At 42.9% G+C, this 57,671-nt stretch carries 54 protein-coding genes (2 of these 54 running past the window's edge); 2 read left to right on the top strand and 52 right to left on the bottom strand.

Features of this window, described 5'->3' with window-relative positions; all coding sequences use genetic code 11:
- The 6 genes from fabD (MHI44_RS20725) to MHI44_RS20700 all read right to left on the bottom strand — a co-directional run.
- Window positions 1-1,163, bottom strand: the 5' portion of a protein-coding gene (gene fabD / locus MHI44_RS20725; RefSeq protein ID WP_339202574.1) for an ACP S-malonyltransferase. 1,141 nt of this gene lie to the left of the window's left edge; only the first 1,163 of its 2,304 coding nucleotides appear in the window; it begins with the start codon at window positions 1,161-1,163; its stop codon lies beyond the left edge, outside the window.
- Window positions 1,160-2,134 carry an acyltransferase domain-containing protein gene (locus MHI44_RS20720; protein ID WP_339202573.1) on the bottom strand — a complete coding sequence of 325 codons (975 nt, stop codon included), beginning with the start codon at window positions 2,132-2,134 and terminating at the stop codon, window positions 1,160-1,162. The genes fabD (MHI44_RS20725) and MHI44_RS20720 overlap by 4 nt, the downstream gene beginning before the upstream one ends.
- Window positions 2,135-2,637: 503 nt before the next feature.
- A complete protein-coding gene (gene fabD / locus MHI44_RS20715; protein ID WP_033883750.1) occupies window positions 2,638-3,504 on the bottom strand; it encodes an ACP S-malonyltransferase in 867 nt (288 codons plus the stop codon).
- Window positions 3,501-3,767: a hypothetical protein gene (locus MHI44_RS20710; protein ID WP_157677667.1), complete on the bottom strand. Its 267-nt coding sequence runs from the start codon at window positions 3,765-3,767 to the stop codon at window positions 3,501-3,503. Before MHI44_RS20710 ends, fabD (MHI44_RS20715) begins: the two co-directional genes overlap by 4 nt.
- Window positions 3,768-3,876: 109 nt before the next feature.
- A complete protein-coding gene (locus tag MHI44_RS20705) occupies window positions 3,877-4,554 on the bottom strand; it encodes an MBL fold metallo-hydrolase (protein WP_003231824.1) in 678 nt (225 codons plus the stop codon).
- A gap of 189 nt (window positions 4,555-4,743) precedes the next feature.
- The gene (locus MHI44_RS20700) at window positions 4,744-5,361 is read right to left on the bottom strand and encodes a TetR/AcrR family transcriptional regulator (RefSeq protein WP_029317807.1); all 618 of its coding nucleotides are present in this window, start codon (window positions 5,359-5,361) and stop codon (window positions 4,744-4,746) included.
- Window positions 5,362-5,481: 120 nt separating this feature from the next.
- Between MHI44_RS20700 and MHI44_RS20695 the strand changes: the two genes are divergently transcribed.
- Both MHI44_RS20695 and MHI44_RS20690 read left to right on the top strand, forming a co-directional pair.
- Window positions 5,482-6,039 (top strand): hypothetical protein, encoded by a 558-nt coding sequence (locus tag MHI44_RS20695; RefSeq protein ID WP_038428985.1) that lies wholly within the window; start codon window positions 5,482-5,484, stop codon window positions 6,037-6,039.
- A 155-nt stretch (window positions 6,040-6,194) separates the two neighbouring features.
- The gene (locus MHI44_RS20690) at window positions 6,195-6,650 is read left to right on the top strand and encodes a regulatory YrvL family protein (protein ID WP_015252068.1); all 456 of its coding nucleotides are present in this window, start codon (window positions 6,195-6,197) and stop codon (window positions 6,648-6,650) included.
- A 398-nt stretch (window positions 6,651-7,048) separates the two neighbouring features.
- Here MHI44_RS20690 and mutL read toward each other — a convergent pair whose 3' ends face one another.
- From mutL to MHI44_RS20460, 46 genes are all read right to left on the bottom strand, one after another.
- Window positions 7,049-8,932 carry a DNA mismatch repair endonuclease MutL gene (gene mutL, locus MHI44_RS20685; protein ID WP_080529329.1) on the bottom strand — a complete coding sequence of 628 codons (1,884 nt, stop codon included), beginning with the start codon at window positions 8,930-8,932 and terminating at the stop codon, window positions 7,049-7,051.
- A 15-nt stretch (window positions 8,933-8,947) separates the two neighbouring features.
- Window positions 8,948-11,524, bottom strand: coding sequence for a DNA mismatch repair protein MutS (gene mutS, locus MHI44_RS20680; protein ID WP_015252070.1), 2,577 nt, complete (start codon window positions 11,522-11,524; stop codon window positions 8,948-8,950).
- A 132-nt stretch (window positions 11,525-11,656) separates the two neighbouring features.
- On the bottom strand, window positions 11,657-12,202 hold the full coding sequence (gene cotE, locus MHI44_RS20675) for an outer spore coat protein CotE (protein WP_003231833.1): 546 nt from the start codon (window positions 12,200-12,202) through the stop codon (window positions 11,657-11,659).
- Between the two features lie 260 nt (window positions 12,203-12,462).
- The gene (gene ricA, locus MHI44_RS20670) at window positions 12,463-12,894 is read right to left on the bottom strand and encodes a regulatory iron-sulfur-containing complex subunit RicA (protein ID WP_003231834.1); all 432 of its coding nucleotides are present in this window, start codon (window positions 12,892-12,894) and stop codon (window positions 12,463-12,465) included.
- 1 nt (window position 12,895) lies between these two features.
- Window positions 12,896-14,425 carry a tRNA (N6-isopentenyl adenosine(37)-C2)-methylthiotransferase MiaB gene (miaB, locus tag MHI44_RS20665; RefSeq protein ID WP_003244831.1) on the bottom strand — a complete coding sequence of 510 codons (1,530 nt, stop codon included), beginning with the start codon at window positions 14,423-14,425 and terminating at the stop codon, window positions 12,896-12,898.
- A 147-nt stretch (window positions 14,426-14,572) separates the two neighbouring features.
- Window positions 14,573-15,751 carry a glycine C-acetyltransferase gene (locus tag MHI44_RS20660; protein ID WP_041336018.1) on the bottom strand — a complete coding sequence of 393 codons (1,179 nt, stop codon included), beginning with the start codon at window positions 15,749-15,751 and terminating at the stop codon, window positions 14,573-14,575.
- Between the two features lie 12 nt (window positions 15,752-15,763).
- On the bottom strand, window positions 15,764-16,807 hold the full coding sequence (tdh, locus tag MHI44_RS20655) for an L-threonine 3-dehydrogenase (RefSeq protein WP_033883737.1): 1,044 nt from the start codon (window positions 16,805-16,807) through the stop codon (window positions 15,764-15,766).
- A 265-nt stretch (window positions 16,808-17,072) separates the two neighbouring features.
- Entirely contained in the window at window positions 17,073-17,333 is a 261-nt protein-coding gene (spoVS, locus tag MHI44_RS20650) for a stage V sporulation protein SpoVS (protein ID WP_003154135.1), read from the bottom strand.
- Between the two features lie 199 nt (window positions 17,334-17,532).
- The gene (ymdB, locus tag MHI44_RS20645; protein WP_003245138.1) at window positions 17,533-18,327 is read right to left on the bottom strand and encodes a 2',3'-cyclic-nucleotide 2'-phosphodiesterase; all 795 of its coding nucleotides are present in this window, start codon (window positions 18,325-18,327) and stop codon (window positions 17,533-17,535) included.
- 67 nt (window positions 18,328-18,394) lie between these two features.
- Window positions 18,395-19,957, bottom strand: a complete 1,563-nt coding sequence (gene rny / locus MHI44_RS20640; protein ID WP_003221010.1) for a ribonuclease Y — start codon at window positions 19,955-19,957, stop codon at window positions 18,395-18,397.
- 275 nt (window positions 19,958-20,232) lie between these two features.
- Window positions 20,233-21,408 carry a serine hydrolase domain-containing protein gene (locus MHI44_RS20635; protein ID WP_042975804.1) on the bottom strand — a complete coding sequence of 392 codons (1,176 nt, stop codon included), beginning with the start codon at window positions 21,406-21,408 and terminating at the stop codon, window positions 20,233-20,235.
- A gap of 167 nt (window positions 21,409-21,575) precedes the next feature.
- Entirely contained in the window at window positions 21,576-22,622 is a 1,047-nt protein-coding gene (recA, locus tag MHI44_RS20630; protein WP_014664021.1) for a recombinase RecA, read from the bottom strand.
- A 172-nt stretch (window positions 22,623-22,794) separates the two neighbouring features.
- Window positions 22,795-24,045 (bottom strand): competence/damage-inducible protein A, encoded by a 1,251-nt coding sequence (locus tag MHI44_RS20625; protein ID WP_003231847.1) that lies wholly within the window; start codon window positions 24,043-24,045, stop codon window positions 22,795-22,797.
- A gap of 17 nt (window positions 24,046-24,062) precedes the next feature.
- Window positions 24,063-24,644, bottom strand: a complete 582-nt coding sequence (gene pgsA, locus MHI44_RS20620; protein ID WP_003244753.1) for a CDP-diacylglycerol--glycerol-3-phosphate 3-phosphatidyltransferase — start codon at window positions 24,642-24,644, stop codon at window positions 24,063-24,065.
- 49 nt (window positions 24,645-24,693) lie between these two features.
- Window positions 24,694-25,560 (bottom strand): cell shape determination protein RodZ, encoded by an 867-nt coding sequence (rodZ, locus tag MHI44_RS20615; protein WP_250621313.1) that lies wholly within the window; start codon window positions 25,558-25,560, stop codon window positions 24,694-24,696.
- 66 nt (window positions 25,561-25,626) lie between these two features.
- Complete coding sequence (locus tag MHI44_RS20610; RefSeq protein WP_003220998.1) at window positions 25,627-26,418, bottom strand: YmfK family protein; 792 nt, start codon at window positions 26,416-26,418, stop codon at window positions 25,627-25,629.
- Window positions 26,419-26,547: 129 nt separating this feature from the next.
- Window positions 26,548-26,805, bottom strand: a complete 258-nt coding sequence (locus tag MHI44_RS20605; RefSeq protein WP_003245199.1) for a DUF3243 domain-containing protein — start codon at window positions 26,803-26,805, stop codon at window positions 26,548-26,550.
- An 80-nt stretch (window positions 26,806-26,885) separates the two neighbouring features.
- Window positions 26,886-27,614 carry an EF-P-5 aminopentanone reductase gene (efpI, locus tag MHI44_RS20600; RefSeq protein ID WP_003244676.1) on the bottom strand — a complete coding sequence of 243 codons (729 nt, stop codon included), beginning with the start codon at window positions 27,612-27,614 and terminating at the stop codon, window positions 26,886-26,888.
- 54 nt (window positions 27,615-27,668) lie between these two features.
- Window positions 27,669-28,955 carry a pitrilysin family protein gene (locus MHI44_RS20595; RefSeq protein ID WP_339202572.1) on the bottom strand — a complete coding sequence of 429 codons (1,287 nt, stop codon included), beginning with the start codon at window positions 28,953-28,955 and terminating at the stop codon, window positions 27,669-27,671.
- Entirely contained in the window at window positions 28,952-30,232 is a 1,281-nt protein-coding gene (locus MHI44_RS20590; protein WP_014479812.1) for a pitrilysin family protein, read from the bottom strand. The genes MHI44_RS20595 and MHI44_RS20590 overlap by 4 nt, the downstream gene beginning before the upstream one ends.
- A 179-nt stretch (window positions 30,233-30,411) precedes the next feature.
- Complete coding sequence (gene bcbE / locus MHI44_RS20585) at window positions 30,412-31,623, bottom strand: bacillibactin exporter BcbE (RefSeq protein ID WP_031600514.1); 1,212 nt, start codon at window positions 31,621-31,623, stop codon at window positions 30,412-30,414.
- A 138-nt stretch (window positions 31,624-31,761) separates the two neighbouring features.
- Window positions 31,762-32,487: a GntR family transcriptional regulator gene (locus tag MHI44_RS20580; protein WP_003245732.1), complete on the bottom strand. Its 726-nt coding sequence runs from the start codon at window positions 32,485-32,487 to the stop codon at window positions 31,762-31,764.
- Between the two features lie 143 nt (window positions 32,488-32,630).
- Window positions 32,631-34,994, bottom strand: coding sequence for a DNA translocase SpoIIIE (gene spoIIIE / locus MHI44_RS20575; RefSeq protein ID WP_339202571.1), 2,364 nt, complete (start codon window positions 34,992-34,994; stop codon window positions 32,631-32,633).
- Window positions 34,995-35,124: 130 nt separating this feature from the next.
- Entirely contained in the window at window positions 35,125-35,337 is a 213-nt protein-coding gene (tepJ, locus tag MHI44_RS20570; RefSeq protein ID WP_047182622.1) for a TepA modulator TepJ, read from the bottom strand.
- The gene (gene tepA / locus MHI44_RS20565; protein WP_003245712.1) at window positions 35,334-36,071 is read right to left on the bottom strand and encodes a translocation-enhancing protein TepA; all 738 of its coding nucleotides are present in this window, start codon (window positions 36,069-36,071) and stop codon (window positions 35,334-35,336) included. Before tepA ends, tepJ begins: the two co-directional genes overlap by 4 nt.
- Window positions 36,072-36,186: 115 nt before the next feature.
- Complete coding sequence (gene rnjB / locus MHI44_RS20560; RefSeq protein ID WP_003231875.1) at window positions 36,187-37,854, bottom strand: ribonuclease J2; 1,668 nt, start codon at window positions 37,852-37,854, stop codon at window positions 36,187-36,189.
- 177 nt (window positions 37,855-38,031) lie between these two features.
- A complete protein-coding gene (gene dapA, locus MHI44_RS20555) occupies window positions 38,032-38,904 on the bottom strand; it encodes a 4-hydroxy-tetrahydrodipicolinate synthase (protein ID WP_339203595.1) in 873 nt (290 codons plus the stop codon).
- Between the two features lie 30 nt (window positions 38,905-38,934).
- A complete protein-coding gene (gene dapG, locus MHI44_RS20550; RefSeq protein WP_015483233.1) occupies window positions 38,935-40,149 on the bottom strand; it encodes an aspartate kinase in 1,215 nt (404 codons plus the stop codon).
- Window positions 40,150-40,240: 91 nt separating this feature from the next.
- Complete coding sequence (asd, locus tag MHI44_RS20545; RefSeq protein ID WP_049140028.1) at window positions 40,241-41,281, bottom strand: aspartate-semialdehyde dehydrogenase; 1,041 nt, start codon at window positions 41,279-41,281, stop codon at window positions 40,241-40,243.
- A 125-nt stretch (window positions 41,282-41,406) separates the two neighbouring features.
- Window positions 41,407-42,009, bottom strand: coding sequence for a dipicolinate synthase subunit B (gene dpaB / locus MHI44_RS20540; protein WP_003231884.1), 603 nt, complete (start codon window positions 42,007-42,009; stop codon window positions 41,407-41,409).
- A gap of 2 nt (window positions 42,010-42,011) precedes the next feature.
- Window positions 42,012-42,905 (bottom strand): dipicolinic acid synthetase subunit A, encoded by an 894-nt coding sequence (gene dpaA, locus MHI44_RS20535; protein WP_003231888.1) that lies wholly within the window; start codon window positions 42,903-42,905, stop codon window positions 42,012-42,014.
- A 185-nt stretch (window positions 42,906-43,090) separates the two neighbouring features.
- Window positions 43,091-43,348 carry a YlmC/YmxH family sporulation protein gene (locus tag MHI44_RS20530; protein WP_003231890.1) on the bottom strand — a complete coding sequence of 86 codons (258 nt, stop codon included), beginning with the start codon at window positions 43,346-43,348 and terminating at the stop codon, window positions 43,091-43,093.
- Between the two features lie 77 nt (window positions 43,349-43,425).
- The gene (locus tag MHI44_RS20525; protein WP_003245717.1) at window positions 43,426-44,655 is read right to left on the bottom strand and encodes a pitrilysin family protein; all 1,230 of its coding nucleotides are present in this window, start codon (window positions 44,653-44,655) and stop codon (window positions 43,426-43,428) included.
- A gap of 39 nt (window positions 44,656-44,694) precedes the next feature.
- Complete coding sequence (locus MHI44_RS20520; protein WP_213385309.1) at window positions 44,695-45,654, bottom strand: polysaccharide deacetylase family protein; 960 nt, start codon at window positions 45,652-45,654, stop codon at window positions 44,695-44,697.
- 116 nt (window positions 45,655-45,770) lie between these two features.
- Entirely contained in the window at window positions 45,771-47,888 is a 2,118-nt protein-coding gene (pnp, locus tag MHI44_RS20515) for a polyribonucleotide nucleotidyltransferase (RefSeq protein ID WP_003231897.1), read from the bottom strand.
- A gap of 172 nt (window positions 47,889-48,060) precedes the next feature.
- Entirely contained in the window at window positions 48,061-48,330 is a 270-nt protein-coding gene (gene rpsO / locus MHI44_RS20510; RefSeq protein WP_003220957.1) for a 30S ribosomal protein S15, read from the bottom strand.
- Window positions 48,331-48,486: 156 nt separating this feature from the next.
- On the bottom strand, window positions 48,487-49,437 hold the full coding sequence (gene ribF / locus MHI44_RS20505) for a bifunctional riboflavin kinase/FAD synthetase (RefSeq protein ID WP_014476827.1): 951 nt from the start codon (window positions 49,435-49,437) through the stop codon (window positions 48,487-48,489).
- An 18-nt stretch (window positions 49,438-49,455) separates the two neighbouring features.
- Complete coding sequence (truB, locus tag MHI44_RS20500) at window positions 49,456-50,385, bottom strand: tRNA pseudouridine(55) synthase TruB (RefSeq protein WP_015252083.1); 930 nt, start codon at window positions 50,383-50,385, stop codon at window positions 49,456-49,458.
- A gap of 81 nt (window positions 50,386-50,466) precedes the next feature.
- Window positions 50,467-50,820: a 30S ribosome-binding factor RbfA gene (gene rbfA, locus MHI44_RS20495; RefSeq protein WP_009967251.1), complete on the bottom strand. Its 354-nt coding sequence runs from the start codon at window positions 50,818-50,820 to the stop codon at window positions 50,467-50,469.
- A gap of 16 nt (window positions 50,821-50,836) precedes the next feature.
- Window positions 50,837-51,115, bottom strand: coding sequence for a DUF503 domain-containing protein (locus tag MHI44_RS20490; protein ID WP_003220950.1), 279 nt, complete (start codon window positions 51,113-51,115; stop codon window positions 50,837-50,839).
- Window positions 51,112-53,262 (bottom strand): translation initiation factor IF-2, encoded by a 2,151-nt coding sequence (gene infB, locus MHI44_RS20485; protein WP_014479801.1) that lies wholly within the window; start codon window positions 53,260-53,262, stop codon window positions 51,112-51,114. The genes MHI44_RS20490 and infB overlap by 4 nt, the downstream gene beginning before the upstream one ends.
- 19 nt (window positions 53,263-53,281) lie before the next feature.
- The gene (locus tag MHI44_RS20480; RefSeq protein ID WP_003220946.1) at window positions 53,282-53,584 is read right to left on the bottom strand and encodes a YlxQ family RNA-binding protein; all 303 of its coding nucleotides are present in this window, start codon (window positions 53,582-53,584) and stop codon (window positions 53,282-53,284) included.
- Window position 53,585: 1 nt separating this feature from the next.
- On the bottom strand, window positions 53,586-53,861 hold the full coding sequence (gene rulR / locus MHI44_RS20475) for a glucose-induced regulator RulR (protein WP_009967250.1): 276 nt from the start codon (window positions 53,859-53,861) through the stop codon (window positions 53,586-53,588).
- A gap of 13 nt (window positions 53,862-53,874) precedes the next feature.
- Window positions 53,875-54,990: a transcription termination factor NusA gene (nusA, locus tag MHI44_RS20470; RefSeq protein WP_003231912.1), complete on the bottom strand. Its 1,116-nt coding sequence runs from the start codon at window positions 54,988-54,990 to the stop codon at window positions 53,875-53,877.
- Window positions 54,991-55,024: 34 nt separating this feature from the next.
- Window positions 55,025-55,495 (bottom strand): ribosome maturation factor RimP, encoded by a 471-nt coding sequence (gene rimP / locus MHI44_RS20465; RefSeq protein ID WP_003231915.1) that lies wholly within the window; start codon window positions 55,493-55,495, stop codon window positions 55,025-55,027.
- Between the two features lie 329 nt (window positions 55,496-55,824).
- Window positions 55,825-57,671: the final stretch of a PolC-type DNA polymerase III gene (locus MHI44_RS20460; RefSeq protein ID WP_029726487.1), read on the bottom strand. 2,467 nt of this gene lie beyond the right edge of the window; only the last 1,847 of its 4,314 coding nucleotides appear in the window; its start codon lies beyond the right edge, outside the window — the gene reads right to left on this strand; it ends in the stop codon at window positions 55,825-55,827.

Here is a 57,671-nt window from a genome sequence, read left to right as displayed (position 1 = left end):
AGATTGATGCCGTAGGCTTGTCCTTTTCCTAATTCACCTTGTATAGCATGGATCGCATCTTCAACCTCTTTCAGGCTCAGACCTCCTGTGCCAAAGAACCCCATCATTCCCGCTCTTGACAGCTTTACTACCATTTCTTTCGAAGCAATGCCGCGGTACATTCCTCCTGCAAGATAAGCATATGTAAGATGATAATCTTGTTTAAATTCAGCACTTCCTAAAGATTCTGCCGTAATCCCAGCTTGAACATTGCGTTGCTCCTTTAGATGCGCACTGATCGCGGGGTTCTTTTTCGGTATATATGTCAATGGTTCAGCTTCATTTTTAATCCGATGAATGAGACCGGTTAAAACAGTTCCAGGCCCAATCTCTGCAAACTCCATTTCTCCTCTTCCCATCAGAAAACGAATGCTGTCCGTCCATTTCACTGTGTTGTCCATTTGTTCAGATAATGTATCTTTTAATCTGTCTTGATGGTATGGCTCTGCGTAGACATTGGAGATAACCGGGATCGCCAAAGGTGCAAACTGGAATGAGTCAATATATTGCTTAAATACCTGTTTGGCTTCATTCATATATCTGGAATGAAAAGCTCCGCTCACATTTAATGGATGAAACAGCTTTACATCCTTGGTGTTTTCAAAAACAGCCCGAGCTTTTTCAATCTCTTTTTTCGGGCCAGAAATCACAATTTGCCGGGGCGTATTTTCATTTGCCACATCAATGTCATAAAGACGGTGCTCTTCTAAAACGGCTGTAACTTGTTCCTTACTCAGGCCGATCACAGCAGCCATTCCGCCCCCTGTAATTCGTCCCATCAATTCTCCTCTTTTTTTGACGAGCCTTAATCCGGTTTCAAAATCAAATGCACCGGCTGCCATCAGCGCATTGTATTCTCCTAAGCTGTGTCCTGCCGCAAAATCAGGTTTTCTGCCGGTCTCCTCCACTCTCTTCAAGTAACTGAGTGCATTAACAACATACAAAGCCGGCTGCGTGTATTCAGTATGATTTACATCCAGATATGATTTTTCGGTACATAGCTTCTCTATTGAATAGCCTAATATTTGATCTGCTTGATCTGTCAAATGCTGATACTGTTCAAATAGCCCTTGTCCCATCCCCTTTTGCTGGGAGCCTTGCCCTGGAAAGACATATGTAATCATCTTGTAAACTTCCTTTCTGGTGTACGGAAATACTCAACCGTATTCAGATTTTTCAGCTCCTGATGAAATGGTGTTATGATTGAGCAGCAACGGTCAGCTGAATCACCCGGAATCAGCTGTTTCACAAAAGCAGCTAAGGTGCCGGATGGCCCTAAATCGATAAACTTGCATGTATGCTGGCTTTCCAAATATCGAATCGCTTCACGAAACATCATTGGCTTTCTGACCGCATTCCAAAAGAAATTCTCGTCCATTAAGTGAAGGCAGCTTCCCGTTAAGCTCGATACAATCGGTATTGACGGTTTTTGAAAAGATTTTGATCTTAAAAATTCTGCATAGGCACTCTCTGCCGGATCAATAAGCGAAGAATGAAAGGCATAGGACACAGGAAGCAGCTGGCAAAGAATCTGCTTCTCCTTTAAATCCTCCATAATCTTCCTTATATGATCTTCTTCACCAGAAATGACGAAGTGCGAATCATAATTGATAGAAATGAGTTCACTATTTCCAAACAGTTGCGGATGATCATTCAGCAATTGCGGTTTGTCAAGAATGGCCAGCATTTTTCCTTTATCGCAGGAATTCTGGATGATAATAGCCTGTTCAAGTATGCAATCCAGTATATCCTCTGCGTCTGACACACCAGAAACTGCCGCTGCTGCGAATTCTCCCAGACTTGATCCCAATACGTAATCAGGATAAATTCCCCTGTCTTCCAAAACCTTATATAAGGAATACTCAATCATAAAAATGGCGGGGTGGGAAAAAAGAATACTGTCAAACGGATCTGACACACGTTTACCTGGATGGTAGATTTCTTCAACAATGGATGTGCCGATTCGCCGTGCTGCAATGGCATCCATTTCAAGCATTGATTGGCGAAACACGGTATTTTCCTTAAATAGTTCTTTCCCCATGTGATAGTATTGGGAACCTTGCCCGGAAAACATAAAAACAAGCGGTTCATTCATGTGTATAACCCTCTTTTTTTATATTTATGACGGCTATTGGATTTCTTATTTCCATGTATGTTGTAAAAGCACATAGCAGCGATTGAAATGAAATTAATAAATGGAAAAGACATATGTGAAAAAGTAAAGGAGATTCAACTTGGAAGGATTGCTATTGGTGCTCTGGATGCGGTTCATTTATGACGTGATCGTAGATGTATGTTGATATCTCAAAATTGATGTAACATGATAACAGGATCAGCAAAGAACATCGACTCTATGATTGGTGGGTACGGTTAAAAAATGGACCATCTAGATGTGGGAGCGATGGTTTGACAGACCGGCTGACATAGTTCAAATGTCTAACTTAATTTATCAGCCTCTTTATGTAACAGTATATAAAGTTATTCAATTAGAAACAGTGTCAATCGAACGATTGAATCTTTAAAACTTTATACCTTAAATGAAAGGAAATCTGTGTTTAGACCTGATTGATGAGGTACACGGCCATAGGGGCAAATGCTTTAGCGGGGCATTGCTTCCGCATCTTTCTTTATGCGATGAATTAACCCAGTTAAAACATTTCCAGGCCCTACCTCCTCAAACTCCATATGGCCTTTTTTCATTAAGTAGCTTATGCTGTCAGTCCATTTCACTGAATGATTAATTTGATCAGCCAGCGTCTGTTTCATGAATTCGTATGTATACGGTTTGGCATACACATTAGAAATAACCGGGATAGACGGAGGCGAAAAATAAAAGGCATGAAGGAACTCCTCAAATTCTTCTTTTGCCTTATTCATGTATCTGGAATGAAACGCGCCGCTTACGTTTAAGGGGAGTACCATTGTAACTTCAGTCATCGTTTCAAAAAGAGATGCGGCTTTTTCAATCTCATCTTTTTTTCCTGAAATTACAATTTGATATGGGGCATTCACATTAGCGATATCAACATCATGTAAATGATATTCTTTCAGAGCCTTTGCAACCTGCTCTTCATTTAGTCCCATAACAGCTGCCATACCGCCGTTGCTTATCAGACTCATCAGCTCGCCTCTTTTTCTGACAAGCTGTAAACCTGTCTCAAAATCAAAGGCTTCAGCTGCAAATAACGCATTGTATTCACCCAAGCTGTGCCCGGCGACAAAGTCAGGCTTAACTTCTTCATCCTTGATTTTTTTCAGATAGCTTAGTGCGTTTACCACATATAATGCCGGCTGAGTAAATTGCGTTTTGTTTAAATTGGAATAAGGATTTTCCAGGCAAAGACGTTTGATAGAATATCCTAAGATCTCATCTGCCTGATCCGTCAGTTCTTTAAATTCATCGAATAGGCCGCTGCCCATTCCCTGTTTTTGTGAACCCTGACCTGGAAAAACATATGTGATCATTCTCTCAAAGCCACCCTTCCGATTAGTAGATGTATTTCACTTCTGTATGATTTTATAATAGTGATGACCGGATAAATAGTAGCATGTTCATGTTGATGGTAACCTCTGTAAATATTATCCGTCAAGTTAATTTTTCCTACAGTTTGCTCGATTGTTTTTCTGCTTTTTTCCATTGAGGAATAAAGGATCAGGAGATATAGCAGAACATAAGAAAAAAGACCCGGATCACGTATAGGGCGCCATATCATGATAATGCGCTTCATTTTCTTTCAAATGAGTTTTCAAAATAAATAACACCTTCTATGTAATCATTTTCGAAAATAAAAATCATTTAGATATTCGAAGAAAAATAGGATAATAGATTCAGAAGGATTATTTAAAATCAAAAATACCTTTTTGGTTTTTACGAGTGCGAAATTTCACAAAATATTCTTTCTTATCAATTTGAAAGTAAATATTATGCTGATAAAGATCCTTTATCGAATGGCCGGGCGATTTGCCAAATGAGTGACCAGGATACACCCGTACATGGGGTGAAACCTCCGACTTTATTCTTTGAATACTATCAAACATCTCTTCCGCAGAGCTGCCATCATCCTCACATATGCCGCACCCTTCTGTAAACACCGTATCTCCGGTAAAAATACTCTCAGAAAACAAATAACACATTCCGCCGGCTGTATGCCCCGGTGTGAGAAGGCATTGTGCTCTTGTGTTTCCTATGCTGATTGTCTGATGATCATCTAGGCTAATTAAATTTCTGCATCGGAATTGATAATAATCAATTTCTTTTTTTGACATATAAACTTGAGCGTTAAACATCTTCGTCAGCGGGTCTACCAGATTTACATGATCATAATGAGAGTGTGTCAATGCGACTGCCTTTAATTCCGCTTCGAGTTCAGAAAGTGTAGTGGTTATTTTACTCAATTCCCATGAGGGATCAACAACAATTGCAGATCTGCTTACAATATCTTCAATGATATAGCAATAATTCGTCCAGCCCTGATACCTTGTTTTAATTGGATGCACCTTGTAAGTAAGATTCATTTATACCATCCCTATCATGTAAAGTTCTTAAACGATGGACCAGTGTTCACTCCTCAGTCCGTCTTTCATTCCACTTTACCAAACAGCATGATCGTTTTCCATTTTTTTCAGAGATCCTTGTTCTTTGAATATAAAAAAGCGACTCTTTTGGACGCATGCCCAACAAGAATCGCTTTTCGCACTAGTGCCTTAAGGATGACGTTTTTGTGTCTCACGTGTATCTTCCACGCAAATTGACTCTACATGCTGCATAATGACCCGCTTGATTCGGTCTTTATTCACTCGCACAGGGTCAAGCATGGCATGTAAAGCCAAGCCGTCAACAAGCGCGTAAAGTCTCTCAGCTTCAATGTCTTTATCAGCATTCGGCTTCAGTAAATCGGATTCATCTAAATAGGCAATCAGATTCCGCATGCCGCTGAAAATCCCGTCATGATTCGCATCAAACATATCCTTTTTATGTCTGGCGTAAGCAGTAAAAGCAAACCAAACCTCCATCTCTCTAATCGTTTCTTCATTCGTCGGGACCATTTCAAGCAAAATTTGCAACACTTTTTCCTTAGGGAGCAAATCCCTCACTGCAATGTCCTTAATTCGGTCCGTCACCTTTTCTTGGACAAGTTTCATTGCAAAAGCAAGCAATTCATCCTGTGTAGAGAAATAATGGCGCAGCGCACCTAATGACAATCCTGCTTCCTTTGCAATATTTCTGGCTGATGCTCCCTCCATCCCTCGTTCTAAAATGACGCGCCACGTTGCTTCTGCAATTTGTTTTCTTCTTTTCTCATGGTCAATTTGTTTTGGCATAGCTTTATTGTAACAAGAAAAAAATGAGAGGGCAATTTTTATAATACAGTTGTGTTACAAAAACAAAGATGGTAACATATTATTTAAATAATACAACTGTATTGAAAAGAGGGGAATGGATTGAACGGTATCGCATGGATGATTGTTTTCTGTGAAATTGCGTTTTGGGTTGTCATTGTTTTGGGGCTTGCTGTACGCTACGTATTCAAACGACATACATTAGGACTGCTATTCCTTGCCTTAACTCCAGTTATCGATTTGATCTTGTTAGCGGCAACTGGTGTGGACCTTTACCGCGGAGCCTCAGCGACCGCAGCCCATGGGATTGCAGCTGTTTACATCGGTATATCGATCGCTTATGGGAAACAAATGATTCAATGGGCAGATGAAAAATTTCAATATTATGTGACAAAAAAAGGCGCAAAACCGCTGAAACGTTTTGGAATGGACCATGCCAAGCACGGTGCGAAAGGCTGGCTAAGACATGTGCTGGCCTACTTAATTGGTGCGGGACTATTGGCAGGGATGATCTATTTTATCAATGACTCTGCCCGAACCGAGGCATTGAGCGGCATTCTTAAACTGTGGACTGTCATTATAGGAATTGACTTTCTCATTACAGCCAGCTATTTTATTTGGCCAAAAAAAGAGAAAGCTTCGGCGAATCTCAGGAGTTAACATGATGAAAAAGGCCCTTCCCCAGTGGAAAGGACCTTTTTTGGTTTTGTTAAAATATGCTATACTATTTTCGTTAGAAAACAGACTTATAGATATTTTGGGCTGATTCAAGGGTAACTGTTTGTACGAGTAAGCAGGTGAAGGGAGTGTCATACATAAACCAAAAAGAACAGAACGAGCACTCTAAAGATTTTAACCTGAGATCAAAATTAATCGGAATTGTATCTATTACTTTTATCGCGGCCATCGCGCTTGCAGTCATCTTCGGCGGCTTTTTCTTCGGGATGAAAGGCTTATTCTCCATACTGGGCATCACATACGCTTCCAATCAAACATTAGCTTTATTTATTTTAGCCTGCTTTGCTGTAGGTTTAATCATAGACCCACTCACAAAGATTATCTCTATCATTTTGGCAAAATCACTTTCATTGAAAAAGACTGCACTTTTTGCTTTTATACTGTATTTTATCAGCAATCTTATAACGATCTGTTTTGCAGATTACTTTATGCAGTCTATTTATATTCCAGATGTCTTGCTTGTTGTGATATCAGCTTTCATGGCTTTCATTGAACTTGCTTTTGATAACCAGCCTAATAGAGAAGCAGCTTAAAGCCGATGGCAGATATGGAAAATTCATAACACCCTATATTTGGGCATCACCAGTTATATAAACGAAAAAAACTCCCTGTTCACACGAACAGGGAGCAAAACACAATGTTGTAATTTAAATTCTGCATTCTAAAATGATTCTCACATTCGGATCATCAAGTTCATCCAAAAAGATAATGATCTTCGGATCACATGCCATATATTTTCCACCCCCTCACCCAAAATATACATTAATCCTAATTTCCTGTAAATGGAAATTTTGTTATACAGAGGAACCATGAAGTATAATGCGTTAACACTGCTCACACGTTTACAACCGTTTCTTATAATCTGACACTCGAAGGAGTACAAAAAAAGCATTGATCCATTCAGAGAATGGATCAATGCTTACCACCCCCGCTACATCACGCGTTTGAACATCTTTTCCATCTCATATGTCGAGTGGTGAATGATGATCGGGCGGCCGTGCGGGCATGTAAATGGGTCTGATGTGCTTCGGAGGTCGTCCAGAAGCGCTTTGATTTCATCGTTTCTGAGGTGGCGATTTGCTTTGATGGAGCCTTTGCAGCTCATCATAATCGCCGCTTCCTCGCGAAGTTTTTTAATATCTATATTTTTGGAGTCGAGCACCTGCTGAATGATTTCTTCTATGAGCTCTGCTTCTTCTCCCTTTGGAAACCAGGCCGGGTGGCAGCGGACGATGTAACTGTTAGAGCCGAATGACTCTAAAAAGACACCGACGCTTTCGAGCTCTTGTTTGTGCTGTTCAATAATCAAAGCCTCATTTGTGGAGTAGTGGAACGTCAGCGGTACAATCATATCTTGCACCTCAGGCTCAACCTCCCCCACCTTTTCACGAAAGTACTCATATTTAATACGTTCTTGGGCGGCGTGCTGGTCGATAATATACAGGCCGTTTTCGTTTTGTGCCAATATATAAGTCCCGTGCATCTGGCCGATCGGGTACATAATCGGAACCCGCTCAGACGCTGGCTGCTGCTGTTCCTCATGGCATTCCTGCTCAAATGTTTCAGGCAGTTCTTCTGAAATATCGGACACCTCAAGGGTTTGTTCCTGATCAACGATAGGTGGAGCATCAAATTGGAGAGGAGGCAATTCTTCCTCCGCATCAACCGGCTCTTTCACGACTGAGCTGAGCTTCATTGGTGAATAAGATGACGCAGTCGATTTTTCCGAAACTTTTTTTTCCGGAGGCTTTTCATCAAAGGTTATGAACTGCTGCTCATTTTTGATGGCAGGTGCTGATTTTTTCGGGAGCTGGGCACTCGGAATCAGCTGCTGCTGTTTAAACACATCTTTAATTCCGTCACGTATTAAGTCATGAAGCTCTGTTTCCTTGCTGAGCCGGACCTCAAGCTTCGATGGATGCACGTTGACATCGACTAAAATCGGGTCCATCGTAATTTCTATAAAAGTAATCGGATGGCGTCCGATCGGCAGAAGCGTATGATAGCCTTCATGAACCGCTTTGACGAGCGGGAAATTTTTAATGTAACGGCCATTGACCACAGACGACATATAGTTCCTCGACGCCCGTGTAATCTCTGGGAGGGCGATATATCCCTTTACTTCAAAATCCAAGGAGCTCACATGCAGCGGAAGCATTTTTTTGGCGACAGCCGTGCCGTAAATCGCTGCCAGTACATGACGCACATCTCCGTTTCCGTTCGTTTGAAGCAGGTTTTTCCCATGATGGCGCAGGCGGATCGATACCTCTGGATGCGCCAGAGCAATACGGTTAACCACATCCGTAATGTTTCCAAGCTCTGTATGAACGGTTTTCATATATTTCAAACGGGCCGGTGTGTTAAAAAACAGGTTGGAAACGACAATTTCAGTTCCCTTCCTGCTTGAGGAACGCGATTCGGAAATGATGTTTCCTCCTTGGAGGACGAGCTTCGTCCCAGCTCCTTCACCAGTGCTTGTTGTAATCTCCAGATGAGAGACTGACGCGATACTCGGCAGGGCTTCTCCCCTGAAACCGAGCGTTCTCACCCTGAATAAATCATTTTCATCTTTTATTTTACTCGTTGCGTGGCGGCGGAAAGCACGTTTGCAATCTTCATTCTCCATTCCTTCGCCGTTATCCAAGACCCGAATGGATGCAAGGCCTGCTTCCTCAATATCGATTTCAATGACTGTGCTGTCAGCGTCGATCGCATTTTCCACCAATTCTTTGACGACTGAGGCGGGCCGTTCCACAACCTCGCCCGCCGCTATTTTATTCGAAAGCTCATCTGACAGCTGGATGACTTTTGCCACATTCATCACCCCGTTTTAATGTAATTTCTTTTGCAGCTTGTACATTTCATTCATCGCTTCAAGCGGTGTCATATCCAGTATATTAAGTGATTTGAAAGCATCGATCACTTGCTTTTCTTTTTTTGAAAGCTTTGGTGTTTCAGCCGGCTTTTCCGCTTCGTCAAAAAAGGACAGCTGTGCCGGCTTTTCTTTCACCTGAGGTTTCTGCACCGGCACTTCCGGTTTGTTTCCTGAATGCTCAAGCTCTTTTAAAATATCTTGAGCGCGCGCAATCAGATCTTCCGGCAGTTCGGCAAGCTGAGCTACATGGATACCATAGCTTTTATCAGCAGCACCTTCTTTGATTTGATGAAGAAAGACAACCGTTCCGTTATATTCTTCAGCGCGAACATGAACGTTTTTCAGCTGAGGCAGCTTGTCCTCAAGAACTGTCAGCTCGTGATAGTGTGTACTGAACAGCGTCTTGGCGCCGATATGATCGTGAACATATTCAATAATCGCCTGTGCCAGCGCCATGCCGTCATAAGTGGACGTTCCCCGCCCGATTTCATCAAACAGAATGAGGCTGTTTTTCGTCGCATTGACAATCGCATTTTTCGCTTCAAGCATTTCTACCATAAATGTACTTTGTCCGGAAATCAAATCATCTGCAGCGCCGATTCGTGTAAAAATTTGATCAAAAATCGGAAGCACCGCTTTTTTCGCGGGTACAAAGCAGCCGATTTGCGCCATAATGGAAATGAGCGCGATTTGTCTCATATACGTGCTTTTCCCTGACATGTTTGGACCTGTAATGAGAAGCATTTGTCTGTTATCGCCCATCATGCAGTTGTTCGGGACATATTCCTGGCTGTCCATGACTTTTTCAACAACCGGGTGTCTGCCTTCAATCACTTCGACTTCATCTTTAGAGAACTCCGGTTTCGTGTAGTGGCGATTTTCACTGATTGTCGCAAAGCATTGCAGTGCGTCCAGCTCGCTCATCTGTTTTGCAAGCTGCTGCAGCCGCGGAATATACTGCTTCACTTTCTCGCGCAGCTCGGTAAACAGCTCGTACTCCAGCTCACAGATGTTATTTTCAGCCTCTAAAATGAGCGCTTCTTTTTCTTTTAATTCAGGTGTAATGTAGCGCTCTGCATTGGTTAACGTCTGCTTCCGCTCATAACGCCCTTCCTCAAGCAAATGCAAATTTGCTTTTGTCACTTCAATGTAATAACCGAAAACTTTATTAAAGCCGACCTTTAAAGAGCGAATGCCTGTGTATTCCCGCTCCTGCTGTTCCAGGCGGGCAATCCAGTCTTTTCCGTTTCTGCTTGCATCACGATATTCATCAAGCTTTTGATTATAACCATCTTTAATCAGGTTCCCTTCTTTTACCGATAAAGGAGGATTTTCGTACAGCGCTTCTTCCAGCAGTTCAAGTACATCCCCGCAAGGGTCAATGCGCTCTGCACGTTCCTTGGCCTTGTCATGAGCCAGTGAAGCAACCAGCTGTTTGATGCCAGGAACTTGCTTTAACGATTCCTTCAGCTGAATCAAATCCCGGGCATTGACATTTCCGAATGCAACGCGGCCGGCAAGGCGTTCTAAGTCATACACTTCTTTTAAACGTTCACGCAGATCTTCCCGTTCAAAGAAATGGGACATCAATGTTTCCACCATTTCTTGGCGCTCTTCGATTTGATTGACTCTGATAAGCGGCCGGTCAATCCACTGTTTAAGCAGCCGGCCTCCCATTGCCGTTTTTGTTTCATCCAGCAGCCACAAAAGGGAGCCTTTTTTATTTTTCGAACGAATCGTTTCGGTCAGCTCCAGATTACGCTTTGAGTACAAGTCAATTTTCATCGCTTCCTCAAGCTCATACACCTGCACGGGCTGAAGATGATCAAGGCTGCGCTTTTGGGTTCTTTTCAAATACGTATATAAGCGCAGAAATGTTTTTGTTATATCTTCATTATTTAAGTGCTCAATGATCGTTACGTGTTCGTCTGTTTCTCCGTCTTCAATTGAAATCGTTGCACCGCACCGCTCTCTCAGCTGTGCCACTGTATCGGCATCCAAGCTTCCTGAAACCACGATTTCCCGTGCGCCGACTGAATAAATTTCTGATATGACGTCTTCAAGCCGTTCAATCAAAACAGCCAAATTTTCTCCCGTTGTCAAATCAGACAGCGCAAGTCCGTATCCGTTCGAGCAGGCTGAAACAGATGCGATAAAGTTATTTTCCGATTCATGGATGCCTTTGCCGTCCATTACAGTTCCGGGCGTAATCAGCTGAACCACTTCTCTTTTCACAACGCCCTTTGCGGCTTTCGGATCTTCCGTCTGTTCACAGATCGCCACTTTGTATCCTTTTTTAATAAGCTGTTCGATATACGCGGAAGCAGAATGATACGGCACACCGCACATCGGTATTTTTTCAGCCGCACCGCCATCTCTGCTCGTTAACGTAATTTCCAGCTCTTGTGACGCTTTTTTGGCGTCCTCAAAAAACATTTCATAAAAATCACCCAGGCGAAAAAATAAAAAGGCATCCTGGTGCTCTGCCTTTATTTTTAAATATTGCTGTATCATAGGCGTATAACCGGCCATTGTTTAATCCCTCACTATGTATCAACGTTTCTATTTTCCAACCTTCATTATAACATAAACAAAAAGTGATAAAAGAATGATATATCAATATAAAAAAGAGACTTGGGGGTACTGTCTCCCCTAGTCCCTTTTTTATTCTTCAGGATCTCCCACTAAAAACTCCGGGTTGATGTCTTCAAGCTCTTCATCAAGCTCATCTTCCCAATCTTCCTCGTCATCCTCTTCCCAGTCAGGATTGACCTCAACAACTACCTTTGTTTCCCCTACCACTTCCGCCAAAAATTCTCTTTCTGCCTGCACAACGATTTTATTTCCATTCGGCGAAATGGTCACTTCAAGGCAGTTTGGCTGCTGAAGCACTTTGGCAATCACTTCATGCTCATCATCTAAGTAATTATTGTCTCTGTATCTGAGTTTAATGACATCTACATATTTTACCCGTTCTGTGACAACCTCTGTCTTTGTGTTGTCCGCGTAAGAGTACCATACGTTTATATCATAATACCCTTCAATTTCTACCGTTTTTCCAATTTTTTCAGCGTCATACTTGTGGTTAATAATCCAACCACCCAAAATGCTGCTCGGTTTTTTCTCAGGCGAGATGGTGTTGGTGCATTGGGTGAATTTTCGGCCTTTCGCTACTACTGCCTTCGTAATAATTTCCCTGTATTCAGACATTCCGGCATGCCTCCTTGTTCTTCTTCGTGTTATCTTATGCTGGGCATTTGTCTAGTGTGCATTTTTATAAATAAAATATAAAAATACAAAGTTTCTGTTCCATTGTATGCAGGGGTGCCTAGAAACTTTACTTATAAGTGCGATAAAGTTTATACCGGCTGAGCACAGAAAAACCAATTGAACATTTGGTACATAGATTACTTAGTTCATTTTTAACCGCAAAAATGATAAAAAAACACGGGCCTGTAAAGGCACCGTGTTTAGAGAGAACAGCTGTTATTTGAATGCTTCACCTTTGAACCGGTTTCCCCTTTCAGCAGGTCGCCTCCGGTTGATGTGATGATTTCATTTGTGACTTGGTTGGAAATGGTGTGTGCAACGAGCTGCAGTAGGTCATTTACTTCCATTTGCGAGTCTCTGAATTCCTGGATAACAGGAATCTCTTCAAGCTCTTCTTGCAGCGCGTCAATTTTTGCTTCTACTTGTTTGAGCGCTTCATGCTTTTCATAATGCTTCAGATTGACAGCCTGCTTTTGCAGGGCTTTAATCTGATTAACGATTGTGGACACTTTGTCATTCTCATTGATTTGCGCTTCAGCCCGTTTGAAAAAATCAACCTCTTCTGTTTCAGAGATCATTTTTGCAAGGTTTCGTGCCTGCTGCACAATGTCTTTTTTTGAGTAGAGCGTCATCTTATTTCACCTCGATTGCTTCTCCTACCATTTCTCCGTCAAGCGACCATGTTTTCGCTTGCTGGATTTTCACGCGGACGATTTTGCCGATGGCTTCCTTCGGCCCTTTGAAATTGACAAGCTTGCTTTTTTCAGTATAGCCCGCAAGAATATCAGGGTTATTTTTGCTTTCACCCTCAACTAATACTTCGACAACCTTGCCTTCGTATTCCTTCATTTTTTTAGCAGAAATTTCATTCACCAGTGCGTTTAGACGCTGCAGGCGTTCTTTTTTCACACGCATCGGTACATTATCTTTCATCTTAGCAGCCGGAGTGCCTTCACGCGGAGAGTAAATGAACGTATAGGCGCTGTCAAACTCCACTTCACGGTATAGAGAAAGCGTTTCTTCAAACTGTTCGTCCGTTTCATTTGGAAATCCGACGATAATGTCCGTTGTCAAAGAAGCGTTTGGCATTGCTTCTTTAATTTTTCGCACCAGCTCCATGTAACGCTCTCTGTCATATTTGCGGGCCATCAGCTTGAGAACTTCTGAGCTTCCTGATTGAACCGGAAGATGAATGTGATCAAGCAGATTTCCGCCTTTTGCCAGCACTTCAATGAGGCGGTCGTCAAAGTCGCGCGGATGACTCGTTGTAAAACGGATTCTCGGGATATCGATTTTTCTCAGTTCATCCATCAAATCACCAAGTCCGTACGTCATATCTTCAAAGTCTTTTCCATACGCGTTTACGTTTTGGCCTAACAGAGTAATTTCCTTATAGCCTTCACTTGCGAGCCTTCTCACTTCCTGAATGATATCCTCAGGGCGGCGGCTTCTTTCTTTTCCGCGTGTGTAAGGCACAATGCAATACGTACAGAATTTGTCACAGCCGTACATGATATTGACCCAGCCCTTAATTTTTCCATTTCGGACTTTCGGAAGGTTTTCAATAACGTCCCCTTCCTTAGACCAAACTTCTACAACCATTTCTTTTGAAAGGTATGCTTCTGACAAAAGCTCCGGCAGGCGATGAATGTTATGCGTTCCGAAAATCATATCGACAAACGGATGTTTTTTCAAAATACGGTTCACGACTGATTCCTCTTGGGACATACAGCCGCACACGCCTAAAATCAGATCGGGATTGTTTTTTTTCAGTGCTTTTAAGTGCCCGAGCTCACCAAACACCTTGTTTTCAGCATTTTCACGGATTGCACATGTATTTAACAAAATGACATTGGCATCATCAACAGAGTTTGTCGCTTCGTAACCGAGCGCCATAAAGATCCCTGCCATAACCTCTGTATCGTGTTCATTCATTTGGCAGCCGTACGTACGGATATAGAACTTTCTTCCGTCTCCCAATCCTTTAAATTGTTCAGAAATTTTAAAGTCATTATGATAAGTAACGGCTTCCTTGCCTCGTTTTTTCGCGTCTTTTAAAGAAGGCGGAATGTAAACAGCTTCAAAGTACTTGCTGTAATCCTTCTCGGATTTTTTGTCCGATGGATGAACTTGTCCGCTCTCTAATTTTTGTTTTTCATTCATGTCATATTTTCTCCTTTCAAACCAAACTTCCACCCTTCAGTATAAAGGTTATTGAAGCTCTGCACAACTGGCAACCTATCATTGTACACTCATTGAGAATAATAATCAATAAGGAATCAAAAGAGGAAGAGTAAACTCTTCCTCTTGTTACAATAGCTGGAGCTCCTTTGCCGTCTTTTCGATGACATCAAGCGCCTGATCCAGTTCATCTTTGGTGTGCTCTGCTGTTATAATCGTGCGAATTCTGGCTTTTCCCTTTGCTACAGTCGGGAAAACGATACTTTGGGCAAAAACACCGCGAGAAAGGAGCTGATCTGAAAATTGCTTTGCCACACCTTCATCACCTATTAAAATAGGAAGAATCGGCGTTTCACTCTTCGTGAGAGTCAGGCCCATTTTCACAAGCATTGCTTTAAAATAGGCAGTATTCTCCCACAAGCGCTCCATATGCTCCGGCTCTTCAAGCAAGACATCAATCGCTTCCATACAAGCTGCAGTGACTGCCGGAGGATGAGACGTGCTGAATAAAAATGGACGGCCCTTATGGCGCAAATAATCGATCAGCACCTTTGAACCTGCAGCGTAGCCGCCGAGCACTCCGATTGCCTTGCTTAATGTTCCGACCTGAATATGAACTCTGCCGTCAAGACCGAAGTGATTCACCGTTCCCCTGCCGTTTTCGCCAAGTACTCCGGATGCATGGGCGTCATCCACCATCACAAATGCGTCATATTTCTCAGCGAGCTCTACAATATCAGGCAGAGGAGCTATGTTGCCATCCATGGAAAATACGCCGTCTGTCACAATCAGACGCATCCGATAATTCATTGACTTTCTCAGCACCCGCTCTAAATCACTCATATTGACGTGCTGATACACCTTTTTATCCGCCTTTGTCAGTCGAATTCCGTCAATAATAGAGGCATGGTTCAATTCATCTGAGATGACAATATCCTCTTTTGAAAGAATACTTGAAAGTACGCCTTGGTTTGTTGTGAAGCCAGATTGGAATACAAGTGCCGCCTCCGTTTTTTTAAAGGCTGCCAGCTTTTTCTCAAGCTCTTGATGCATTGTAAATGTACCGGCAATCGTTCTCACTGATCCGGTGCCGGCTCCATACTGCTGAACGGCCTCCTGTGCGGCGTTGATGAGTCTAGGATGTGAAGTGAATCCGAGGTAATTATTAGAAGATAGCTGAATGACTTTTTGGTGATTCACTGTGACAGATGGGCCCTGCATAGATTCAAGCTGTTTTATGTCTTGCCATGTATGGTTTTCTTTCATACTATCAAGCTCTGCTTTTAAAAACTCAAATTCCTTCGTCATGTTTATCCCCCTTTATGGAATTAAAATTACTTTTCCGCACTGCCCGCTTCTCATCAGTTCGAAACCTTTTTCAAACTCCTCTAACGGAAACTGATGGGTAATAACAGGTTCAAGATCGATCACGTTTGAACTGATCAACTGAGACACCTGGCGCCATGTTGAAAACATTTTTCTTCCTGTGATTCCTTGGATGGTAAGCCCTTTAAATACCACTTTATTCGTCAAATCAATTGTCACCGGATGTTCCGGCAAGCTGAGAATATGAAATCTTCCGCCATTCGCAGCCATCGCAAGACCTTGGGCAATCGCTGAGGGATGGCCCGACATCTCACAAACAAGATCTGCTCCTTCCCCACTCGTTAAAGCGCTTACAATTTTGAGCGGGTCTTCTTTTTCAATAGAAACAGTACAAGTCGCTCCCATTTGTTTTGCAAGCCTCAGCCTGTATTCATTCTTATCAATCGCTATCACCTGAGAAGCTCCTGCTGCTTTTGCAACCGCAACAGCCATAAGACCAATCGGCCCGCATCCAATGACTGCAGTCGTTCCTCCTGCAGGCTGGCTCTCGAGTACGGTATGAACTGCATTTCCTAAAGGCTCTTGAATGGAAGCAATTGACGGGTCCATATCAGCGGGATTTCTCCAAATGTTATCAGCTGGAACTTTTACATACTCCGCAAAACAGCCTGCCGTGTCCACTCCGATTATAGCAGTATTGGTACACACATGAGATTTTCCTGTTACGCAAGGGACACATTCACCACAAACAATGTGTGTTTCCGCAGACACATACTCTCCCACTTTTACACTGCTGACATTCTCTCCCACGTCCTCTACGATGCCGCTGAACTCATGGCCGAAAACATAGGGTGTTTTGATTCTCTGACGTGCCCATTGATCCCAATTATAAATGTGGACATCCGTGCCGCATATGGAAGCGGCTTTCACTTTTATGAGGACTTCATGTTTATCAATCTCAGGAATGGGAACTTCAGTCAGCACAGCACCGAACGCCCCGTCCTTTTTCATTAGAGCTTTCATCTTTCCACTCTGCATGTACAATCCTCCTTGAAAAATTCTTGTTATATTCGGATTGTACCATGATATGGAATAAGCGTAAACAGCACTGTCTTTTCCAGAAGGACAAAAGTATCTGTCTTGAAAAATGGGCGGAAATTTTTTTTGAAACGTTTTAGCTCATTTCTGATTTTGTATATTCGCTCATTTATGTGCTAAAAATACTATCGGGAGAAAATATCACAATAAATGAAAAACAACCTGTTTGCATTACGCAAACAGGTTGAGAATGCTTTATTTGTTTTTAGCGAGGCTCCACGATTAATTTAATCGCTGTTCTTTCTTCCCCATCGATTTGAATATCTGTAAAAGCCGGAATACAAATCAAATCAACGCCGCTTGGCGCCACAAATCCCCTGGCAATCGCCACAGCTTTTACAGCCTGGTTTAATGCACCCGCTCCGATCGCTTGAATTTCGGCGGCTCCTCGCTCTCTCAACACGCCTGCAAGCGCACCTGCCACTGAATTTGGACTCGATTTTGCTGAAACTTTTAAGATTTCCATTTCTGCTCCCCCTTAGTTTTACAATGGATAAGTGAGTGTTCATTAGAACAATCATTATTAGATGTTGCTATCCAAAAAGCCATCCCCACAATGCTTTTCAAAAATAGCGGGCTACCTTCCATTTTTACTATATTCACTAAGGAGTTGCTATATTCCTGCTTTTCTTTTTAATATTTTTATAAAATAACCATATGTTCAACTATTCAAAGAACATGTGATCATCGTTGATTAAAATACGCTCAATTTTCACGGCTTTTTTCGTTTGATCGTCAATGTCAATGACAACTCCGCTGAGCGTTGTTTTTCCTTCAGCGACAGTAAACCGGACTGGAAGGTTCGTTTTGAATCGCTTAATAATCGTCTCTCTGTCCATCCCCAGTATACCGTCATACGGGCCAGTCATTCCCACATCAGTAATATATGCCGTTCCCTTCGGCAAAATGCGGTTATCCGCTGTTTGCACGTGTGTATGAGTTCCTACTACAGCCGATGCCCGTCCATCCGTGTACCAGCCAAGTGCGAGCTTTTCACTTGTCGCTTCGGCATGAAAGTCAATAAAAATGTACGGTGTTCTTTTCGCAGCTTCTGCGATCAATTCATCCGCTTTTAAAAACGGGTCATCAAGCGGCGGCAAAAACGTACGTCCCTGCAAATTAATGACTGCTAGTTCTTTGCCGTTTGCTTTCACATATGTGATCCCTTTCCCCGGTGTTCCTTCAGGAAAGTTTGCCGGGCGAACCAAGTTCGGAACGTCATCTATAAAATCAAATATTTCTTTTTTGTCCCATGTGTGGTTCCCCATTGTGATTGCATCTGCGCCGGACTGGATTAAGCTGTGATAAATTTTTTCCGTCAGGCCTTTTCCATGTGCGGCGTTTTCACCATTAATAATGGTAAAGTGAGGCTTATATTTTGTTTTTAGCTTTGGTACATATTCTTTGACCATGTCACGGCCCGGTGAACCGACAACATCTCCGATAAATAAAATTCTCATTTTGTAAATCCTTTCTTCTTGAAATTCCTTGCCGTCAAAAAAATAAAGTGATGCTTAGCGCATCACTTTATTTTGCATACTCTACGGCTCGAGTCTCTCTGATTACTGTCACCTTAATATGACCTGGATAATCGAGCTCGTCCTCAATTCGCTTGCGGATATCTCGCGCCAGTCGATGAGCCTCAAGATCATTAATTGAATCCGGCTTCACCATAATACGCACTTCGCGTCCAGCCTGAATGGCAAATGATTTTTCAACACCTTCGTAGGACTCAGAAATTTCTTCGAGTTTTTCAAGTCTTCGAATATAATTCTCGAGCGTCTCACTTCTTGCGCCAGGTCTTGCAGCGGAAAGCGCATCTGCTGCAGCTACCAGCACAGCGATAATGGAAGTCGGCTCCTCATCCCCGTGGTGTGATGCAATACTGTTAATCACGACTGGGTGCTCTTTATATTTGGTCGCAAGCTCTACCCCGATTTCAACGTGGCTTCCTTCTACTTCATGGTCAATTGCTTTCCCGATGTCGTGAAGAAGACCCGCACGTTTAGCAAGCTTTGCGTCTTCACCAAGCTCCGATGCCATTAGACCGGCCAAGAATGCGACTTCCATGGAATGCTTAAGCACATTTTGACCGTAGCTTGTACGGAACTTTAAGCGGCCGAGGATCTTGATGAGATCTGGGTGGAGGCCGTGAACGCCAACCTCAAATGTCGTTTGCTCACCCATCTCACGAATATAGTCATCGACCTCGCGGCGAGATTTTTCAACCATTTCTTCAATCCGTGCCGGATGAATACGGCCATCCTGAACGAGTTTATCCAGAGCAATTCTGGCTGTCTCACGTCTGATCGGATCAAATCCGGAAAGAATGACAGCTTCAGGCGTATCATCAATAATCAGGTCAATTCCTGTCAGAGTTTCAAGCGTACGAATGTTACGCCCTTCCCGTCCGATGATACGTCCTTTCATCTCATCATTTGGAAGATTGACAACTGATACCGTTGTTTCGGCAACGTGGTCCGCTGCGCAGCGCTGTAAGGCGAGTGAAAGAATGTTTTTCGCTTTCTTATCCGCCTCTTCTTTCGCACGGTTTTCAGTTTCTTTTGTCATGATGGCGATGTCATGTGAAAGCTCGTTTTCAACCCGCTCAAGAATGATTTGTTTCGCTTCGTCACGAGTTAGACTCGAAATTCGTTCCAACTCAGACTGCTGCATACGAATCATCTCATCCACTTTGCTTTCCATCTCTTCAATATGTTGTTGTCGTTCATTCAGAGAATGATCTTTCTTCTCCAACATCGCTTCCCGTTTATCAATTCCCTCATGTTTGCGATCAAGGTTTTCCTCCTTTTGGAGTAAACGGTTTTCTTGTTTTTGAAGCTCATTTCGTCTTTCACGAACTTCCTGTTCAGCATCTATTCGAAGTTTGTGGATTTCATCCTTTGCTTCAAGCAGAGCTTCTTTTTTCAGTGCTTCAGCATCACGCTTCGCATCTTCAAGAATTTGCTCGGCTGCACCGCGTGCGCCCGCAATTTTCGCTTCGGCAATGGTTTTACGAACAAAGTAGCCAACAACTAAACCGAGTAGAATCAGCAAAATGGAGATGAGAACCATCATAATTGGGGTCATACTTTCACCTCCTCTTGCTATGAACTTGGTTGTTGCTTAAAAAGTGTCGGCATGTACATTGTCTAGTTTTCTCAACATACAGAACCTTCACAGGGAATGAGTGTGTTCATCGCCCTTGTCAAGTTTAAATGGTTTAACAATCATGTTAAAAAAACAAATGTTACAACTTCATTGTAAATGTGTCGGAAATACTTGTCAAGCTTGCCATCTTAACGTTTGCAGGCCAGTCTTCTTTTCACGTGCCGAATGCAATTCATCCAAAAGAAGATCGCCAATCATTCTTGATTTAGAAGCTGGTATATTTTATTGTTCACTTGGCCCAATTTAGCATTATTTTGAATGTTTGAGAACAAAATAACAATGGTTTGCCCAGATTTGCTAAAGCTGTTCAAGATATTGAAGCCCGGCATAACACCATGGTTTGAATAGCTTCCGGGAGCAACATAAAATCCCATGCCGTATGTGGAGCTGCTCCCTGGCGTAAACATCTTTTCATAGCTTTTTTGCGAATACAGTTTTCCGTCTATCAGCGCTTGGTCAAATTTGTACATATCTATAGCGCTCATATAAATATCACCCGCTCCATACAGCTGGGATAAATCAGGTATATACGGTGTAACTGTTTTGCTGCCCTCCATCTTATACCCGACGGCAGGATAAGGTTCTTTTTCATATGTTTTGTAAAAGCCTGCATGCGTCATTCCCGCAGGTTTAAAAATATGATTCTTTATGTACTGTTCATAGGGCTCACCGCTTACTTCAGCAATAATATAAGCAAGAACAGAATAGTTGGAATCCTTGTAGTCCCATACGCCCGGCTGACGTTTGATTCCCTGCAGTTCTATGTCTTTTATTAAATCGTCCGGAGTAATGGCGCCGTTTCCTTCAATATGTCCGTTTATCCCCGATGTATGTGTAAGCAGATTCTTCAAAGTAATCGTTTGTCCGTTAGGAAAATGAGGTAAATACGTACTTACCGGATCACTTGTCTGAAGTTTCCCCTTTTCCTCAAGCTGCAAAATAGCAGTTGCAATCAGCGCTTTTTGTGATGAACCGACATAAAAAGATGTCAATGGATTATTTTGAATGTAGTGTTTACGGTCAGCATAGCCAAAACCTTTATTTGTTACGATTTCTCCATTTCTGACAATCATGGCTGTTCCGCTGAAACCGATCTCTTTTAAATAATTGCTGATTTTTTGATTTCGATCCACTGTTTTGATTTGTTCCTCTGATTTTTTAGCAGTTTTCTTTTTGACCTCTTTTTTCTGATCGGTATTTGAAACCGCTGCAGTTTCTTGAGATGGCTCGTTTTCTTCACTATTTCGATGAAGAGCATTCCAAATCGTAATGCAAACCATCACTGCTAAAAGACCAAGCAACAGTTTTCCTCTTTTATTTAGTTTTCTCCGTCTGCGTTTCGCAGTTCTTCTGCGGGTTGGGCTTGTCATTCATTTTTTCCTCCCAAAATAAATTCCATTTTGCACACGTTTTGTTAGACGAATAAAGCCCTAAAAAAGTTGTCAAAAAAAGCAATATTTTTATCATTTTTTTGCAAAATACAAAAAAGCTGAGTTTTTCACTCAGCCTTTTGTATCATTTGAAACTTATTTTATTTTTATTCTTCAAATTCGAGTTCTTCTTGTGTCTCTTCAACTTGCTGCTGCACTACTCCGTTATTATCCAAGCCGTAATGTTCGCGAATTTGCTCCTGGATCATCAGCATGATATCTTTATTTTCTTTCAGGAATTGTTTTGCATTTTCACGGCCTTGGCCAAGACGCTCTTCTTCATAAGAGTACCATGAACCGCTTTTTTGCACGATATCAAGTTCAGTTCCTAGATCAATGATTTCGCCTTCTTTTGAAATGCCTTCTCCGTACATAATGTCAACCTCGGCTGTACGGAACGGCGGAGCCACCTTGTTTTTCACGACTTTGATTTTCGTTTTGTTCCCCATTACGTCGTTGCCTTGTTTCAGCTGTTCAGCACGGCGCACTTCAAGACGCACGGAAGAATAGAATTTCAACGCACGGCCGCCAGGAGTTGTTTCCGGGTTCCCGAACATAACGCCGACTTTTTCACGAATTTGGTTAATGAAAATCGCGATTGTCTTCGATTTGTTAATGGCCCCTGAAAGCTTACGAAGCGCTTGAGACATTAAGCGTGCTTGTAAACCGACATGAGAATCTCCCATGTCGCCTTCAATTTCCGCTTTCGGAACGAGAGCGGCTACAGAGTCGACAACGACAATGTCAACTGCCCCGCTTCGAACCAATGCTTCCGCAATTTCAAGCGCCTGCTCGCCTGTGTCAGGCTGAGACAGTAAAAGCTCTTCGATGTTAACACCGAGCTTTTGCGCGTATACCGGATCTAACGCATGCTCCGCATCGATAAACGCGGCTTGTCCGCCCTGCTGCTGAACTTCAGCAATCGCATGAAGCGCCACAGTTGTTTTACCTGAGCTTTCAGGACCGTATACTTCAATAATCCGTCCGCGAGGATATCCGCCAATTCCCAGTGCTGTATCAAGAGCGAGGGAGCCGCTTGGGACAGTAGAAATTCTTGTATCTGTCTTTTCTCCCAGTTTCATAATGGAACCTTTGCCGAACTGTTTTTCTATTTGTTTAAGAGCCATATCTAAGGCTGCCTGACGATCACTCATTCTATTTTTTCCTCCTTTATGTTACCACTACATATACTATACCCTGTTTGAAGGGATTTGCCAAGAAAAAAGCGAACGCATATTCGGATTTTTTCTTGGCGTGATTCCTATCAAAATATCATAATGTATCAGAGAAATCATGTTTTCTTAGGAGGATAATGTGCTGAAAATATTATTTTTGCTCTAAAAGCTTTAAGATTAAATGGCAGCCGTATTTAGCGCCGCGTTTTCTGATCCCCGTTCTGGAGCCCGCAAAGTGAAACTCGTGAACCTCTTCTTTACCGTTTGCGGAAATGCCGATAAACACATGCCCAGGCTCATGCCCTTCTTGAGCATCAGGTCCTGCTACACCAGTAAAGCTAATGCCGATATCGCTGCCAGTGAGTTTTTGAACACCCTTAGCCAGTTCGGATGCGCACTCCTTGCTGACCGCCCCAAAACGATCTAATGTTTCCTTCTTGACACCAAGCACATTCTGCTTCACGTCGTTTGTATAGCAAACAACGCCCCCGGCAAATAATTTTGAGGCACCGCTATGATCCGTCAGCCATTCAGAAAACAGCCCTCCGGTAAAGCTTTCTGCCGCAGAAATTGTTATGCCTTTTTCCTTACACGCTATAGATAGCTCTTTTACAAGAGAAGTATCATCGTAACCATAGAAAAATTCACCGACACGCTCTAAGATAACGGCCTCTGTTTCTTTTAACAGACGCTCTGTTTCCTTTTCATCGGCGTGTTTGGCTGTCAGACGCAGCGTCACCTCTCCATCAGCCGCCAAAGGCGCAATTGTCGGATTGGTTTGTGCATCAATAATATCTTCCAAATCGGCTTCAAGCTGAGATTCACCGATACCGAAAAAGCGAAGAACAGTTGACACAATTTTTTCATTTGAACCCATCTTTTTCAGCAGAAGAGGCTTTGCCTCGTTTTCAAACATTGGACGCAATTCGCTCGGCGGTCCAGGAAGAAGCATATAATAGCGCGATTCATGCTCTGTGAGCATTCCCGGGGCCATTCCAAAGTGATTCGCCAGCACGTCAGAGCCTTCGATCACAAGCGCCTGTTTTCGGTTATTAGGTGACATCGTGCGTTTTGTTCGTTTGAAATAGTCCTCAATGGATTGGAATGCCTCATCATTTAACACAAGCGGACGTCCCAGCGTATTTGCAATCGTTTCTTTCGTCAGATCATCTTTTGTGGGTCCAAGCCCTCCTGAAAAAATAATGAAGTCAGAGCGTTCTTCAGCAATGCGGATGACCTGCTTCAGCCGCTCCGGGTTATCTCCGACCGCTGTATGATAAAATACGTTGACCCCGATTTCAGCGAGCTGTTTGCTGATAAATTGAGCATTTGTATTGGCGATTTGACCAAGCAGCAACTCTGAACCGACTGCAATTATTTCTGCTTTTTTTGGAAATTCCATGACGAAGTCCTTCTTTCTTAGTTAGATGTTTTTAACGCTTCCCAATTTTTAGAGAAATATTCCCAGCCTGAGACGACAGTAAAGAAGACGGCTACCCACAGCGCCAAGTCTGCAAACGGGAATGACACAAGTTCAAATGGAAGATTATGAAGAAGCAATGCAGATACCGCAATAATCTGTGCCCAGGTTTTGATTTTACCAAGCATGTTAGCAGCTACGACTTCTCCTGTTCCGGCTAAGACAAGCCTTAAACCTGTCACGGCAAACTCCCTGCTGATAATCACAATGACCATCCAAGCTGGAGCGAGATCAAATTGAACAAGGATAATTAACGCTGCGGATACGAGCAGTTTGTCCGCAAGCGGATCAAGAAATTTCCCGAAGTTTGTTACGAGATTCAATTTTCGGGCATAATACCCGTCCACCCAGTCTGTTGTAGATGCAATAATAAATAGAATGGCCCCCGCCAAATGTGCGACCGGGATGGATTCGTCTCCAACTTCGAGCCTGCCCCAGTCAAACGGCGCCAGCATGATAATCATGAAGATTGGGATTAATGCGATTCTAGCTAGTGTGATTTTATTTGGTAAGTTAAACATAAAGCCCCTCCAATTTCATACTCGGACGTGAAGAAAAGTCATCTGGTAATTAAGATGACTTTTCTTCCTTTTTATTTACAATCTTTATGGTTTGTGCCATCACTTTTTTCGGATCAAGTTCATATGAAAGAACCTTACCGTTGATTTTTATTTTCAGATTAGGTGCATATCCGGTGCGGATATCAACTTGTTTCTGATCAGTTATGTCTTTTTTATAGGTTTCGTCTTTTTTCAGCGTTCCTTCTTTTAAAGAGCTGCTGTTTTCATCGCGCACTCGAATCCAGGAGCTGTCTGATGCCTTCAGTTCCAGCTCGATTTTATCAGCGCCGGACACTTCATAAGTCGTTAACGATCCTTCAGTGCCAGCAGCTTTAATCTCCAGCTTATCACTGTCATTTTCTTTTTTCTTATCTTCGTTTTCTTTCGTTTCTTTTTTAGTGTCTGTCTCTTTTTCAGAGCTGTTATTTTGATTCTCTTTCAGCGTTGAATCTTTAGGGATTTCGTACTTGCTCTCACTTTGCGTAATTGCTTTTTCTGATGCCGCATTGTGATCATCACTGTTTTTGTGATTGGCAAATTGAATGATCGTGTACACAATGGCAATCACGACAATCACGCCGAGAATAACAAGTATCGTTGGCAGCAGCTCCAGCGCCTTAGATGCTGGCTTTGGCATTTCCTTTTGAAGATTCATGCCGGAGATCTTTTCAGACACATCATCATGATACGTATTAGGGATATCTTTTTTATGCTCCTCAAACAGCTGATCCGCATCAAGCCCAACGGCTTCTGCATATTGCTTGATGAATGCCCGAACATAAAACTTCCCCGGAATAATGTCATAGTTTCCTTCCTCCAAGGCGGTTAAATACCTTTTTTGAATCTTTGTTGCCGCTTGGAGATCATCCAATGACATTGCTTTTTCCTCTCTGGCTTCTTTGAGCCGGATTCCTAGTTCAGTCACAACAAACACCTTCCAATTTTAAAAATCAAAGCTTGAAAACCCGGATTGATCAAACATTTGGGGTTCCTCGGCATGTTCATATGTAATAACCTCATCAGGGTCATTTCTCAGTTCAATAATATAATCAAAGTCATCTAGTGTATACTCTGTATTTTGAACGAATATGTCCGGATGCTCCACCACTTTTGTTGCAGGCAGCCGCATGATTTCTCGGACCAGCTGGAGATGGCGTTCCGATCCTCTTCGTGTTGACACAATTCCGTCAACGATAAAGACATTTTCAGTGCTGTATTCATCGGCAATCAGCTGGCTTCTTATCGTCTGCTTCAGCAAGGTTGATGACACAAACAGCCACCTTTTGCTCGCACACACACTAGAGGCTACAATCGATTCCGTTTTCCCGACACGCGGCATACCTCTGATTCCGATTAATTTATGGCCTTCTTTTTTGAACAATTCGGCCATAAAATCGACTAATAAGCCAAGCTCGTCCCGTTCAAAGCGGAACGTTTTCTTGTCATCGGCATCCCGTTGAATATAACGGCCGTGGCGTACGGCAAGACGGTCGCGAAGCCTCGGTTCTCTAAGCTTCGTTACTTTAATTGTTTCCATCGTTTTTAAGATTGATTCTAATCGTTTAATTTGATCTATATGGCGGCACCTGAGGAGCATTCCCCTTCTGGAAAGATCGACGCCGTTTATCGTTACGATGTTGATAGAAAGCATCCCAAGAAGAGATGAAATATCCCCGAGCAGTCCGGGGCGGTTCACTTGAATTTCATATTCAAAATACCATTCGAGCTTTGCCAAATGATATACCCCCTTCATTGTGGCAAAATTTTACCTTCCTTTATCATAAAGCATTTTTCTCTAATTAGAAAGAAGAATGTTGCTGTGATGAGGAAAACATAAAAAAGAGAGGAAAAATCCCCTCTCTTCCTAGTGAGTGCTGTTATTTTCAACAAGCTTAACCATCATATTGGCAATGGCGTGCTGTTCATCTTTTGATGCTACACTCCAAAGATCTGCCAGCACTTTTTCCTGCTCGTTCTTAGATTCCACTTCATTAGCCAAGTAGCTGCCGATTTCTGTCGCAAGATCTGTAATCGTATCCTGGCTCATACCTTTATCTTGCGCATAGTTCAGACGGTCGCCAAGGAAGTTTTTCCAGCTATCCCAGTTTTCTAATACTGACATGCTTGTTTCCTCCATTTCATGTGAAGTTACAAGATTATTGTGTCCTTCGCAAAAGAAACTATACACCGAATATTTTCGGATCAGCAGTGCCAGCCGCCATTGACCGACAGAATTTGGCCGGTGATATATGACGCTTTTTCAGACAGGAGAAAAGCTGTTGCATCCGCAATTTCTTGCGGCCGGGCCAGCCGGCCGATCGGAATCTCATCAGCGATCTCTTCTTTTTCAGCCGGGGTAAATTGATTCATCATATTTGTATCAACTGCACCCGGCGCTACGGCGTTTACTCTGATTCCGCTTGGCGCCAGCTCCTTAGCCAATCCTTTTACAAATGAATGCTGAGCTCCTTTTGCCATGCTGTACAGCACTTCACAGGATGCTCCAGTCTCTCCCCAAATCGAGCTGACAGCCACAATCGCTCCCGATTTATTCCGAATCATGCCTGGCAGAAGGTTTCTCGTCAGCATATACGGACTCGCCACATGAAGCTGAACCATTTCCTGGACCGTTGCGTTATCTACATCCGTAATCAGCCCAAAATGGCTTCGTCCGCTGTTTAAAACAATCGCATCAATCGGCTGAACAATTGAACTTGTCAGCTTATCTGCTCCATCTTGCGCGGACAGGTCAGCTTGTAATATCTCCGCATTTACGCCAAACATCTGACTTAGTTTTTCAGCAAGCTCCGCTGCCGCGTTTTGATTTGTATTGTAATGCAGCAGCAGATTGTATCCTCTAGCTGCAAGGGTTTCGCTGATGCTTTTGCCAATGCCGCCGCTTGCTCCGGTGATTAGTGCTGTTTTGTTCATCCTCTTTCCTTCTTTCCGCAGAAAAACACCCCTCACACTGGAGGGATGTTTTGTTTATGATTTAGGAACAACCTTGCAGACAGTCAGTCTGTCTGCAGCGATTTCCTCTTGTATTACGTTCTGGACATCCTCGAGGGTAATCTGCTCGAGTACCGTTACAACATCAAACAGGCTCATATCCAAGAACGCATAACGGGTAAATTGATTGGCGATGTATTCAGGGGAATTCAGCGCTTTTAAGAATGTGCCGATCTTTTTCTTTCTGGCAAGTTCAATCTTTTCAGCAGTAATCAGTTCACCGGCGCGCAAAAGCATGCTTGAAATGTCTTCAGCCAATTGATCAGGCTCAGGCGTATCTCCGCCGATCGCCGCAAAACCGAACCCATATTCAGCAGTAAAATCAAAGCTGAACGTTTCGTCAATATATCCTTTTTCATAAAGTGATTCATACTGGGCAGAGCTTTTGCCAAAAAGAGCTTCAAGCAATAAGTTCATTGAAAGTTCATGCTTTAAGAGCTCTTTGCCTAATTTAAACTGATTTTTGGATTTCAGCCCAACAAGGCATTTCGGTCCCTGCACGTTCATTTTGATCTCTTTTTCTTTTCGGAAAACCGCTTCTTGCTCTTTCACTTCTTCTCGTTTGATCTCCGGCTGATCAGTATACGGCTTTTTCCCCTGGTTTTCTCTTACCTGAGAAATAATCGCTTCAGGATCTACAGGGCCGACAATGAAAAGGAGCATGTTACTCGGGTGATAAAACGTTTCATAGCATTCATAAAGAAGGTCTTTTGTAATATGTGAAATGCTTTCCACTGTTCCCGCTATGTCAATTCTGACAGGATGCTCTTTGTACATGTTTTCAATGACCCCGAAGTAAAGCCTCCAATCAGGGTTATCGTCGTACATATTAATCTCCTGCCCGATAATCCCTTTTTCCTTTTCAACCGTTTTTTCAGTAAAATATGGGTCCTGTACGAAATCGATAAGCGTCTCTAAATTGCGTTCAACATTTGATGTGCTTGAGAAAAGGTAAGCCGTTCTTGTAAATGACGTAAACGCATTGGCAGAAGCCCCCTGTTTGCTGAAATCTTGAAAAACGTCTCCGTCCGCTTTCTCAAACAGCTTGTGCTCAAGAAAGTGCGCAATCCCGTCCGGCACGTGAACCATCTCGTTTTTACCTAAAGGGACAAACCGGTTATCTATCGAGCCGTACTTTGTTGTAAAGACTGCATATGTCTTGTTGAAGCCTTTTTTCGGCAAAACGTAAACATCAAGGCCGTTGGACATTTTTTCATGGTACAGCGTCTCCTGAAGCTGTTCATATTCGATTGGTTTGATCAAGATGCACCCTCCGTCCCTTTTAAGAAATAAGTCGTATCAAGCTGAATCTTTTCGCCGGCTTTAATGATATCCTCTTTTGTGACATTCTCAATATTTGCAAGAAAGTCTTCGATAGGAATCTCGACTTGAGCAGCGGCCTGCTGATATAAAAACTCAGATAAACCGTATGCTGTATCAATCGTTTCCAGCACTTGATTTCGAATAACGGCCTTTGTCTGTGCTATATCCTGCTCATTGAAATCGCCATTTTTCATTGCCTGGAATTGCTCAGCAATAATCGAAACCGCCTGTTCAAAATTTTTCACTTCAATGCCTGACATCACCATTAACAAGCCTTTAAAACTTTCTATACGCGAAGCCGCGTAGTAAGCAAGACTGGCTTTTTCCCGAACATTAATGAAAAGTTTAGAATGAGAGAATCCGCCGAACAATCCGTTAAACACTTGTAAAGCAGGATAATCCTGATCTGTATAAGTGATGCTGGTGCGGTAGCCGATATTCAGTTTTCCTTGCTTGACATCCTCTTCATCAATTACTTCTTTTGGCTGAACTTTTTCATCAGCGTGATTGTTTTCAATCGTGCCAAGAGTGCGCTCTTCTGTTTTGAAATACTTATCAATTGCCGATTGTACCTGGTTACTGTCCACGTCGCCAACAACATATAGATCAAGCTGGTCTTTTTGGATAGCGCTTTGGTATGTTTCGTATAATTGCTCTGCCGTAATGTCATCAACATCGTCGATTTCACCATTGACATGAAGCGCGTAAGGCTCATTTTTGCACATTTCCTGTATCAGCCTTAAATTCGAATAGCGCATTTTATCATCATAGACGGCTTGGATTCTTTGCTTAAGCGTCCGTTTTTCTTGAGCCACATATTGTGACTGAAAAGCGTCTCCCTCTAAAGCAGGTGAAAAGACGATTTCTGCGAGAAGCTGGAGCCCTTTCTCAAGTAGCGGCGTTTGGTCTTTTAAATATTTTTCATTCGGAATTTCAAGCCTGAACGTAATGACGTGCCGCTCTCCTTTTTTCGTAAGATCAGCCGATACTGACGTGCCGTACAGCTCATCCAAGTATGAACGCAATTCTGCGGTTTTCGGATGGCTTTTCGTTCCGCGAAGAAGCACATGCGGGAGAAGCGCTCTTTTGGTGACTTGATCCTTTGTCAGCGGCGCAAGCATCTTAAAAATAAGCGAGACGGTTTTGAATTTTTCTGTTTTTACAATATGTGCGGTTAAACCGCCGTGCTTTGATTTGAGTTCATTAACATATGACATATGGAACCTCCTTCGTTCATTTCTTAATTAGTATGTATTATGACCAATTTTCAGCATCCGCAGAAACACTCTTTCATGTAATTATAGCAACTGTAGGATTTATAAGGAAACAATAACCTCCGCATGCTGTATAGGTACAGTTGTAAACTGTGCAAGGAAGCGCAAAAAAAGACGGCTGGCTAGACCGTCCCTAAGTTTTTTTCTTCTTCTTCACTTTTTTTAGCATCTACAGTAAAGAGCACTAAAAATAAAGAAACGATGCTGCAAAACGCCGAGAGTATGAAAATAATCCAGTTTGCATTAGACATTAATGCAGCAAAAACAGGTGGACCGAGAGCTACTCCTATAAAGCGCATGCTATTGTAGAAGGAGGAAATGGTTCCGCATTGTTCACTTTCAATCCCTTCGGTTATCAGTGCATCTAAAGCAGGAAGAGCCATTCCAATCCCAATCCCGCCAAAGCTTAAAAAGACAAATAAAAAATAAAAACTGTGGTTCCACCACAAGGCAATAAACGAAAGGGTTAACAGAATCATTCCTGTAACAACGCAAAATTTCATTCGGCCTTTATCTTTACCGATCTTTTTGCCAGCTATAAAAGAACTGGTTGACAAAAACAAAAGTGGGATTGCCAGTAATCCGCCTTTAGCTACTCCGTCAATAGCATACTTGTTCTCCAGCGTATCTGATAAATAAAATAATACGCCAAATAACAAAAACATAATGACACACCCGATAATGAAGACCGTATAAAGCCAGCGACCATCCTGTTTAAAAATTTTCTTCACACTCTTAATAAACTCAGAAACAGCAGGCGCATCTTCATCTTCTTCAGGCTTGGCCACCAAAAACAATACGAGCAAAAAGCTGATCAAACAGAAAAACGGAATAAACCAAAACGGTACAAACCAATACCAAGAAGCCAGTAAGGCTCCAAGTATGGGACTCAGTACCTTCCCTGACGTGTTGGCGGTTTCAATATCGCCAAGACCCGCGCTGACCTTTTCATCGTCTCCTTTAAACAGGTCGCCGATAAACGGCATGACAATCGGAGCGGCACCTGCAGAACCAATGCCTTGAAGAACCCGCCCCGCCAAGATCATAGCATAAGGATTTTTCATATAGGTCGAGGCAAAAGCAGCTACGGCTCCCCCCAATCCTGCAATGAGGAGGCATGGAAGCAATATTTTTTTTCTCCCGAAACGATCCGACAAATATCCGGCAATCGGAATGCAAATAATTGCTACTACTGAATATACAGTAATGATTAAAGATACTTGAAATGAAGTCACAGACAGCTTTTTCTCCATCATCGGAAGAACAGGAATCAGCATGGAGTTCCCGAGTGTCATCACAAGCGGGACAGAAGACAATGCAATAATATTTTTCATTCCATTTTTCTCTCTCAACATTTTCACCCATTCACTTTCTTGTCATCCCTTATATATTGCGTTAACCGGAATGAAAGTATGTACAAAGAAACATGAATCAGTGCAAATAAAAAAACAGACACATACAGGCGTCCGTTTTTAGAATCGTTTACGCAAAACATGAAATCTGAATTTATCCGCTCTAAAATAATTTAAAGAATAAAGCACCGGTTTATCGTGCTGATCGTAATGGGTTTGTTTTAACAGCAAAAGAGCTGTTTCCGGATCGCATTCAAGCACTGGAGAAATGGTATCGTGATAGCCGATCGGTTCTATATCAGTTACTGCATAGCTGATTACGGAGCCTGAATTTTTCTCAAGCAGGTCAAACATAGATTCTTGCTGATGAGAAAAAGAATTCGGCAAAATATTCATCGGAATTTTGTCTATACAATACACAATCGGCTGTCCGTCAGCTGTCCTGACTCGTTCAAGGTAAAAAAGTTCTTGCCCTTCTGCCAAGTGAAATCTCTTCGTATCATCTTCAGACGGCATAAGCACTTGTGATGATAGAAAAATCGTGCCAGGGGTCATATTCGCCTGTTCTATCATCTTGGTTACACTGTTCAGCTGTTCAATACCCGAAAGAAATAACGGCTTAGAATGGACAAAAGTGCCTACACCATGCCTTCTGATAATCACATGCTCTTCTTCCAGTATCCGCAAGGCTTCTCTTAGCGTCGCTCTGCTGACACCAAGCTTTTTGGAAAGCTCAAATTCAGAAGGCAGCTTTTCCTTCTCAGTGTAGATCCCATTTTTTATATCCTCTTTAATTCGTTCAATTACTTTCAAATACAAGTGCCGATTATCAGCTTTTGTAGACATGTTTCCCCTCCGTAAACCACTTTCGATAAAAATTATTGAACAATTGGGACAACTATATCATGTTTTGTCGAAAAAATAAATAGAAAGGTGATCAGTTTACATAATGTTATTATTGACGACTACAGAAAGCGGAACTCCCTTCATTAAGAAGAGAGCTCATCATATTTCTCTTTTGATAATAATACTTCCCTAGGTTTGCTGCCTTCATACGGTCCGACAACACCGCGTTCCTCCATTGCGTCAATCAGGCGCGCCGCTCTCGTATAGCCGATTCTGAATCTTCTTTGCAGCATTGAAACAGATGCCGTCTGCATGCCGACGATTAATTCAACAGCTTCATCATAAAGTTCATCAGTAACCTCGGAATGAGTTTCTGTTGTCTCCTCAGGAATCATTTCTTCTTGATATTGCGCTTTCTGCTGCGTAATCACATGGTCGACGACCTTCTCCACTTCGTCATCCGACAAAAATGCTCCCTGCACACGGACAGGTTTGTTAGCCCCTACAGGTAAAAACAGCATATCGCCGCGGCCAAGAAGCTTCTCAGCGCCACCCATGTCAAGAATGGTCCTTGAATCCGTCTGTGAAGATACGCTGAACGCGATTCGTGACGGAATGTTCGCTTTGATCACCCCTGTGATAACATCCACCGATGGCCGCTGTGTCGCAATAATAAGATGGATGCCGGCAGCCCGCGCCATTTGGGACAATCTCGTAATCGAATCTTCCACATCAGATGAAGCGACCATCATGAGATCGGCTAGCTCGTCCACAATGACAACAATATAAGGCAGCTCTGGCTGTTTCGCTCCTTCTTCATTGTTGGCGCGTTTTATATAATCATTGTATCCTTCAATATTTCTTGTACCCGTATGAGAAAATAATTCGTACCGCCGCTCCATTTCATTGACAACCTTTTTCAAAGCCTGCGACGCTTTTTTCGGATCGGTTACAACAGGAGCAAGCAAATGCGGAATCCCGTTGTAGACATTTAGCTCTACCATTTTAGGATCGATCATCATCATTTTCACTTCATGCGGTTTCGCCCGCATTAAAATACTTGTAATAATGCCGTTGACACAGACACTTTTCCCGCTACCGGTTGCGCCTGCGACCAAAAGGTGGGGCATCTTGTTTAACTCAGCCAATACAGCTTCACCTGAAATATTGCGGCCGAGTCCAATTAACAGCTTCGCATCCGGTCTGTCATTCAATTTAGACTCCAGCACTTCTTTCAGCGAAACCATTGCCACTTCTGCGTTTGGAACTTCAATTCCGATTGCTGATTTGCCTGGTATAGGCGCTTCGATCCTGATATCCTTCGCAGCAAGCGCAAGCGCTAAATCATCGCTTAAATTGACAATTTTGCTAACCTTCACTCCGACATCAGGATATACTTCATATTTTGTTACGGCCGGTCCGAGATGAACCTGTGTGACTTTCGCCTTTACGCCAAAGCTTTGGAATGTGCGTTCAAGCTTTCTCGCATTTTCATAAATATTCTTTTTATCAGCCTGCTGGCCGGTATGCTTCGGATCTGCCAGCAAATCCAGTGACGGCATCTCGTAATCCTTATTTTCGAGCTCTGTAAAGGTCATAGGAGGAGCAGAAACAGTTTCCTGATCACCTGTCTCCGGTTGGATGTCCTGAAGCGGCTTCGACACAGGTTCGGCGCGCTTTTCTATAACTGGAGACTCTTCCTCTTCATTACGATCAGAAAAGCTTGAGATAATCGGCTCTGAATGAATAAGAGGCGATACTGTTTCATAATCCCCCTCTTCATCAGGAGGCTCCGGTTCCATTTGCTGTTTTTTGCGGGCCGGTTTTTGTTTTTTGCTCGGCGCTTTCGTTTTTTTCGATGACTGTATATTTGATTTGAAGGATTTCATATCATCAATAAATGCTAACCATTGTTCTTTTATAAAACGTCCAATCGGGCTCATCCACTTTTTTAGCGTTTCTTGTAGCGAGCGCCCAGTTACTAAAATCATTCCGATCAAAATCATGACAATTGCCATGATCTGAGAACCAGTCGACGCAAACAAAAAGTGTGAAGTCGCAAACAGCAGCGCACCGATCATCCCTCCGCCTAAATCAGGTGAAGCAGAGCTGCCATTCATGTCCATTAAAAACAATTCCCACGTATTGCGCACCACGCTTGCGGACTCAATAGACCCTTTGTGAGTCAAATTTTTAAATAGCTGCACGTGAGAAAGCAGCAATATGCTTGCGATGATACAGTACACCCCGGCCTTTCGTCTCGTTAAAAGGCTTGGGGTTTTTTTCTTCCAAAACAGTGAGACTCCTAACACCAATAAACCTAACAAGCATAAAATAAACCACTCTCCAGCAAAAAAGCGGAACAAATAGATAAACGTTTGCCCGACTACCCCCAGCTGCAAGATTGCGATAATTGAAATGGCTATACACAGCAATCCGTTGAGCTCGTATTTTATATTGAGCTGTTTCGCCTGTTTTTTTCTTGATTTTCGTTTTTTCTTTGCCACACTCATCACCTTACTGCGTTAAAAAATGTAAGTTCATACATAATGAAGAAAGCAGCCGTTTACAGGCTGCGTTTTTTCTGTAGGATTCCCCTATTATAGCATATTTTGCCCTTAAAAAAGGGTTGGATTCTTATACGTTTAATTTCAGCTTTTGTCCCGGTGAAATGTCCGGATGCAGAAAATGCATTGGATTGGTGCTCATGATTTGAATGACTTCCGCTTCATTCCCTTTCATTTCGACTAGAAGCGGTACACCTTTATATTCAATTTGCTCATGTGCGCTTTTCTCTTGGTTCTGTTCTGCAAACACAATTTCCTGCGGCATCACGGTATAAAGAATCATTGAATCATCCGTCCTTCTTCTTTCCTTGCTTCATCGATGAGCTCATTCAGTTTATTGATTGCTTGTCCGACACCGCCTGCGTGATCGATCAATCCGTATTTAACTGCATCCTTACCGACCACATTTGTTCCGATATCGCGTGTTAAGTTTCCTTTTGAAAACATTAGCTCTTTAAACTTCTCTTCGGTTATATTGGAATGGCTTGTGACAAATTTAACAACTCTTTCTTGCATCTTATCCAGGTATTCAAACGTTTGCGGCACCCCGATGACCAGCCCGGTGAGCCTAACTGGATGAATCGTCATCGTTGCTGTTTCGGCGATATAGCTGTAATCACAGGATACAGCTATCGGAACGCCGATGGAATGTCCCCCGCCAAGCACGATAGAAACGGTCGGTTTCGATAAAGATGCAAGCATTTCCGCTATTGCAAGACCAGCTTCAACATCTCCTCCGACAGTATTTAATATGATCAGCAAGCCTTCAATTTTAGGATTTTGTTCAATTGCCACAATCTGCGGGATGACATGTTCATATTTTGTTGTTTTGTTTTGCGGAGGAAGCTGAACATGGCCTTCAATTTGTCCGATAATGGTCAGACAATGAATATTTGTATCTTGGGGCAGCTGTGGAAGCGTCGTTTCACCAAGCTGCTGTATTTTATTCATAATGCTGTCCTTCGCATCATTTTTTTCAGGACGCTCTTCTTCTGTGTTTTCCATACGATGATCCATCTCGCTTTCATCCTTTCCGAGTTTCTCTTTGTATTATGAACAAAGATACTTCATTCAATCCCGGCTTGAAGGACAAAAAATAAAGACCGGAGCAGCTCCGGTCTTTAGTCAGTCATTATACTTCCATAATAATTGGGATGATCATCGGTTTACGTTTCGTTTTTTCATAAAGGAATTGGTTCAAAGCATCCCGCATTGCCTGCTTCAGCGTTGACCATTCGACATTTGATGTTTCAGTCGCTTCTGTCACGATGGACCGGACAAGCTCAGTAGCCTGTACGATAAGACCTTCAGACTCTCTTACATAAACAAAGCCGCGAGTGATAATTTCTGGTCCTGATACAAGATGTTTCTTTTGTTTATCAAGTGTAATGACAACGATTAAAATTCCGTCCTGTGAAAGCAAGCGGCGGTCTCTCAATACGATATTGCCGATATCACCGACACCTAAACCATCAATTAAAATATTGCCGTAAGGAACTTTATCCCCAATTTTTACGTTTTGGCCGCGGAATTCAACGACGTCTCCTTTTTCAATTAAGAAGATGTCACTGCGCTTCATGCCGGTTTCTTCAGCGATTTTTGAATGAGCTTTTTGCATTCTGTATTCGCCGTTTACAGGAATCAAATATTTTGGTTTAAGCAGGTTGATCATCAGCTTTAACTCTTCTTGTGAGCCGTGGCCTGATACATGAACACGCTTTTGGGCAAAGATGACTTGTGCACCGGCTCTCGCAAGAAGATCTACTGTTTTAGAGTAAATGAGTTCCTGCCCGGGAATCGGAGTTGACGCAATGACCACCGTATCCCCTTCTTCAATGTTCAGCTGTTTGTGAGCTTTGTTTGCCATTCTTGTCAAAGCAGCTAATGGTTCACCTTGGCTTCCGGCTGTAATAATGGCCACTTCGCGCTTCGGATATTTTTTGACATCCTGTACAGAAATAAACAATTCATCATCTGCTTCAATGTATCCTAACTTTCTCGCGAGCTGCAGGACAGATTGAAGATTTTTTCCGGCTACGGCAATCTTTCTGCCATTTTGAGCCGCTGCATGAATGACTTGCTGAATCCGGTTAATATTGGATGCGAAAACAGCAATAATCACCCGGTTCTGTGAATTATACAGCGCATCCGAAATTTCTCCGCTGACAGCCGCTTCCGAAGGGGTGTAACCCGGCCGTTCCGCATTTGCACTGTCAGAAAGCAGAGCGAGCACGCCGCTATTGCCGATCTTGGCGATCTCGCCAATGTCGCACGTCTGATTAAGTGCAGGTGTTTGGTCAAATTTGAAGTCTCCCGTGCATACAATAGATCCAAGTGATGTTTTAAAGCTCACACCTACAGAATCAGGAATGCTGTGAATCGTTCTAAAGAACGATACCTTTGTTGATTCAAATGTAATGACAGATTTGGAGTGAATTTCTCTTAAATCAGTTTTTCGGTTATGTCCGTATTGTTTTAATTTCTCTCTTAACAGTGCAAGCGTCAGTTTTGTTCCGTACACTGGAACGGACAGCTTGTTTAATAAGTAAAAAACGCCGCCGATATTTTCATCGTGCCCGTGCGTTAAAAAGATTGCCTTGACGCGGTCAGCCCGTTCAATCAAATATGATATGTCAGGAATCACTACATCAATACCGAGCATTTCGTTTTCTGGATGCATAAGGCCGGCATCAACGACAAATATGTCTGAGTCAATTTCAATGACATAAAGGTTCTTCCCAATCTCTCCGACACCGCCAAGGGCGATAATTCTAACGTTTTCTGTATTTTTCTTTTTCAAAATCTATATCCTCCTAGTCTCATACCCGTCCATCATCACTTGTTCCTATTATAACTGAAAGTAAATTTAGAAAACAAGATAAAGCAGAAGGTTTAGGGAAAACCAATATGTAAAAGAAACGGTCAAACTCAGCTGAATGTGAGAATGACCGCGTTTGTTTCACTGTATGAAATTTTCTTACAGTTCGCTGATCGTGCTGCTTAAGCTCAGACGTTCATCCTTAGTTAATGGGACTAGAGGCAGACGCACAGAACCGACATCAAGACCTCTCAGCTGAAGCGCTGTTTTGACTGGAGCAGGATTAGGCGCTTTAAACAGTTCCTTCATAATCGGCAGCAGTTTCTGATGAATCAGTGCCGCATTAGCTGTTTGCCCATTCGTATAATTTTTGATCATTTGCTGCATATCAGTGCCTGCAATATGGCTCGCCACTGACACAACTCCTCTACCTCCAACTGAAAGAATTGGAAGCGTCAGAGCATCATCCCCTGAATAGACATAGAAGTCTTCAGGTGTTTCAGCAATAATTTTTGTAATCGCTTCGAGGTCTCCGCTCGCTTCTTTAATCGCAACCACATTCGGAATGTCTGCCGCCAAACGGATCGTCGTTTCAGGAGCAAGAGAAGCAACCGTACGGCCAGGAACATTATAGAGCATAACCGGAAGAGATGTCTCTGCCGCAATTGCTTTAAAATGCTGGTACATTCCCTCTTGAGAAGGTTTATTGTAATACGGGGTAACAAGCATAACAGCGTCCACGCCCGCTTCCTCAGCTTTTTTTGTCAGCTTAATGGAATCTTTCGTGTTGTTGCTCCCAGTACCAGCGATAACGGGCACCCGTCCGTTTACTTCTTTTACCGTATATTCAAAAAGCGCAATTTTTTCTTCAGTTGAAAGGGTCGGAGATTCTCCAGTTGTTCCCGCTACTACTAAAGAATCCGTTCCGTTTTTCAACAAGTAATCAATCAGTGTAGACAGTTTTTGAAAGTCTACGTTCCCTTTATTGTCAAAGGGTGTAATCATCGCTGTAGACACATTTCCGAAATTCATTTTATTCACCTCATCATGATTCAATCACATTTACTTCGAAAGTTCAAACACTTCATGCAAAGCGTTTACAGCAGGAACCATATCCGCTTCATGGACGAGCACCCATATCGTCGTATGGCTGTCAGCCGACTGAAGGATCGGAATTTCTTTTTCTGAAAGAGCCGATACAATTTTGGACGTAACACCGGGAACACCCATAATGCCCGCGCCGACCGCCGATACCTTCGCGCAGTTTCTCGTCACCATTGGATCATAGCCCATATCCATTAAAATACGCTGAGCTGTTTCTGTTTTATTTCCGGCTACCGTATAGACGATTTCACTAGGTGTAATGTTAAAGAAATCGACACTGATTCCAGCGTTTGCCATAGCCTTGAACACTTCAGTCTGAACGTTATACTGGCCGATTTTCGCAGGCACTTTGAACTGCGTGACATCTTTGACATGGGCGATTCCCGTAATCAGCCTTTCAAAAACATCACTGCCGACCTTGGAAGAGTGATGTGATGTCACCAATGTACCTTTATCATTCGAATAAGTCGAACGGACGCGGATCGGAACCTTGGCCTGCATTGCGATTTCCACAGCACGCGGATGAATGACCTTGGCCCCCTGATACGCCAGGTTGCAGATTTCCGTATACGTCACAACAGGAAGCGGTTTTGCATTTTCCACCACTCTTGGGTCAGCAGTCATCACGCCTTCTACATCGGTGAAAATATCAATGTATTCCGCATCAACAGCTGCTCCGAGTGCGGCTGCAGACGTATCGCTGCCCCCTCTGCCGATTGTAGTTGTATCACCCTTTTCAGTTGCGCCCTGGAAGCCTGCGACGACTACCGCATCATGATTGGCGAGCACACTGAATAAACGCTCCGGTTTCATTTCAATGATTTTCGCATTGGTATGCTGATCATTCGTTAAAAAGCCAGCCTGAGCCCCTGTCAGCGCAGCTGCTTTCACACCGTTATCAAGCAGCATGCTTGTAAAGACGACAGAGGAAATAGTCTCTCCGCAAGATAAAAGCAAATCCTGTTCCCTAGGAGAAATCGCTGACTGATCGCCGTAAAGCAGCCCAAGCAAAGAATCTGTTGCATACGGGTCTCCTTTTCGGCCCATCGCTGAAACGACAACGACAACCTTATATCCTTCACTGATTGCTTCTTTAATATGCCCTAAAGCCAGTTTGCGGCCTTTATCATCTTTTACTGATGTTCCGCCGAACTTTTGAACAATTATCTTCACTGTTTTCACTCCAAATTATTCGGACGTAACAGAAGAGAGCAGGCTGATAGCGCCTTACTCTCTTCTATTCGTCTTTAGAAAATTCTCTCTTTTATACGAGGTTTAGTTTTTTCAGGCTTTCTGCAATTTGAACAGAGTTCCATGCCGCGCCTTTTAATAGGTTATCAGAAACAACCCATAAATGAAAACCGTTTGCTCTGTCCAAGTCTTTGCGGATGCGGCCTACAAACACATCGTTTTTGCCGACAGCATCAGCAGGCATCGGATAAAGCTGCTGGCTTGGATCATCCTGAAGTGTCACGCCCGGAGCTTCTTGCAATAGATTTTTAATATCTTCAACTGTAGCGTCATCACGGTCTATTTCGATGTAGACGGACTCTGAGTGCCCAGTTTGGATTGGCAGTCTCACACATGTAGCCGCTACTTGAAGGTCAGGCATGTGCATGATTTTTTTCGTTTCATTTATCATTTTCATTTCCTCAAACGTATAGCCGTTATCTTGGAATTTATCGATTTGCGGAATCGCGTTGAAGGCGATTTGATAGTGTTTTTTGTCACCTTTTACAGGCATGATCTCAGGCTCTATTTCTTCTTTATTTAAAATCGCCTGTGTTTGGCTGTAAAGCTCTTTTACAGCTTCATTACCCGCTCCTGATACTGCCTGGTAAGTTGATACGATGACCTTGTTTAAGCCATATGCTTTGCGGATCGGTTCAAGTGCCGCAACCATTTGGATTGTAGAGCAGTTTGGATTGGCAATAATGCCGTTGTGTTCATGCAAGTCTGCCTCATTCACTTCTGGCACAACAAGCGGTGTATTTTCATCCATGCGGAACGCGCTCGTATTATCTATAACAATAGCGCCGCGTTTTACAGCTTCTGGTGCCAATGCTTGTGATACGCTTCCGCCGGCGCTGAACAAAGCAATATTTACCCCTTCAAAGCTCTCAGGAGAAGCTTCCTGAACAGTCAGCTCTTGGCCTTTAAACGTGACTTTTGTCCCCGCAGAGCGTTTTGAAGATAGCAATGTAAGTGTGTCCATTTCAAAGTTTCTGTCTTCAAGTGTTTTAAGCATTTGTTGTCCCACAGCCCCTGTCGCTCCGACAACAGCTACGTGTAAACCTCTTCCCATCTGTAAAACTCCTTCCGCCAATCAGCTTCATTGAATTGATTTGACTATGATTTTACGTTTTATTTTACCATAGAATATGCGGGTGATGACCGAATTTTTTAGTTTGGGAAAGATTTTCTGTAAATTTAGTCATTTCCCTGATAATTCTCAACTAGAATCGGCTGAAGCTGCTGGTGCATGAGTGCCTTTTCAATCGTTTGCGGTAGCAGATCCATTTTGGCTACCATTGAATTCGGTTTTTTAAAGGGATCGTCTTGCCCGAATGGAATAAAAAAGATATTTTTTGTTGACATGAGCCTCATTAAATTTGTTCCGTTTAAACCAAGAGCATCATTTGTCGAGATACCCAGAACGACAGGCCGATTGTTTCGGATTGTCGCTTTTGCCGCCATCAGCACCGGGCTGTCCGTCATGGCATTTGCCAGCTTGCTCATTGAATTGCCTGTTAAAGGCGCAATGACCATGCAGTCAAGGGGCAGCTTCGGCCCAAGAGGTTCTGCCTTTACAATCGAATCAATGGCCTCATATCCAGTCAGGTCTTCAATTTTTTTAACCCATTCTGCGCCCTCTCCAAATCGGGTATTTGTGGATTTCACATTAAATGTGACAACCGGACGGACTTCAGCTCCTTCGTTGACCAACGCCTCAATTTGCGGGAAAACCGCTTCATATGTGCAATGCGACCCGGTCAGCCCAAACCCGATTCTTTTTCCTTTTAATGACGACATCCTTATTTCCCCTCCTCAGCTTGTATTTCAGCCAAAAGCTTGCTCAAGACGTTTGCAAGGATTTGCCCAGCTGTTTTAGGAGCGACAATCCCTGGAAGCCCGGGAGCAAGAAGTGCTTTAATCCCTTGTTTCTCGGCATATTTAAAATCCGTTCCCCCGGGACGTGAGGCCAGATCCAATATTAAGGTTTTTGGTGTCATGCTAGAAAGTACCGTTTGATTTAAAATCATACTCGGTATGGTATTAATGCAAATATCTATATCTTTTACATGCTCTTTCAGCTCATCGGTATGAAAAGGAACGAGCCCCATTTCAGTGATACGTGCCAGATGCGCTGAACTTCTTGCCCCCACTTTTACATTCGCTCCGAGCGCGGCAAATGTACGGGCAATCGTCATCCCGGTGCGCCCCAGACCGAGAACGGCCACCTGTGATCCGTGTATCGTATAATCCGTGTGCTGAATAGCCAGCATGATCGTTCCTTCTACTGTCGGAATAGAGTTGTATATCGCAATGTCATCCCGCTCAAACAGTTTTACAAGTTTTCTTTTTGCCTGAGCTGCAATGTTTTCTAAATAGGCGTTAGAAATTCCTGAGAAAATGACACAATGTGCAGGCGTTCTGTCGAGATGGTCCTGTTTTAACACAACTTCTTCATTAGAAAATACAGTTGATACGACACCTTCTCCTGTTGTCGCGGATACTGGAAGAATGATGCTGTCTATTTGCTGAAAAGGAATTTCATCAATATTGCATTTTACTGCCCCGGTAAAACCGTGATCCAATTGGTCAAAACCGACAAGATAGATGTCAGCCTGCTGTTCAGTGAGCTTTCTTATAATTTCGAGCTGTCTTGCGTCACCGCCGATAACTGCAATTTTCAATCCGGTTAACATTCTAAACGTTCACCTTCTTTGTATATACTGGATCTCTAGTTGTTAAGCTCCCCTTCATCTTATGATCAAAAGGAAATACCGGTGAATATAAAAGATGCGCTTTTTCCATATAAAAAAACATCGGCTCCGGCAGCCGATGTTTCAGATGTTTTCTTTAGAGCCCGCTTCACAGTCAATTGGGCTATTTACTCTTGTCGGGGAGGCATTTCCTCAGGTACATCTAATATAATCATATCTGAACCGATCTTTTGAATATGATGCCATGGGACACGAATGTCATGACCTTGCTTTCTCAAACCAAACCACTTAACTGTGGGAATGAGGAGTGCTGTAATCTGTCCATCCTGTTCATTGATTTCCAAATCGGTCTGGCCGAGCACTCCGAGCCGTTCAGCTCTTTTGATGTCTACAATTTCCTTTCCCGATAATTCACTGAGCCGCATGTCTGTCACCCCCTTGTACTATGTATGATGAAAGGGATTAAAAAATGCCTGCTCCATTATGGAGCAGGCTTTCCATTTTAAGACGGCATATTGCCGGAAGGGCTGATAAGTGCTAATGCATAGTCTTCAGTAAACAATTGTCTGGCAAGGCCGTTAACACGCTCTAAGTTCACGGCGTTTAATTCATTGATGATTTCATCTAATGTTTTATGTTTGCCGAGCAGCAGTTCATTTTTTCCGTTTCGGCTCATTTTGCTGTTTGTGCTTTCTAAGCTCAGCATTAAGCTTCCCTTCATTTGCTCTTTGCTGTTTTCCAGTTCTTTCGAGGTAATGCCGTCACGTTTTAATGTGGCAAGGGTTTCTTGAATTGTTTCCGACAGCTGCTGAAGCTGATTTGCACCCGTTCCGCCGTAAATCGTTAGCATTCCGCTGTCTTCATATGAGCTGTGATAGCTGTAAACAGAATAAGCAAGTCCTTTATCTTCACGCACATCTTGGAACAGCCGGCTGCTCATGCTGCCTCCGAGCACATTGTTGAGGACGATTAAATCATAAATACGTTCATGGCCAACCTCTAAGCCTTTAAATCCAAGGCACAAATGAGCCTGCTCTGTTTCTTTTTTTCTCGTCAGTTTTTCCGTGTGGAACTCAGGCTTCTCAAGGCCTGTCGCTTTGCCCTTCGCCTCGTATGACCCGAACCATTTTTCTACATCTTTGATAAAACTGTCAGATATATTGCCCGCTACCGAAATCACCACTCGGTCCGGCGTATAATAATCATGCATGTATTGTCTGAGAGAGTCACCGTTAAAGGAAGCAAGCGTTTCTTCCGTGCCTAGAATTGGGTAGCCTAAAGAATGATTGCCGTAAGTGGCTTTGCTCAATAAATCATGTACAATGTCGTCCGGCGCATCTTCATACATTTTAATTTCTTCATATACTACATTTTTCTCTTTTTTCAGCTCGTTTTCATCAAACGTTGAATGAAAGAACATATCTGCTAATACGTCCAGCGCGTAATTCGCATGCTCGTCAAGCACCTTTGCATAGTAGCAGGTATATTCCTTTGAAGTAAACGCATTGACCTGGCCGCCAATACGATCAAAAGATTCTGCTATCTCGCGTGCAGATTTTGTGCTCGTCCCTTTAAAGAACATGTGCTCTAAAAAGTGAGAAATTCCGTTTATCTCCGGCGTTTCATGTCTCGAACCTGTGCCGATCCATACGCCGATCGCAACAGAACGGACTGTCGGGTTATTTTCCAGCACAATTCTTACACCATTTTGACACGTATATCGTTTAATCAAATTTGTTCCTCCTATTCAAAGACAAGCTGCCTTCATCTGTTACTTCAATAGTCTTGTTTCATCCATTAGTTCAGTGACTGTTCCAAGCGCATATCCTTTGTCTTTTATCTGTGTAATCAGCGCTTCAAGACTTTCCGCCGTAGGGTCAGTCGGATGCATTAAAATCATGGCACCATTATGTATCTTGCTTAACACTCTCGTCTGAAGTACAGACGGAGCCGGCTTTTGCCAATCGATTGTATCAACTGTCCACATGACTGTTCCCATCTGTTTCTCTGCTGCAATGTCGATAACCGCTTTTCTGAAACTTCCGCTTGGCGGAGCGAACCACTTTGGCTTAACGCCGATCGTTTGTTCTATTTGTTCATTAGTCTTGTCGAGCTGCTCGGAAATTCTTCCTGTAGTCAGTTTGCTCATATCCGGATGATTGTATGAATGATTTCCGATTTCATGTCCGTCTTTTGCAATCTTCTTAGCGAGCTGTTCATTTTTTCTCACCCAATTGCCTTCTAAAAAGAACGTAGCTTTAACCTGGTGCTTTTGCAGAATAGGGAGCATTTTTTCCAAATACTCATTTCCCCATGCCACATTGATTAAGAAAGCAACCATCGGCTTGTCAGGATTTCCTTTATAAATAGGCTCAGGCTGAAGTGACTCAAGATGAACACTTGGTTTTACTTGGCTGTACACCAGGTCTTTTTCCCGAAACTCGCCATTCTTTTTCATTTTTTTATATGATTGTTCAATATTGACCTTTAATCCATTGTAGCCGGGAATGCTTTTCCACACTTTATCAATTCTTGCATTCTGGGGCTTAACTTCGTACTCCGGCGCTTTTTGAAGCAATTCTTCATATAACGGGTCTTTTGACGCCGTGACAGTCACCGTATCTTTTTTCATTGCCCCTATATAATCAAGTGCATGCGGATTTTCCATCATCTCAAATGAGACAAAAAAAAGAAATAAAAAAACGGCAAACGGTACAAATTTTTTGTACATGTTCTGTCCCCCCTCATCTCACATTATGAAGGAGAGGGACAAGGTAGAACCCGCCTGCTTTTGAAAAGCTTCAAAATAAAGAAGCCGGGTCTCCCAGGCTCCTTTTATGTTTTCATTTAAGATTGTTGTTCTTCTTTTTCTTTCTCTTCACGGAGCACCGCTTTGCGGGATAAATTCACTCGTCCTTGTTTATCAATTTCAGTGACTTTGACAAGAATCTCGTCTCCGATTTTTACAACATCTTCAACTTTCCCTACTCTTTCAAGCGCAAGCTCTGAAATGTGCACCAAACCGTCTTTTCCGCTGAAAATTTCAACGAAAGCCCCGAATTTTTCAATCCGTTTCACTTTACCTAGGTAAAGTTGGCCGACTTCAACCTCTCTCACAAGGTCTTCGATGATTTTTTTCGCTTTTTGGTTGCCGCTTTCATCTGTAGAGGAAATAAAGATTGTGCCGTCCTGCTCAATATCAATTTTAACACCGGTTTCTTCGATGATCTTATTGATTTGTTTTCCGCTTGGTCCGATGACATCGCGGATTTTATCAGGATTAATGGTCATTGTTAAGATCTTAGGCGCATATCGAGAAAGCTCTTTTCTTGATTCGCTTAATGTTGCAAGCATGCTGTTGAGGATTTCCATTCTGCCCTTTTTCGCCTGCTGAAGCGCTTCTTCAAGAATCTCTCTGGAAAGGCCTTCAATTTTAATGTCCATTTGCAGGGCCGTTACGCCTTTTTCAGTTCCCGCTACTTTAAAGTCCATATCTCCGAGCGCGTCTTCCATGCCTTGGATGTCAGTCAAGACAGTGTAATGTTCGCCTGATTTGACAAGACCCATCGCAATACCAGCAACTGGCGCTTTAATCGGTACACCGGCATCCATCATTGCAAGTGTGCTTGCGCAAATGCTTGCTTGAGATGTAGAACCGTTTGATTCAAGCACTTCTGAAACAAGACGGACAGTATAAGGGAAGTCTTTTTCAGACGGAATAACTGGCTCAAGCGCACGCTCACCCAGTGCTCCGTGTCCGATTTCACGACGTCCCGGTCCGCGCATCGGTCCTGTTTCCCCAACGCTGAATTGCGGGAAGTTGTAATGATGCATAAACCGTTTTGACTCTTCGACACCTAAGCCGTCAAGGATTTGCACATCTCCCAGAGCACCTAGCGTACAAACGCTGAGGGCCTGAGTTTGTCCCCTTGTAAATAGACCTGAACCGTGCGTTCTTGGCAAGAGGCCAACCTCTGAAGAGAGCGGACGGATTTGATCGACACCGCGGCCGTCCGGTCTTACTTTCTCTTCAGTAATCAGGCGGCGAACTTCATTTTTCACAAGCTTGGATAAAATCTGCTTCACTTGCTTGATTGTGTCTTCATCATGTTCTTCATCCTCGAATTTTGCCACAACTGCGTTCTTCACTTCGTTAATGGCATCTTCACGGGCATGCTTTTCATGAACTTGGATGGCTTTCAGCAGATCCTCTTCTGCCAAAGCTTTTACTTTTTCATTAAGCTCTTCATCAATTTCAAAGAGCTTAATTTCAGATTTCTCTTTGCCGACTGCTGCAACAATTTCTTCTTGGAATGCAATCAGGCGTTTAATCTCTTCATGGCCGAACATAATGGCCTCAAGCATGATTTCCTCAGGAACTTCGTCCGCTCCCGCTTCTACCATGTTAATCGCATCTTTCGTGCCGGCAACGACAAGATTGATGTCGCTTTTTTCAAGCTGATCGACTGTCGGGTTAATGATAAATTGATCATCAATGCGTCCGACAGTAACCCCTGCAATCGGTCCTTCAAACGGAATATCCGATACAGAAAGTGCAAGAGATGAACCGAACATGGCAGCCATTTCTGAAGAGCAGTTTTGGTCAACACTCATGACAATGCTGATGACCTGAACTTCATTACGGAATCCATCGGCAAACAAAGGACGGATCGGACGGTCAATTAAACGGCTGGCAAGAACCGCTTTTTCACTTGGACGTCCTTCTCTTTTAATAAATCCGCCCGGAATTTTCCCTACCGCATATAATCTTTCTTCATAGTTTACAGTAAGAGGGAAGAAATCAAGCGGTTTAGGTTCTTTTGAAGCGGTTGCTGTACTAAGTACTGCTGTATCACCGTAGCGGATCATCACAGCACCATTTGCCTGTTTGGCAAGCTGGCCGGTTTCAACAGTTAGCGTTCTTCCGGCCCAATCTATGGTAAAGACATGTTTTTCTTGTCCCATACAATTACGAACTCCTCTCTTCGTTGTGTGAAATAATCAATTACTCCTATTATGAACGAAATGAATTGAACATATCAATGTCAAAGTAGTATGTAAAAGGATTTCAATGATTTGTTATAAGAAATTTCGCTTTAATACGATAAAAAAGCGGGAATCCTCCCGCTTTTTACGATTATCGACGTAAGCCTAGTTTGTTAATTAACTCACGGTAACGAGTTACGTCTTTATTACGCAGATACGTAAGAAGATTACGACGCTTACCTACCATTTTAAGAAGACCGCGACGTGAGTGGTGGTCTTTCTTGTGAGTACGTAAATGCTCGTTCAAGTTGTTAATTGAGTCAGTTAGGATAGCGATCTGAACTTCTGGAGATCCAGTATCAGATTCGTGTGTTTTGAACTCATTGATGAGTTGGTTTTTACGCTCTTGAGTAATTGCCATCCTGTTTCACCTCCAAATCATATTTAGCCCCAGTTACCTAGCAACCGTCGGTGACTTCGGATTGCCAAGCAATGGTTTTAAGACTACGAAAACTATCATACTAAAAATCGTGCCTATATGCAAATATTTTAGAATAAAATTTGCGTGCGTTGCAAGTTATTTCCGCAAATTGCTGAAATAACGAATGGCTTCCTGCTTATCTTTCTCAATTTGCTCAGTTAATTCTTTGATGCCATTGAATTTCCGCTCGCTCCGAATCCGTTTGTACCATTCGATTTTTATAGCGGCTCCATATACCTCCTGATCGAAATCAAACAGATTGACCTCGATGGAAGGCTGCTCAGGGCGCTTTTCATAAAACGTCGGCTTATAGCCAATATTGCAAACACCATTGTAAACTTCGCCGTTCACTTCCGCTTTTACGGCATATACACCTGTGGGCGGAACGATATAGCTGTTATTTAAACCCACATTTGCTGTCGGAAACCCGATGGTCCGCCCTCTTTTATCACCATGAATGACAATTCCTTTAATAAAATAAGGCTGTCCAAGCAAGACATTCGCCAATTCAACATCTCCGTTTTGAAGCGCGGTACGGATATACGAAGAACTGATTTTTTTATCCTGCTCCGTCAATTTTTCTACCATTGTGCACCCAGCTTTTCCGTCTAAATCATCCGGCATGGTCTCCATTGTCCCCTTGCCGTATTTGCCGTACGTAAAGTCAAAGCCTGCCACTGCGTGCTGCACATTAAGACCGATAATATACTGGTCTATAAACTGCTTAGGAGAAAGAGAAGCAAACACTTCATTAAATTTAACGACATACAGAACTTCTGTGCCTAATTGTTCAATTTGGTTTATTTTGTCTTCAAGAGGCGTAATCAGATCCTTTGGTTCCTTATCTCTGCCCAACACGTGGGAAGGATGGGGGTGAAAGGTCATCACAGCCAATGTCAGACCTTTTTCTTCGGCTATTTGCTTCGCTGTGCCGATTACCTTTTGATGCCCGAGATGAACGCCGTCAAAATATCCTAACGCCATCACTGATTTTGCCTGCTCCTCTTTTATTAAATGATGAGGATGTGTAATATGTATCGTCTTCACAGAACGGTCACCTTTTTTCTATTGTTCGCTTTTTTGCATCAATACTTTTGCCGGCTTTAACAGCCCTTTTTTTGCAGGATGAGGGAAATAGATCGCCAAACAGGTTCCGGATTCAGTAAAGACGGCGATACGGTCTTCACTTGTCATTTCAGAAAACTGCTCGGGCGTCTCAAGCAAAGCCCCATTTTCTACTTTCTTAGCTAATGTATCACTTATGATCCATTTCGGCAAATGATTGAGCGCACGTTCAATAGGAACTGTATGCTCTTCCACGGTTCCGGATTGGGCCTGTGCTTCGAGCTCATCAAAAGTAAAGCATTCGTCGAGAGAAAAATCTCCGGATGCCGTACGGATTAAATGAGACATATGGGCCGGATATCCGAGCTTTTCTCCGATCATGACCGCCAGCGTCCTTACATAGGTCCCTTTGGAGCAAGTCACTGTAAACCGGAAGCTTGCGGTTTCTCCATGATGTTTAATCTCTGTTGTCAGGGCAATGTCTTCAATGGTTATCATACGTTTCGGACGTTCTACTTCAATCCCTGCTCTTGCGTATTCGTATAATTTTTTGCCGTTTACTTTTACAGCGGAATACATGGGCGGAATTTGTTCTTGTTTCCCCTTTAAACTGTTTAAAACCTTTTCTACATCCGCTTTATCAATGTCGTGATTGACAGGCTTTGTTTCCACCGTTTCTCCGGTTTGATCCTCTGTTGTGGTTGAAAAGCCCAATGTTATTTCTGCATCATACGTTTTAGATTTTTCAGTTAAGTATTCGACTATTTTTGTCGCTCTTCCTACACAAATCGGAAGCACGCCTGATACTTCCGGATCGAGCGTTCCTGTATGTCCTACTTTTTTTGTTTTTAACAGCTTTCGGATCTTCATGACACAGTCGTGCGATGTCATGCCAACAGGTTTATGTAAAAGGAGAACTCCGTTAACCATTTGCCTTTCACTCCTTCTTTTGAGTTTTTTTCTTATAAACGAAGAAAGAGGACAGACGATATACGCCTATCCTCTCTTTTTTTATTCAGATGGTTTCTCTGAATGTAATTCGTGAATCAGTGTTTCGATCCGATTCCCGTAATCGATTGATTCATCGAACTCAAATTCAATTTCAGGCGTTTTTCGAAGTCTGATGCGGCTGCCGATTTCGGATCGGATAAATCCTTTCGCTTTTGCCAGCCCTTTCAGCGCTTCTTCCCGTTTTTTCTCGTCACCGAGAACCGAGATATACACCTTTGCAATTTGCAAATCACCTGATACACGTACATCCGTTACTGTCAGAAAACCAATTCTCGGGTCTTTCAGCTTGCGGCTGATAATATCACCGAGTTCTTTTTTCATTTGCTCGCCGACACGGTTTGCTCTCATACTCAATTCAATCACCTCTAAGTTAAAACCACTCTGTCCTAGTGATCGTCCGTTCAATTTCAGGAAAAGAATCGATAAACGCTAGGACGCGCTGCAGTTCTTTTTCTGTTTGAACGCGAGAGGAAGAAACAGCGGCGATTCCGAAGCTGGTTCTTTGCCAGGTGTCCTGATAGCCAATCTCCGAAATCGAAACATTGAACTTGTTTTGAACCCTGGTTAAAATCCGCTTCAGAACGGCACGCTTTTCTTTTAGCGATCCTGCATCATAAATGATGCATTCACACTCCGCAAATCCGATCACGTTCTTTCAATTTCTTGCATGACAAACGCTTCTAGGATGTCACCTTCACGAATGTCATTGTATTTCTTAATTGTAATACCACATTCATAGCCTTGTGAAACTTCTTTCACATCGTCTTTAAAGCGTTTCAGAACATCTACTTCGCCTTCAAAGATGACGACGCCGTCACGAATTAAACGGAGGCCGCTGTCGCGCGTAATGGTTCCTTCAGTAACATATCCGCCGGCAATTGTACCGATTTTAGATACTTTGAATGTTTGGCGTACTTCTACTTGACCAATTACTTTTTCTTCATATTCAGGATCAAGCATACCTTTCATGGCAGCTTCAATCTCGTCGATTACTTTGTAAATGATACGGTGAAGTCGAATATCTACATTTTCAGCTTCAGCCGTACTCTTAGCATTTCCGTCCGGTCTCACATTAAACCCGATAACAATTGCATTGGAAGCAGATGCCAAGATAATGTCAGATTCAGTAATCGCACCAACGCCTGTATGGATGATTTTCACTTTAACGCCTTCTACTTCAATTTTTTGAAGCGCAGCCGTTAAAGCTTCAGCAGATCCTTGAACGTCAGCTTTTACGATGAGGTTGATGTCTTTTACATCACCTTGCTTAATTTGCTCGAATAAATCATCAAGACTGAGCTTCGCTTTATCGCTGCGCTGCTCTTCAAGCTGTTTCGAAGCACGGGCTTCACCGACAGAACGAGCTGTTTTTTCATCCTTAAAGACAAGGAATTGGTCTCCCGCTTGAGGGACATCATTCAAACCGGTAATTTCAACCGGAGTTGACGGGCCGGCAGTTTTCACACGGCGGCCAATGTCGTTGACCATTGCACGGACACGGCCAAATGTATTGCCGACTACGATCGGATCACCGACATGCAGTGTTCCAGTCTGTACGAGCAACGTCGCAACTGACCCTCTGCCTTTATCGAGTTCAGCTTCAATAACCGTTCCTTTTGCCTGACGGTTCGGATTCGCTTTCAGTTCCTCTACCTCACTGACAAGCAAAATCATTTCAACGAGCTCATCAATGCCTTTTCCAGTTAAAGCGGAAAGCGGCACAAAAATGGTTTCTCCGCCCCAAGCTTCAGGGACAAGTCCGTATTCCGTCAGTTCTTGCATTACACGGTCAGGGTTTGCGGATTCTTTATCTATTTTATTCACAGCAACGATGATTGGAACCTCTGCTGCTTTTGCATGGTTAATCGCTTCAACTGTTTGCGGCATGACACCGTCATCGGCAGCTACGACAAGAATCGTAATATCAGTTACTTCTGCACCGCGTGCACGCATTGTTGTAAATGCGGCGTGGCCCGGTGTATCCAAGAACGTGATTTTCTTGCCGTTCTCTTCAATTTGATAAGCGCCGATATGCTGAGTGATTCCGCCTGCTTCTCCTTCAACAACCTTTGTTTTACGGATGCTGTCAAGAAGCGTTGTTTTCCCATGGTCAACGTGGCCCATGATTGTCACGACAGGAGGACGAATTTCAAGATCCTCTTCATTATCAGGCTCTTCGTATTTTTCCAGCTCTGTTTCTTCAAGCACAATGACCTCTTCTGTTTCAACACCATATTCTGATGCAATGAGTTCGATTGTGTCTTTATCAAGCTCTTGGTTAATGGTTGCCATTACGCCAAGAAGCATCAGCTTTTTAATGATTTCTGAAGGCTCTTTGCCAAGCTCTTCAGCAAGTGCGCCAACTGTTAAAGTGCCAGAGAATGTAATTTTCTCAGGAAGCTCTTTTTTCGGCTTTACAGGCTTTTGCTGATGTTGGTTTTTATTATTGTTGTTGTTGCGTTTATTTTTTTTGTTGTTGTTATTCTTCTTGTTTTTGTTAAATTGATTATTCTGCACGTCATTCTTCTTTCCGTCTCGAATTTTATTTGGTTGATTTCCAGCTGATTGCTGATTAACCCCTTGTGGCTGTTTGTTTTTGTTCGTTTCTGCTGGCTTTTGAGATTTAGCAGCTGCGCCGCCTTTTTTATATTTGGCATCTAGCTTTTTAATGGCCTTTTCTTCAAGCATGGCCATGTGATTATTCACTTCTAAATCCATGTTCTTCAGTGCGGTCAAAATTTCCTTACTTGAAACATTTAACGCTTTTGCATATTCGTATACTCTCATTTTAGCCATTCGTTCACCCCCAAAAATATTAATCGAGCAAGCTGATCAGCTTATTCGCAAAACCTTGGTCAGTGACGGCGACAACGACACGGGCTTCTTTACCGATAGAGCGTCCAAGAACCGCGCGACTCTCGACTTTTTTATAAGGGACTTTATAATAATTGCACTTGTCAGTTACTTTTTTTGCTGTGTTAGATGATGCATCCTCTGTAAGCAGGACAAGCTTTGCACGCGCATTCCTGATTTCTTTTATTACCAAGTCTTCGCCTGACACGACCTTACGAGCTCGATTGGCCAGACCCAGCAAGGGAAACCATTCCATTCCAGACATTTTATTTTTTCACCTTTTCCGCCAGTTCCAGCAATTCATCGAAAATCTGGTCATCGATTTGTGATTGAAATTGATTTTGCAAAGTGTTTTTCTTTTTTGCTGCTAAGATGCACTCTTTATCCAGCGTTAAATAAGCACCCCGCCCATTCTTTTTTCCGGTCGGGTCTACTGAGATTTCGCCTTCTTTCGACCGTACAACTCGGATCAGTTCCTTTTTAGGCTTCATTTCACCAGTCACTACACATTTGCGTAATGGGATCTTTTTGTGTTTATTCACCTAAAGTCACCTCTTATTCATCCGATTCAGCAGTTTCAGGCTCCGTAAAGAGCGGCTCATCATCTTCTTCAAGTTCTCTCGGATAGATTCCAAGTTCTCTTGCGTCCGTTTCGCTCTTAATATCAATCTTCCAGCCTGTCAGTTTAGCAGCTAAGCGTGCGTTTTGTCCTCTTTTTCCAATTGCCAGAGACAGCTGGTAATCAGGAACAATAACAGTTGTCGCTTTTTCTTCTTCATTAACAATGACATCAAGCACTTTGGAAGGGCTGAGCGCATTCGCGACAAATTCTACAGGATCACTGGACCAGTTGACAATGTCAATTTTTTCACCTTTTAATTCATTGACGATTGCTTGCACACGCTGGCCTTTAGGCCCTACGCATGAACCGACAGGATCCACGTCAGGATCATCTGTGCGAACAGAAATTTTCGAACGGTCGCCGGCTTCTCTGGCAACAGATTTTAGCTCGACAGTTCCATCATAAATTTCAGGCACTTCAATTTCAAACAAACGCTTTAACAGGCCTGGATGTGTTCTTGACACATAAATCTGCGGGCCCTTCGTTGTTTTTTCTACTTTTGTGATATATACCTTAATGCGGTCATGGGGCTTGTAGCTTTCATTCGGCATTTGCTCATTAACCGGCAGCAAGGCTTCTATTTTGCCTAAAGACACGTAGATAAATTTATTGTCCAGACGCTGGACGATCCCTGTCATGATGTCTTCTTCACGGTCGATAAATTCAGAATAAATCACACCGCGCTCAGCTTCGCGCACACGCTGTGTGACGACCTGCTTCGCTGTTTGAGCAGCTATGCGCCCGAAATCCTTAGGTGTAACTTCGATTTCGACGACATCGCCGACCATATATTCCGGATGGATGCCCTGTGCCTCTTCAATTGAGATTTCTAATCTCTGGTCGTATACTTCGTCAACGACATCTTTTCTTGCAAATACACGGATGGAGCCAGTTTCACGGTTTAGATCCACCCGTACATTTTGCGCTTGATTAAAATTCCGCTTATAAGCAGAAATTAACGCAGCTTCGATTGCTTCGATGATAATTTCTTTACTGATGCCTTTTTCTTTTTCAAGAATCGTGAGAGCATCTAATAATTCACTGCTCATTTAACGGTCTCCCCCCTTAAAACATTTGTATTCATTAGAATGTAACAGCTAATCTTGCATTAGCTATCTTTTCATACGGAATATTGATCCGTTTCTTTCTTGTTTTGATCGTGATCTCAACTGTCACTGTTTGTCCATCAAATTCAGCCAGTTCACCTTCAAACACTTTTACGCCGTCAATAGGCTCATACGTCTTAATGTATACGTTTTTTCCTAGTGATTTTTCGAAATCGGCTTTTTTCTTTAGCGGACGCTCAGCTCCTGGAGATGAGACTTCAAGAAAGTAATTTTGGCTGATTGGGTCTGCTTCATCAAGCTTTTCGCTTAAAGCTTCGCTTACTTTGGCACATTCCTCAATATCCACACCGTCATCGGAATCAATAAACACGCGAAGGAACCAGCTTTGGCCCTCTTTGACAAATTCAATGTCAACGAGTTCCAGCTGAAGGCTGTCTACGATTGGCTGAGCCATTTCTTGAACGGTGTCAGTCACTTTTTTGCTCATGTTCTTCCTCCTTGTGCTGTCGATCTCATATTCGTCTCGTCACTCTGCATAAAAACCCTGCTTCAAAAGAGCAGGGGCTAAAAAGTAAACGATGAACATGTCGAGACAAAATTCTCCTGTTCAATACAAAAGAGCGGGTTTCCCCACTCTTTGCCTCGGTAATCGTTAGCATTTCCAATAAAACTATACCATAACCATATTTTTATTGCAAATGGATATACGCTTACCTTCATACCTAAGCAAGTGACAGAAACTCTAATATTACGATGGCACTTTTTGCTCTTATGTATGCATAGAAGCAGAATTTCTGAGAAATTCTGCATTCCATATTAGAACAGTGACAATTGGTTTTGATCAGGCAGTGATTCCAGACAGCCGTGGCGATCTAAGTACTCTAAAATCGTTTTTGATACTTTCCCTCTCTTTTGCAAATCTTCTTTTGAGAGGAATTCGCCTTCTTCGCGAGCTTTTACAATGTTCAAAGCAGCGTTCGTCCCTAACCCAGGGATAGAGTTAAACGGCGGAATTAGACTGTTGCCGTCAATAATAAACTCTGTGGCGCTGGAGCGATATAAATCGACTTTTTGGAATGAATAGCCTCTCTCACACATCTCAAGCGCTAATTCTAAAACAGTCAGAAGGTTCTTTTCCTTCGGTGAAGCATCAAGTCCTTTAGAGTTTATATCCTCCATTACCGCTCTGATTGCTGTAGAGCCCTTGATCATTGTATCGATATCAAAGTCATCTGCACGAACGGTAAAATAAGCCGCATAATACAAAAGAGCATGATGCACTTTAAAGTAAGCAATGCGGACTGCCATTAAGACATATGCCGCGGCGTGGGCTTTCGGGAACATGTATTTAATCTTTTTACAGGAATCAATATACCAGTCTGGGACATTGTTATTTTTCATTTCTTCTTCCCATTCAGGCGTTAATCCTTTTCCTTTACGCACGAATTCCATGATTTTAAAGGCAAGGGACGGTTCAAGGCCTTGATAGATTAAATAAACCATAATGTCATCACGGCAGCCGATAACCTCACTCAGCTCACAAATATTATTGTGGATGAGCTCCTGTGCATTGCCAAGCCATACATCAGTTCCGTGAGACAAGCCTGAAATCTGAACGAGCTCAGAAAAAGTGGTCGGCTTTGTATCTTCAAGCATCTGCCGGACAAATCGGGTTCCGAATTCAGGAATTCCAAGAGTGCCCGTTTTACAGCCAATCTGTTCTTCAGTCACACCGAGTGATTCGGTTCCCTGGAAGATCTTCATCACTTCAGGATCATCCGTCGGAATTGTTTTCGGATCTATTCCGCTTAAGTCTTGAAGCATCCGAATAACAGTCGGGTCATCGTGTCCGAGAATATCAAGTTTTAACAGGTTGTCATGGATGGAGTGGAAATCAAAATGAGTCGTTTTCCACTCTGAACCTGTGGCATCTGCCGGGAACTGGATCGGTGAAAAATCATAAATATCCATATAATCCGGAACTACGATAATACCGCCAGGGTGTTGTCCAGTTGTACGTTTTACACCTGTGCATCCCTGTACGAGCCGATCTATTTCGGCACCGCGCATATGAAGATTGTTGTCTCCGGCATAGCCTTTTACATAACCGTAGGCTGTTTTTTCTGCCACCGTGCCTATTGTTCCCGCACGATATACATTGTCTTCTCCGAACAATACTTTTGTGTAATTGTGTGCTTGCGGCTGATATTCCCCTGAGAAGTTCAAATCGATATCAGGTACTTTGTCCCCTTTAAATCCTAAGAACGTTTCAAATGGAATATCATGGCCGTCTTTTTTCAAAGGCGTTCCGCAATGAGGACATGTCTTGTCAGGCAGGTCAAAACCAGAACCGACAGAACCGTCATTAAAGAACTCAGAATGCTGACACTCAGGACAAACATAGTGCGGCGGCAGCGGGTTTACCTCAGTAATCTCAGTAAGTGTCGCAACTAATGAAGATCCTACGGAACCACGGGAACCAACGAGATACCCGTCATCTAGTGAACGTTTTACAAGTTTGTGAGAGATCAAGTAAATAACAGCAAATCCGTGGCCAATAATACTCTTTAACTCTTTTTCAATCCGCGCTTCGACAATTTCAGGCAGCTCTTCCCCGTAAATGCTTCTTGCACGCTGATAGCTCATTTCTCTGATCTCTTCAT

It is taken from the genome of Bacillus sp. FSL K6-1366 (assembly GCF_037976695.1).
GTDB lineage: Bacteria > Bacillota > Bacilli > Bacillales > Bacillaceae > Bacillus > Bacillus subtilis.
Note: the sequence above shows the minus strand (reverse complement) of the source record. Positions and strands in the feature narration are given on the sequence as shown.

Excerpts from the sequence above, each read along its gene's own strand:
- efpI (WP_003244676.1), bottom strand. The coding sequence starts at position 27,614 with ATGAACAAAACAGCACTAATCACCGGAGCAAGCGGCGGCATTGGCAAA.
- rpsO (WP_003220957.1), bottom strand. The coding sequence starts at position 48,330 with ATGGCAATTACTCAAGAGCGTAAAAACCAACTCATCAATGAGTTCAAA.
- rny (WP_003221010.1), bottom strand. The coding sequence starts at position 19,957 with ATGACCCCAATTATGATGGTTCTCATCTCCATTTTGCTGATTCTACTC.
- spoVS (WP_003154135.1), bottom strand. The coding sequence starts at position 17,333 with ATGGAAATCTTAAAAGTTTCAGCAAAATCGAGTCCAAATTCAGTGGCA.
- MHI44_RS20710 (WP_157677667.1), bottom strand. The coding sequence starts at position 3,767 with ATGAAGCGCATTATCATGATATGGCGCCCTATACGTGATCCGGGTCTT.
- MHI44_RS20520 (WP_213385309.1), bottom strand. The coding sequence starts at position 45,654 with ATGTACAAAAAATTTGTACCGTTTGCCGTTTTTTTATTTCTTTTTTTT.
- MHI44_RS20590 (WP_014479812.1), bottom strand. The coding sequence starts at position 30,232 with ATGTCATATGTTAATGAACTCAAATCAAAGCACGGCGGTTTAACCGCA.
- tdh (WP_033883737.1), bottom strand. The coding sequence starts at position 16,807 with ATGCAGAGTGGAAAGATGAAAGCTCTAATGAAAAAGGACGGGGCGTTC.
- MHI44_RS20625 (WP_003231847.1), bottom strand. The coding sequence starts at position 24,045 with ATGGAATTTCCAAAAAAAGCAGAAATAATTGCAGTCGGTTCAGAGTTG.
- bcbE (WP_031600514.1), bottom strand. The coding sequence starts at position 31,623 with ATGAAAAATATTATTGCATTGTCTTCTGTCCCGCTTGTGATGACACTC.
- MHI44_RS20705 (WP_003231824.1), bottom strand. The coding sequence starts at position 4,554 with ATGAATCTTACTTACAAGGTGCATCCAATTAAAACAAGGTATCAGGGC.
- MHI44_RS20635 (WP_042975804.1), bottom strand. The coding sequence starts at position 21,408 with ATGACAAGCCCAACCCGCAGAAGAACTGCGAAACGCAGACGGAGAAAA.
- miaB (WP_003244831.1), bottom strand. The coding sequence starts at position 14,425 with ATGAATGAAAAACAAAAATTAGAGAGCGGACAAGTTCATCCATCGGAC.
- MHI44_RS20605 (WP_003245199.1), bottom strand. The coding sequence starts at position 26,805 with ATGTCAGTATTAGAAAACTGGGATAGCTGGAAAAACTTCCTTGGCGAC.
- cotE (WP_003231833.1), bottom strand. The coding sequence starts at position 12,202 with ATGTCTGAATACAGGGAAATTATTACGAAGGCAGTAGTAGCGAAAGGC.
- infB (WP_014479801.1), bottom strand. The coding sequence starts at position 53,262 with ATGGCTAAAATGAGAGTATACGAATATGCAAAAGCGTTAAATGTTTCA.
- MHI44_RS20530 (WP_003231890.1), bottom strand. The coding sequence starts at position 43,348 with ATGCGGCTCAGTGAATTATCGGGAAAGGAAATTGTAGACATCAAAAGA.
- pgsA (WP_003244753.1), bottom strand. The coding sequence starts at position 24,644 with ATGTTTAACTTACCAAATAAAATCACACTAGCTAGAATCGCATTAATC.
- MHI44_RS20580 (WP_003245732.1), bottom strand. The coding sequence starts at position 32,487 with ATGTCTACAAAAGCTGATAATCGGCACTTGTATTTGAAAGTAATTGAA.
- tepJ (WP_047182622.1), bottom strand. The coding sequence starts at position 35,337 with ATGATTCTTTATACCGTGATGCCGCAGGAAATTGTGTTTGCAGAACAG.
- recA (WP_014664021.1), bottom strand. The coding sequence starts at position 22,622 with ATGAGTGATCGTCAGGCAGCCTTAGATATGGCTCTTAAACAAATAGAA.
- dpaB (WP_003231884.1), bottom strand. The coding sequence starts at position 42,009 with ATGTCGTCATTAAAAGGAAAAAGAATCGGGTTTGGGCTGACCGGGTCG.
- dpaA (WP_003231888.1), bottom strand. The coding sequence starts at position 42,905 with ATGTTAACCGGATTGAAAATTGCAGTTATCGGCGGTGACGCAAGACAG.
- mutS (WP_015252070.1), bottom strand. The coding sequence starts at position 11,524 with ATGGCCGGTTATACGCCTATGATACAGCAATATTTAAAAATAAAGGCA.
- rimP (WP_003231915.1), bottom strand. The coding sequence starts at position 55,495 with ATGAGCAAAAAAGTGACTGACACCGTTCAAGAAATGGCTCAGCCAATC.
- fabD (WP_033883750.1), bottom strand. The coding sequence starts at position 3,504 with ATGATCACATATGTTTTTCCAGGTCAGGGTTCACAAAAACAGGGAATG.
- ricA (WP_003231834.1), bottom strand. The coding sequence starts at position 12,894 with ATGACGCTCTACTCAAAAAAAGACATTGTGCAGCAGGCACGAAACCTT.
- rodZ (WP_250621313.1), bottom strand. The coding sequence starts at position 25,560 with ATGTCATTGGATGATCTCCAAGCGGCAACAAAGATTCAAAAAAGGTAT.
- MHI44_RS20660 (WP_041336018.1), bottom strand. The coding sequence starts at position 15,751 with ATGACGAAGGAATTTGAGTTTTTAAAAGCAGAGCTTGATAGTATGAAA.
- asd (WP_049140028.1), bottom strand. The coding sequence starts at position 41,281 with ATGGGAAGAGGTTTACACGTAGCTGTTGTCGGAGCGACAGGGGCTGTG.
- nusA (WP_003231912.1), bottom strand. The coding sequence starts at position 54,990 with ATGAGCAGTGAATTATTAGATGCTCTCACGATTCTTGAAAAAGAAAAA.
- truB (WP_015252083.1), bottom strand. The coding sequence starts at position 50,385 with ATGGTTAACGGAGTTCTCCTTTTACATAAACCTGTTGGCATGACATCG.
- MHI44_RS20720 (WP_339202573.1), bottom strand. The coding sequence starts at position 2,134 with ATGAATGAACCGCTTGTTTTTATGTTTTCCGGGCAAGGTTCCCAATAC.
- pnp (WP_003231897.1), bottom strand. The coding sequence starts at position 47,888 with ATGGGACAAGAAAAACATGTCTTTACCATAGATTGGGCCGGAAGAACG.
- dapA (WP_339203595.1), bottom strand. The coding sequence starts at position 38,904 with ATGAATTTCGGAAATGTGTCTACAGCGATGATTACACCCTTTGACAAT.
- MHI44_RS20480 (WP_003220946.1), bottom strand. The coding sequence starts at position 53,584 with ATGTCTGGAATGGAATGGTTTCCCTTGCTGGGTCTGGCCAATCGAGCT.
- tepA (WP_003245712.1), bottom strand. The coding sequence starts at position 36,071 with ATGGATCATCGTATGGAAAACACAGAAGAAGAGCGTCCTGAAAAAAAT.
- ymdB (WP_003245138.1), bottom strand. The coding sequence starts at position 18,327 with ATGAGAATTTTATTTATCGGAGATGTTGTCGGTTCACCGGGCCGTGAC.
- MHI44_RS20700 (WP_029317807.1), bottom strand. The coding sequence starts at position 5,361 with ATGCCAAAACAAATTGACCATGAGAAAAGAAGAAAACAAATTGCAGAA.